The sequence below is a fragment of the Labilithrix sp. genome (assembly GCA_019637155.1).
Lineage (GTDB): Bacteria > Myxococcota_A > Polyangia > Polyangiales > Polyangiaceae > Labilithrix.
Window position 1 is genome coordinate 115,344 of the sequence record JAHBWE010000002.1, and the last position, 53,996, is coordinate 169,339.

A 53,996-nucleotide genomic window follows, 5' to 3' on the forward strand; every position below is an offset into this window, starting at 1 on the left:
GATGGATGAAGGGCAGTTCAAGGCGAAGCTCGTCGACGCCCACCGGGCGGGGTTGCTCCGCCTGGCGCGCGCGGACCTGACGCCCGCGATGGCGCCCGACGTCGTCGAGGCGTCGGAGGTGCCTTATCTCAACGCCGTATTTCACTTCGTCGATTTGGAGGGGGCCCTCTCATGAGCAGCGTGATCGCCGACCTGATGACTTCGATTGCACAGACCATCGAGCGGCAGCTCGACGAGTCGACGACGCCGCTCGTCCTCGGCGAGGGCCTGCAAGGGTGGAGCAAGCGGATCGCGCCCGACGGCGAGAAGGTGACGGCCGGCGCGCTCGTGCACCTCGCGGTCCTGAACGACGCGCTCGTCGTCGCGGAGCTCGCCGTGATGCAGGACGGCGTGTTCACGAACGAGGAGAGGATTTACATCACGCCGCTCGCGCAGATGGCGGTCCGCTATCTGGGGCAGTTCCGGCAGTTCTACGAGGAGTTTTCGCACGGCCTCGACGACGTGAAGTACTTCCTCGACCTCCACATGAACGATCCCGCCCCGTTCGGCGGGAGGTCCTCCGATACGCGCTGGACCGGCGCCGAGATCTGCCGGCGATTCGCGATCAACGCGGGCGACGACGGGCCGCTATTCCTTTATCGCGACGCGATGGTGCGGCTCGTCGACGACATCTTCGAGCTGACGAAGGGGAGCGATCCGGCCTGGCAGAAGGACCTCCGCGAGCAGATCGAGCTCCACTCGCGGCTCGAGAAGAGCAGCGCGAGCGACGCGCGCCGGCTCGCCTTCTGCGCGCCGACGAACACGAGCTTCTTCCACGCCGTCGCGCACTCGGCGGAGGTGTTCGAGCGCGATCCGTTCGACGTCGAGGCGATCCACTTCGAGGCGCGCGAGGCCTTCAACCGGACGCTCCAGCGCGTCTCGAACGTGAACCGCCCCTCGAAGCGCGGCTCGATGCTCCTCATTCGGGGAGAGTCGGGCGCCGGCAAGACACATTTGATGCGCGCCTTCCGCCGGACCGTGCACGAGGCGCGGCTCGGCCACGTCGGCTATTTGCAAATGACGAGCACGAGCGGCTCGTACGCGCGCCATATCCTCACGAGCCTCGTCGACTCGTTCGAGAAGCCGTTCCTCCAGGGCGAGCCGTCGTCGCTCGCCTGCATCGCGGACTCGCTCATGCGCTGGCGCGTGCCGGCGGAGCTCGCGGCGCAGCTCCGCGAGGAGCCGGAGCCGAGCGCGCGCGCCAACATCGTCGGGCGCATCGTCGACAGCCTCGTCGCGCAGGCCGAGTTCTCGTCGATCGACGTCGACCTGATCCGCGCCTTCGTCTATTTCGCCACCAACGACGCCGTCGTCGAGTCGCGCGTGAAGCGGTATCTCCGCTGCGAGCAGCTGAGCGACTACGACCGGCAGCACCTCGGCGGTATCACGCCCTCGCCGGACGAGAACGCTCCGCTCCGCATGATCGTCGGGATCGGGAAGCTCGTCGCCGCGTCGCACGGCGGCGCGCTCGTGCTCCTCATCGATCAGATCGAGGACGTCTACGAGGCCGACGTCGCGCAGCAGCGCTTCCGGAACCTGATGGACGCGCTGCGCCAGGTCACGGAGCTCGTGCCCAGCTCGCTCGCCGCGGTCGCGTGCCTCGACGACTTCTACGAGGGGCTGCGCAAGAGCCTCACGCGCTCGCTCCTCGATCGGCTCGAGCTCGATCCGCCGCCCGTCCGCATCGTCGCGGCGAGGAGCACCGACGAGGTGGAGCTCCTCGTCGGCTCGCGCCTCCGCGCGCTGCTGGAGCTCCAGGGCGCGCGCGTCCACGAGGACGAGCCGCTCTGGCCGTTCGGTCCCAACGACATCGCACAGCTCGCCGGGCTTCGCACGCGCGACGTCCTCGATTGGTGCCGCTCCGCGCACGAGAGCTGCGTGACGGCCGGCAAGCTCGTGCCGTTCGGAAAGCTGGCGCAGGCTCACGCGACGCCGCCCGCGCCGGCGAAGCCGCTCGCGGCGGAGTGGGCGCGCCATCAGTCCGAGCACACCCTCGGCGTCGTCGACGAAGAGGAGCTCCTCGCGCTCCTCGAGTGGGGCTTCCGCCACGTCGCGCGCGAGTCCGAGGCGACGGTCGCGGTGTCGGCGCAGGACGGCCTCGAGATCGCGGTCGGCGACGGCGCCGGCGCGAAGCGGAGCCTGATCGCCTTCTGCAACGGCGCGCCGCAAGGCGGGAAGCTCGCGCGGCAGGTCGAGGCGGTCGCCGCGCGCGCCCAAAAAGCCGGCGCGCGCGCGGTGATCGTGCGCTGCTCCGACTTCCCGAAGACGGCGGCCAAGAGCGTGACGTCGGAGCGCCTCGGGCAGGTGCTCAAGCAGGGCGGCGCGAAGGTCTTCGTCCGCGACACGGACTGGCGCGCGCTCGCCGCGCTGCGCGCCTTCGTCGACGCGCACGCCGGCGCGGCGGACATCGACGCGTGGCTCCGCGAGGAGCGCGTCGCCTCCAGGCTCGACGTGATGACGAAGATGCTCGGCGCCGAGCTGCCGCCGAAGGCGAAGCCCGCGAGCGCTCCTCCGCCGATCACGCCGGCGCCGGCGGACGTGAGCCCGGTGTCGATCCGATCGAACGGCTCGCCGCCGAGCATCGAGCCGCCGATCCCTTCGTCGCACGGCGGCACCGCCGCGGGTCCCATTTTCCTCGGCCGAACGCGCTCGCTGCATCGGAGCGACGTGACGCGGGACCCGTCGACGTTCGTGCGCCACGCCGCCTTCCTCGGCTCGGCCGGGAGCGGGAAGACGACGCTGGCGCTCAACGTCATCGAGCAGTGCCTCGTCCGCGGCGTGCCCGCGCTCCTCGTCGATCGCAAGGGCGACCTCTGTCGCTACGCGACGCCGGAGTTCTGGAACGAGCCGGAGGCGGACCCGGCGCGCGCCGCGCGGAAGCGTGAGCTCTACGAGAAGGTGCGGGTGCAGGTCTTCACGCCGGGCGCGCACAAGGGGCGGCCGCTCGCGCTCCCGGTCGTGCCGCCCGGCCTCGCCGATCTCGACATGAGCGAGCGGAGCACGCTGAGCGCGAGCGCCGCCGCCGGCCTCGGCTCGATGATGGCCTACCGGGGCTCGCAGGTGGAGGGGACGCGCCTCGCGATCCTCGCCAAGGCGATCGAGCTGCTCGCCGAGCTCGGCGGAAAGACGGAGATCGACATCGAGAAGCTGATCGCGTTCATCCAGAGCGAGGACCCGATCCTGCTCGACGCGATCGGCGGGCTCGACACGAAGCACTTCAAGCAGCTGACGGAGCACCTCTCGACCCTGCGCCTTCGCCACGCGTCGCTGCTCCGCGGCGGCGATCTCCTCAGCGCCGAGCTGCTCCTCGGGCACGGGCCGTTCGCGACGCCGGGGAAGACGAACCTCAGCATCATCAGCACGAAGTTCCTCTCCGACCCGAACGTGGTCGACTTCTGGGTGTCGCGTCTGCTCATCGAGCTGACGCGGTGGTCCTCCCGCCACCCCGCCGGGCACCTCCAGGCGATCGTCCTGCTCGACGAGGCCGACATCTACCTCCCGGCGCAGTCGAAGCCCGCGACGAAGCAGCCGATGCAGGACCTCCTCCGGCGCGCGCGCTCGGCGGGGCTCGGCGTCTTCCTCGCGACGCAGAGCCCGGGCGATCTCGACTATCGGTGCCGCGACAACATCACGTCCTGGTTCGTCGGGAAGATCCAGCAGAACACGTCGATCGAGAAGATGCGCCCGCTCCTCAGCGAGTACCGCTCGAACCCCGCCGCCAAGCTCGCGTCGGCGGGGCCGGGCGAGTTCTTCGTGCTCGCCGAGGGCGACGTCGCCGAGCTGAAGGCGGAGCGCTCGATCATGAAGACGGACCAGCTCTCCGAGGACCAGATCCTGGCCGTGGCGAAGACCGAGAAGACCTGAGAGGAGGAGGCGTGGGACAGCGCAGGGCGACCGAGACGCTCTTCAAGATCATCGCCGCGTTCATCGACCGGCCGACCTGGAAGCAAGCCGAGCTCGCGCGAGAGCTCGGCACGAGCTCGGAGACCGTGCGCAGGCACCTCGGCGATCTCGTCGAGGGCGGCCTCAAGCTCGAACGCGAGGAGGACCACCCTCACGTCTACTGGAGCGTGAGGAAGAACTGGCTCCCGGGCGCGGTCGCCTTCAAGGGCGAGGAGGCGATGGACCTCCTCCGCCTCCTCGGGCGCGCGCCGCCGGGGGCGCTCCGCAATCGGCTGATCGCGATCGCGGTCGACCGGCTCACGCGCGCCGGCCTCGCGCCCGCCTTCGACCCGAGCACGATCCAGCCGGCGCCGGCGTCGCCGGAGGAGGAGGCGAACCTCGCGCTCATCGAAGACGCCCTGGCGAAGAAGGTGGCGCTGAGGATGCGCTACTACACCGCGAGCAAGGGGAGGGACTCGCGCCGCCACGTCTCGGTCCATCGCATCGACGCGATCGGCGCGCGGCCGCAGTTCATCGCGACGTGCCATGTCGCTAACGAATTACGTCGATTCCGCGTAAGCAACGTATCGGAGGCGAAGCTCGATTCGACGGAGCCGTTCCGCCCGACGACGAAGGACGCGCTCGCGAAGCTCGATCGGGAGAGCTTCGGCGGCTTTCGCGACGTCGGGCCGGTCGTGCGCTGCGCGTTCTTCGTGCGCGATCCGGAGGCGTACTGGGTGGCGCGGAACCTCCCCGACGACAACATCGCGGTCGAGGACGCGAAGGGCGGCTCGCGCTTCGTCGTCGAGACGGCGGGGGTCCTCGTGCTCGCGCGCTTCGTCGCCGGCCTCGGAGAGGTCGCGCGGCCCGAGACGAAGGAGCTCGCGGCGGAGGTCCGCGCGATCGCGCAAGCCGCCCTCGCGAACGCGACCCGCTGACGGCGCCGGCTCGGTCGCTCGCGCCCGCGGCTCATCGGCTCGCGCGCTCGTGTGTGTGCAGCGCGAGCGCGCGGCGGGCCATCGTCGCGATCTCGGCCCGGAGATCGCGTGGGGCGAGGACCTCGATCTCGTGGGCGTGGCCGAAGAGGCGGCGGCGCGCGGCGCCGGTGTCGTCGACCGCGACGGTGACGGCGGCGTGGTCCTTGGTGCCGTCGGGATCGTCGGCGACGCGCCGCGACCGGCCGCCGATCTGCGCCACGAGGTGCGAGAGCGCCGCGCGCGGCAGGCGGACGACGAGCTCGCGCGACGCGGCGGTGACGTCGGCGCGGGGCAGCGGCAGCGATCGCGCGAACGACGCGTCGTCGGTCCAGCGCCACCCGTACGGCTTCGCGCGATCGTCGGAGATGATCGGGAACACGCCCGACAGCTCGATGAGGTCGCGCTGGATGGTGCGCCGATGCACGTCGATCCCGCGCTCGCGGAGCCGCGCCTCGAGCGCGCCGGAGTCGATGCGCCGCGGAGGGAGCGGCAGCATCGTGAGGATCAACCACTGACGAAGGATCGCGGAGGCCATCACGTTCGTCGTAGGCCGCGCGCGATCGCCAAAGCCGATGCCGGTTGGACGTCACTGCATGACCGTTCAGTCGCGGTGAAATCGGTCGTGATCATCCACGGTTATGTCCTTCGTGCGGGCCGGTGAAATTTCGGGGCGGGGTCGGGCGACTTGTCTTGCGAGGATGGTGTCGACCTTCGTGCCCTCGGCGCTCTTGCATCCTCCGGTCGGTCCGGCGTTGCACGTCGATGCGCGCGAGCTTCGGCTCGTCGTGTCCGCCGTCGTCGCGGCGATCCTGCGGGAGCGGCCCGATCACGCCGACGTCGAGGACTGCACGAACGAGACGCTCCGCCGCGCGCTCGAGGCCCGCGCCGACGCGCGCGGTCCGGCGCGTCCCTGGGTGATCGGCATCGCGCGCCACGTCGCGCTCGATGCGCTCCGCGCGCGACAGCGGCAGCGCGCGCGGAGCGGGGGCGGCGCGCAGGAGGAGGCGCCGCCTTCGTCGACCGGCGCGCTCGTGGAGCGCCTCGCCGATCCGGGCGCCGGCGCCGACGTGCAGATGGAGCGCGCGGAGAGCGACGCGCGCGTGCGGCGGGTGATGACGACGCTGCCCGACGGACCGCGCCGGGCGCTCGAGCTCTTCCACCTCGAAGGGCTCCCGTATCAGGAGATCGCGCGGCGGCTCGAGGTGCCGCTCGGCACCGTCGCGACGTGGGTGACGCGTGGACGCAAGGCCATGGCCGAAGCGCTGGAGGACGAGGTTCGCCGATGAAGGAACCGCACGTGACCGAGACCGAGACCGAGGGCGAGCTGCTCCCCGCGGAGCTGTGTTGGGCGGAGGGCGATCACGCGAGCGACGTCGTGTTGACCGCGCTCGCCGACGGGCAGCACGCGATCGTCCCCGCCGCCGTTCGCGCGCACGTCGCGCGCTGCACGACCTGCATCGCGCACCTCGGGCACTCCGCGCTGCTCTCGCTCGAGACGCAGCGGTCGCTCGCGGCGACGCGACAGGCAGAAGGGCGGCGCCCCGTTCCGCGCCTCGCCGTCGCGCTCGGCCTCGTCGCGGCGGCGGTGGGGCTCGTGCCGTGGCTCCTCACGCACGACGCGCCGGAGCGTCCGGCGCGCGCGCTGTCGGCGATGACGCGCGCGCTCGCGGCGGTGGCGGCGCGGCTCGACGCGGGGGGAGCGTCGATGATCGGGATCGTCGCCACCTACGTCGCCGCCGCGTGTCTCGTCTTCATGGGCCTCGGGCTCGCACGTCTCTCTCCGAAGAAGGAAGTCTCACGATGAAGCTCGGTCGTTTCGTTGGTCCCGCCGTCGTCGCCCTCGTCGCCTTCGTGTTGTCCTCGAGCGCAGGCGCGGCGGTGAAGAAGGAAGGGACGTGGCCCGCGGTGGAGAAGGACGTGGACCTCGCGATCGACGGGCCGCCGAGCGAGGCGCTCAAGGTGCTCGCGCGCGAGGCGGGATGGAGCCTCGTGCTCCAGGACGGCGCCGCGATCGACGCCGCGGGCACGAACGTGCACGTCGCGGTGCAGGGACAAGCGGCCGACACCGTGCTCGACGCGTTGTTCGTCGGACGCGACGTGGTCGCGCATCGGAGCGGTCAGCTCGTCACGCTCACCGCCGCGTCGACGCCCATCGCGGCCGCGAGCGCGCGGACGCCGAGCCCGTTCCCGACCGCGCGCGGCGAGGACCGCGACGTGGTGGGGAGCAACGTGGTCGTGTCGGCCGACGAGATCGTCCACGACGTCACCGTGACCGGCGGCTCCGCGACGGTGAAGGGGACCGTGACGGGCAGCCTCGTCGTCACCGGCGGCTCGGCCACGCTGCGGAGCGGCGCGCACGTCGTCGGCGACGCGACCGTGCTCGGCGGCAAGCTACGGATCGAGAAGGGCGCGCGCGTCGACGGGAGCGCGCGCGTGACGGGCGGCAAGCTCGAACGCGACGACGGCGCGACGATCGGCGGCGAGGTGAGCACCACCGCGGCGGGGCGGCGGGACCGGCCGCGCGCGAAGCAAGAGGACGCGGGCGCGGAGCCGCCCTCGCGCGTCGCGTCGGCGGCGCAGGGGATCGGGCGCGCGCTCACGCGGGCGTCGCTCTTGTTCGTGCTGGGTTGCGTGCTGCTCGCGCTGCTCGGGCCGCGGATGGAGCGGCTGCGGGTCGAGGTCGCGTCGCGGCCGATGCGGTCCTTCGCGCTCGGCCTCGTCGGCGCGATCGCCGGCTCGATCGCGCTCGCGGTGACGCTGTTCGTGCTCTGCGTCACCGTGATCGGGATCCCGGTCGCCATCGCGCTCGCGCTCGGGCTCTTCCTCGCGCTCTACGGCTCGGTGGCCTCCGTGCTCACCACCTTCGGCGCGGCGGTGGCCGGCCACCGGACCGACAACCCGTACGTGCAGCTCCTCGTCGGCTGCGGCGCGTACCTCGTCGCGACGTGCATCCCGTGGATCGGCGGCCTCACGAGCTTCGTCGTGATCATGCTCGCGCTCGGCGCCCTGCTCGGCACCCGCGGCGCCGGCTTCTTCGAGCGAAAATCCCGCGCCGCGTTGATGGCCTGATCGCCGGTTATGCTCGGAGGCGGTGACGTCGATCCCCCTCCGCGTTCGTGTCGTTCCCGTCCGGCAGAATCGGTGGCTGTCGTGGATCGTCGGCGTGGCGGGAGGGCTCCTCTTGCTGTGGGTCGTCGCGACGCATAGCCCGCACGATCCCGGCGCGCTCGCCGGCGCCGGGGCGTCGGGGGCGCTCTGGATGATCGGCCTCCTCCTCTCCGGGCGTCCGGCGCCGTACGTCGCGCGCGTGGCGAAGGAGGAGGGCGGGCTCCAGGTCGGGCGGACGTGGGTGCCCGCCGTCGACCTGGAGGCGTCGATCGTCGAGGCGCAGGTCGGCGCGAGCGTCGCGTTCTCCTGGCCGCGGGGGGAGCTCTTCGTCGAGACGTCCACGCTCGAGGACGCGCGGACGCTCGTGCGCCTGAGCCAGGCCGAGGTGGTCGAGGACATCGTGCTCCGCGCGCCGGTTCCGTTCCTGCGGCTCGCGAAGGCGACCGTCGTCGCGCTCGGCGTCCTCGCGTGCATCTTGCTCGCGGCGCTGCCGTACGAATCGAGCGTGTTCGGCGCGCTCGTCTTCTGCGGAGCGGTCGCGTCGGTGCTGCACATCGTCGAGTCGTTCGCGAAGCGCCGCGTCGTGCTCGACGCGAGGCGTGGCTTCGCGGTCGCGAGCGGGTCGATCCGAGAGCACGTCCTCCTCCACATCCGGCGCGCCGCGGTGGAGCGCGAGCCGCGGGTCCAGGTCCGCGTCCTCGCGCGCGGCGAGGAGCCGACGCACGAGTGGCTCGGACGCCTCGACGGCGTCGCGAACGACGCGTACCGCGGTGAGCTGCCGCCGAAGGAGGAGCTCCACCGGATCGCCTTCGACGCCACGTCGCCGGTGCACGAGCGCCTCGGCGCGGCGCGCCTCCTCGTCCGGCGCTACGCGGTCCCGATCGAGGAGATCGAAGGTGCGCTCGAGCCGGAGCTCGTCCCGTACTTCCTCGAGATCGGTCACGAGGACGTGACGCACGCCGCGCGGGCGATCGATCGGCTCGGCCCCTTCTTTCGCCCGTGAGGCATCGCGACCAAAGGGCGCGCGGCGCGGGGTGTCCATCGCGCATGTCGCGGCTCTTCGTCCTCGGCGCGTGTCTGCTCGGGTGCGGAACGTCGGCGACCACCGCGAGCGAGCCCGTCGCGGAGGAGACCTTCACGATGACGACGAGCCCGCCGCCGTACGTCGCGGACGACACGCGCGCCGAGCCGTTCGGTCCTTCGCCGTGGTCCGGCCGGCTCACGCGCGCGCTGCACCGCTACTCGAACGGGTGCACCGATCATCGTCAGGTCGATCTGCTCGCGCTCGCGCAGGGCGACGCGCGCATCCCGATCCTCCTCGGCTGGCGCCGCGTCTCGCGGTACGGACAAGAGCCGCGCTTCCTCACGCGCGAGGAGGACCTCCCTCCGAGCGTGCGCGGTCACGCGTGCGTGCTCGTCACCGGCTCGGTCGTGACCTACGCGCACGAGGGCTACTCCGGCGCCCCGGCGTACGCGATCGCGGCGACGCTCATCGAGCCATGCCGGTGACCTAACGCTTCGGCTTCGGCTTCGGCTCGGCGAGGAACGCGGCCGCGAGGCGCTTGGGCGCGCGGAAGGTCCAGGCCTCGGTGATGACCGAGCGGAGCGTGGCGGCGTCGATGCGCGCGAGCGGGATGAGGACGGCGGGGTGACCGTCGAAGTGCGGGGTCGTGAAGAACACGTCTGGGTTCGCGTCGAGGAGCGACTCCTTCGTCATGAGGTCCGGCAGCCAGACCCCGAGGACCGTGCCCTTCGGCGCGCGATCGCCGAGGGCGGCGAGGTCGCTCTTCCGGAGCGGTCGCTCCCACGCGATCGTCTTCTTCTTCACCGACCACCAGCGGAGGCCCGTCGCCGAGCTCGTCTCGAGCGTCTCCGGGAGCGAGCGGACGATGCGTGCGACGGTGTCGAGCGTTGCCATGGTCGATCGCCCCTGAGACTATCGTCCGTCGTGATTGGCCGGCGCGTTCGTTCACTTCTGATGAAGATCGCGGAGCGTTCGCTCCCGCCTCCGCCGCCCCCGCCGCCGGTCTCCACCCGCACCGGCGGCGCCGATCCCGCCACCGGCGAGGTCCGCTACCTCGCGCTCGGCGATTCGATCAGCGCGGGCGGCGGCCTGCCCGATCCCGAGCGCGCGTCGTTTCCCGCTCGCCTCGCGGCGCGGTGGCGCGAGGCGGGGTGCACCGTCACGCTGAAGAACCTCGGCGTGTCGCGCTTCACCGCCGCCGACGTGATCCGCGACCAGCTCCCGCAGATCGAGGCGTTCGCGCCGACCCTCGTCACGGTGCAGGTCGGATCGAACGACGTCGCGACGAAGGTCCCGCTCGCGACGTACCGCGCCGAGGTCCGCGCGATCCTCGACGCGGCGACGCGCGCCGGCGCGCGGGTCCTCGTCCTCGGTCAGAACGAGTGGTTCCGCGCGCCGGACGGGCCCTCGTACGGCGGCACCTTCGAGAAGCGGGAGGCGTTCGACGCCGTGCTCTTCGAGGAGGCGAGGCGGCACGACGCCGAGCTCGTCGACCTCCGCTCCCTCTACCGCCGCCAGGCCGACGCGCCGGCGAGGAGTTGGTCCGCCGACGGCATCCACCCGACCGCCTCCGCCTACGACGAGATGGCGGCGGAGATCGCGCGCGTGGTCCCGGCGCCGTCGCTCCGCGCTCGAGCCGGCGCGTAAAATCGACGATTTTACCGACATGCGCGAGTTCATGATGCTAACGTAGGAAGATCCCGTGAACCGCAACGTCAAAGGCATCCTCTTCGCCGACTACGTCCGCATGATGCGTGGGAAGAAGGACGTCGACTGGTCGATGTTCGTCCGGCGCGAAGACCTCTTCTATTTCCGGAGCCAGGTCGAGCCCGACGACTGGTACCCGATGGAGACCTTCGAGCGGTTCGGCAACGTCATCCTCGCCGAGATCGCGAACGGGAGCCTCGAGGCGGTGCGCCAGTGGGGGCGCGTCTCCGTCGACGCGCTCGTCGCCGCGAACCCGAACCTCCTCGCGGCCGGCGATCCGGTGGAGACGATGATGCGCTTCCGCGTCCAGCGCGCCACCTACTTCGATTTCGAGGCGCTCGAGGTGCCGAGCCTCGCGCCCGGTCACGCCGAGGTCGTCATTCATTACTACATGGGCGCGAAGGCGGAGGAGGCCGCCTCGTACCAGACGATGGGGTTCTTCGAGCGCCTCGTCGAGGTCGCCGGCGGGGCCGACGTCGTCGCGAAGTTCACGAGCTGCTCGTGGACACGCGGCGCGCGCACGGTGCTCACGCTCGACTGGACGTGAGGTCAGCGCATCGTCGCCGCGATCGCGATCGCGGTCGCGAGCGCGAGCGCCACCGCGACGAGGGCGGGGCGGAGCTCGAACGCGCGCGCCGGCGGCGGCGGCGGCGCGGGCGTCAGGCGCACCTCGATCGTGAGCTGCTCGAGGCCCGCCTCGTCGCCGAGCGGCCGGACGAGGCGCACGCGGAGGCGCTCGCGCGCGTCCTCCGGCAGGACGAAGTGGGTCGTGCGCTCCGCCTCGGTGAGGGAGAGGCGAAGGGCGCCGCTTCGCCCGCACGCGTCGCAGCCTCCGCCATCGCAGCGCGCGCACGCGAGGCGGCTCGGCACGACGAGCTCCACCGCCTCACCGCGCCGCGCGGAGGAGAGCTCGACGCTCATCTTGCCGTGCGGCCCGGCGGCCGCGTCGAGCGCGGACGGATCGAGCACTCGCGCGAGCTCGGTCGACGGCATCCTCCTAGCCTACACGCGCGTCGATGCGCCCATGCGCAAGCTCCGCGCCTTCGGCGATCTCTCGCGAAAATCGGTCGTGTCGCGGCGCGACTGTGCAGCTGGCTGCACACTGTCGCGGCGCGGCGGCGGGCATGGAAGACTGCGCGCGATGGCTCGCCTCGACCCGCACTCCTACGCCGACGACGCTCAGCCGCGCACCGCGCATTTCGACTGGAAGGCGCGCGTCGACTTCGCCACGCGGACGATCGAGGCGGAGGTCACGCTCCGCTTCGCCCGACCCGCCGAGGGCGGGCGGCTCGACCTCGACACGCGCGCGCTCGACGTGCACGAGGTCCGCGGCCCCGGCGGCGCGCCGCTCACGTACGTGCTCGAGCCGGACGAGCCGATCCTCGGGCGCCGCCTCGCGATCGAGGTCCCCGCCGGCGCCGACGCGGTGGTCGTGCGCTACCGGACGTCGCCCGACGCCTCCGCGCTCCAGTGGCTCGCGCCCGCGCAGACGTTCGGGAAGGAGCACCCGTACGTCTTCTCGCAGTGCCAGGCGATCCACGCGCGCAGCGTCGTACCGTGCCAGGACACGCCGTCGATCCGGCAGACGTTCACCGCCGCGATCGACGTGCCCGCCGAGCTCCGCGCGGTGATGGCGGCGGCCACAATCGATCGGGAGGTGCAGGGCGCGCGCGCGGTGCATCGCTTCGAGATGCCGCAGGCGATCCCGCCTTATCTCCTCGCCTTCGCGGTGGGCGACCTCGCGTCGAAGGACGTCTCCGCGCGCTCGCGCGTGTGGGCGGAGCCGGGCGTGCTCGACGCCGCGCACTGGGAGTTCTCCGTCGTCGACGAGCACCTGCGCGTCGCGGAGTCGCTCTTCGGACCGTACGACTGGGACCGCTTCGACCTCCTCGTGATGCCGCCGTCGTTCCCCTACGGCGGAATGGAGAACCCGCGCCTCACGTTCCTCACGCCGACGCTCCTCGCGGGCGATCGCAGCCTCGTCAACGTCCTCGCGCACGAGCTCGCGCACTCGTGGACGGGGAACCTCGTCACCAACGCGACCGCGGAGCACTTCTGGCTCAACGAGGGCTTCACCGTCTTCGCGGAGCGGCGCATCCTCGGCGCGCTCGAGGGCGCGGACATGGCCGCCCTCCACGCCGCGATCGGCTTTCAGCGCATGCAGAAGGCGTTCGAGCAGCACGCGAAGCGGCCGGAGCTCACGCGCCTCCGCACGCCGCTCGCGGGGATCGATCCCGACGACGCGTTCAGCGCGGTGCCGTACGAGAAGGGCTTCCTCTTCCTCAAGACGCTCGAGGCGGCGGCCGGCGTCGAGGCGTTCGATCGGATCCTGACGGCGTGGCTCCGCGAGCACCGCTTCGGCGCCGCGACGACGGACGACCTCCTCGCGCTCGTGGAGCGCCTCGCGCCGGGTCTCCTCGCGAAGGTCGACGCGCCGGCGTGGATCGACGGCGCCGGTCTCCCCGCGTCGTACTGGCGCCCGGAGTCCGCGCGGCTCGCGGCGCTCGAGGCGGCGGTGGGCCGCGCGCCGTCCGAGGAGGAGGGCAAGGCGTGGAGCGCGACGGAGTGGCAGCTCTACCTCGAGCTGACGCCGCGGCCGTGCACACCCGCGCTGTGCGAGGAGCTCGATCGGCGCTGGTCGCTGACCGCGTCGAAGAACGACGAGGTGCTCGTGAGCTGGCTCGTGCTCGCGTGCGAGTCAGGGCACGCCGCGGTGCTGCCGCGGGTGGAGGAGGTCCTCGGCCGCGTCGGACGGACGAAATACGTGAAGGCGCTCTTCATGGCGCTCGCGCAGCGTCCCGAGACGCGCGCGCTCGCGGCGGAGCTGTTCGAGCGCTACCGCGCGACGTACCACCCGATCACGCAGCAGGTCGTCCGCGGCGTCCTCGCGTGAGTCACTCGGTGCGCCGGATGACGTGAAAGCCGAAGTCGGTCTCGACGACGTGGCTGACCTCGCCCGGCGCGAGCTCGAACGCCGCGTCGGCGAACGGCGCGGCGACGTCGCCCCGGCCGATCGATCCGAGGGTGCCCTCGCGCGTCGCGGCCCCGGGCTCTTCGCTGTACTCCTTCACGACGTCGCCGAACGACGCGCCGCCTTCGAGCTTGCTCCGCGCCTCGAGCGCGCGAAGGCACGCCTCCTCGCGCGATCGCGTGATCGTGTCCGGCGCCCGCTTCGAGCCTTTGTACTTCACGAGGATGTGCTTCGCGGTGATCTTCGCGGGCTCGTCCGCCTTCTTCTCGCGCGTCGCGCCGGCGATCGCGAGGCACTTGTCGGCGGGCGTCTCGCTCGCGGTCGGGGCCGCGGGCGGCGGCGGCGGTGTGCTCCCTCCGCACGCGACGACGAAGGGGACGATCACGAGCAGGACGCGGAAGGACGGCACCGGCCCAGCCTACCTCGTCCGAGGTCAGGCGCGCGGCGTCTTGCTGCGGAGGAAGGCGAGCGCGCCGAGGAAGTGGGTGGGCGAGAGATCGTGGCCGACCTTCTGCTCGCTGACCATGCGCGGGATGCCGGCGGCGGCGAGCGAGGAGGCGAACGCGCGCGAGTGGGTCACCGTCGTCGAGTCGTTGGCGCAGACGCCGACGTACACCGGCGCGAAGCGGGCGGCCGGCGTCGCCGCCTTCGCCATCGGCTGGCCGCCGGCGAAGACCGCGTAGCCGTCGACGTCGGCGCGGCCGCGCATCGCGAGCGAGCTCGCGAAGTACGCGCCGCTCGAGAACCCGAAGATGAACGTCTCGTCGAACTTCTTGTCGTCGCGCTTCTCGAGGAGCGCCTTCGCCGTCATCCACTGCTCGATGAGCGCGGCCTCGTTCTTCGCCTGCGCTTCGGCGGTGCCGGGCCACGCGTAGAGCTTGTCGCCGAGGACGCCCTTCGGGAAGAGCATCTCGATGCCGGTCGCCTTCGCGACGCGCGCGAGCATCTTCTCGTGGTTGTGCGACCAGTTCGTGTCCTTCGCGATGACGCCGTGGAGCCAGATGACCAGCGTGCGGCGGCCGCTCGTGCCGCGGCCGTCGATGTAGCAGACGTCCGACGGCAGCGCCTCCGTGCCTTCGCCGCACCACGCGTGCGCGGCGGGCGCCTTCGCGCGCACCGCCTCCGCCTTCGCCGTCCGAGGAGCGACGGCGACGAGGACACAGGCAACGAGCACACCGGCGAGGAGACGGAGTCGACTTGGCATGTCGCAGCGTCATTCAGGAAAGGTGCCGCGTCGCCGAGCACGAGATCACGAGGGAATTTCCGGCGCCCGCCGCAGAGCGCAGGTCTCTGTGATGTCTGGAGTCTGCGGTTTTGCGACTAAGGATCGTCGTGCCGTAGGACGATCATCTTCTCGTGTGTCATGTCGCGCATGGAGTAGGGAATGCCGCCCGTGCCGTAGCCGGATTGGCGGCGGCCCGCGAACGGCATCCAGTCCGTGCGGAAGGCGGTGTGGTCGTTGACGAGGACGGTCGAGGCGTCGATCCGGCGCGCCACGCGGAGCGCGGGCTCGATGTCGCTCGCGAACACGCTCGCCTGGAACGCCCACGGCAGCGCGTTCGCGCGCGCGATCGCGTCGTCGAGATCGGTGTAGCGGTACACGCAGACGACGGGCCCGAACACCTCGAGCGCGGACACCTTCGCGTCCGCCGGCGGCTCCACGATCACCGCCGGCTCGAGCGTCGTCTCCGACGCGCGGCGTCCGCCGGTGACGCGCGCGCCCCCGCTCCGCGCCTCGGCGATCCACGCCTCCACGCGATCGACCTCGCGCGGGAGGATGAGCGGACCGACCTCGGTGTCGGGGCGGAGCGGATCGCCGGTGCGCAACGCGCCGATGCGCGCCTCGAGCCGCGCGGCGAGGTCGTCCGCGATCGCGGCGTGCGCGAAGACGCGCTGCACCGACACGCAGACCTGGCCCGCGTGGTAGTACGCGCCCTTCACGAGCGGCTCCACGATCGCGTCGAGCTTCGCGCTGCGGTCGACGACGACCGGGGCCGCGCCGCCGTGCTCGAGCGCGCAGCGCGCGCCCGGCGCGAGCTTGCTCCGGAGGTACCAGCCGACCTTCGCCGAGCCGATGAAGCTGAGGAACGCGATCCGCGGATCGGTCGCGAGGCGCTCGGCCAACGCGTTGTCCTCGGTGACGAGGACCTGGCAATGGTCCTCCGGCAGGCCCGCCGCGCGGAGGAGCTCGACGAACGCGACGCACGAGAGCGGCGTCGCGGTCGCGGGCTTGACGATGACGGGGCAGCCCACCGCGATCGCGGGCGCGACCTGGTGGACGATCAGGTTCAGCGGGTGGTTGAAGGCGGAGATCGCGGCGACGACGCCGATCGGCTCCTTCGTCGTGAAGGCCCAGCGCCCGTCGCTCGCCGGGGTGAGGCCCATCGGGACCTCGGCGCCGGCGAAGGAGCGGAGCTCGTCGGCGGCGTCGCGGAGGCCGTCGATCGCGCGCGTCACCTCCACCCGCGCGTCGGCGAGCGGCTTGCCGCCCTCCTGCGCGATGCGCCGCGCGAGCTCCTCGCGGCGGGCCCCGACGAGGACCGCCGCCTGGCGGAGGACCTCGGCGCGGCGGTAGGGCCGGAGCGCGCGCGAACGATCGGCGAAGAGGGCCGCCGCGCGCGCGAGCTTGGACTCGAGCGACGCCGCGTCGTCGGTGTCCGTCTCGGCGAAGACGGCGCGGTCGAAGGCCTGGACGACCTTTAGCTTCGTCATCGTGACCTCAGCTCCTTCACGAGGACGCGCTCGTTCTCGGAGTAGTCGATCGGGACGCTCACGAGGTGGACGCCGCCCTCCGCGAACGCGCGCTCGAGCGCCGGCGCGAGGTCGGCGATCTCCGTCACCTTGGTCCCGCGCGCGCCGTAGGCTTCTGCGTATTTGACGAAGTCCGGATTGTCGAACGTCATTCCGAAGTCCGATAGCTCGTCGACGGCCTGCTTCCAGCGGATCATCCCGTACGCCTTGTCCTCGAGGACCATGACGACGACGTTCAGCTTCAGCCGCACCGCCGTCTCGAGCTCCTGGCTGTTCATCATGAACCCGCCGTCGCCGCACACCGCGAGGACGCGCCGCTTCGGATGCAGCATCGCCGCCGCCATCGCGGACGGGAGCCCCGCGCCCATCGTCGCGAGGGCGTTGTCGAGCAAGAGCGTATTGGCCATTCGTGTTCGGTAATTGCGCGCGAACCATATCTTGTACATGCCATTGTCGAGCGCGACGATCCCGTCGGCGGGCATGACCTTGCGCACGTCGTGCACGATGCGCTGCGGGGTGAAGCGGTCCTCCGTCGCGCGGTCGGCGAGGTGCGCGAGGATGCCGGCGCGGAGGGGGAGGAGCGCCTGCGCGTTCGGGAGCGTGCCCTCGAGGCGATCGGCGAGGTGGCGGAGGGAGCTCGCGAGATCGCCGATCACTTCGTAGCGCGGGAAGTAGACCTGCTCGACGTGGGCCGGCTCGTAGGCGACGTGGACGACGTCGGGCCCTTCTGCGCTCATGATGAACGGCGGCTTCTCGATCGTGTCGTGGCCGATCGTGACGATGAGGTCGGCGCGCTCGATCGCGTCGTGGACGTAGTCGCGCTCCGAGAGCGCCGCGGTGCCCATGTAGTGATCGGTGCCGCCGGGGACGGTGCCTTTCCCCATCTGCGTCGTGAAGAAGGGGATCTTCGTGCGGAGGACGAACTGCGCGAGGTCCGACGTCGAGCGCGGCCGCGACGCCGCGGCGCCGAGCATCACGAGCGGCCGCTCCGCCGCGCGGATCCGCTCCGCCGCGCGATCGAGGCTCGCCGCGCTCGCGATCGGAACCTCGGGCTCGTTCGGCGGGACGAGCGGCACGTCTTCGCACGCCTCGGCCGCGATGTCCTCCGGGAGCTCGAGGTGGACAGGACCGGGCCGCTCCTGCTCCGCGACGCGGAACGCCTCGCGCACGAGGGTCGGGATCGTCGTCGGCGACACGATCTGATGCGACATCTTCGTGAGCGGCCGCATCGTCGCGACGATGTCGACGATCTGGAAGCGCGCCTGCCGCGACGAACGGATCCCCTTCTGGCCCGTGATCATGACCATCGGCATCGCGCCGAGGAGCGCGTACGCGGCGCCGGTCGTGAGGTTCAGCGCGCCGGGGCCGAGCGTGGTGAGGCAGACGCCGGGCTTGCCGGTGAGGCGCCCGTACGTCGCGGCCATGAACGCGGCCGCTTGCTCGTGCCGCACGAGCACGAGCTGGATCTTCGACTTTCGGATCGCCTCGACGAGGTCGAGGTTCTCCTCTCCGGGGAGGCCGAAGATGCGATCGACGCCCTCGTTCTCGAGGGCGTGCACGAACAGGTCTGCTCCGTGGGCCATGGTGCGCTCGTGATGTTGGGCGCGCCGTCCGCGCCGGACAAGCCTTCTTCTTCAGGGTTCTTCGCCGGTGAGCGCGCGGCGTGCGTCGCCGCCCTCGTCGAGGCCGTAGATCTGCTCTTCGAGCGTCGACGCGCGGTAGCCGGCGCCGTGCGACGTGACGCGGACGAGGACCTTGCCCTCGCCGGTGGTGTCGACGCGGAGGCCCTCGATCGTGCCCGCCTCCACGTCGCGGACGAAGGCGCGCCGGACGCGGTCGCGGTACGTCGCGAGCACGGCGGCGGTGAGCCCGGACAGCGCGGCGATCGTCGCGGCGCCGAGCACGAGCGGACGCCCGAGCTCCACGAGCAAGCCAACCTCGCCGAAGACCGAGTTCATGAACGTCCGTCTGGCGGGGACGACGACGAACGTCGCGAGCGCGATGAGGAGGGAGACGACGCCGACGAAGCGCTCGCCCCGCTCCTCGCCCGCGAGCCCCTTCTCGGCGAGCGACTGCGCGCGCGCGATGGGGTAGGCGTAGAGCGCGAGGACGGCGAGGAGCCCCGGGACCCAGAGGATCGCGCCGATCGTGCCGCCGAGGATGAAGCCCTCGATGAAGTTGCCGTTCTCGGACGCGGCGAGGAGGCCGCACGCCATCGCGCCGTTGAGCGCCGCGAGCGGCACCGACCAGGCCCAGCCGCTCCGGAGCTTGGTGTCGAAGAACGTGCGGCGGCTGCGCATCGCGCGCGCCCAGACGAGCGCGACGAGGAAGGTCGAGATCGTGGTCGCCGCCATCGCGGAGCGATCGCCGGTGCCTCCGAAGAGGTTGCCGAAGACGGCGCCCGTTCCACCGCCGAGCGCGCTCGCGAGCGCGAGGACGTTGAGGACGCGCAGCGTGCCGAGCGATCGAAACGTCGCCGGCAGTCGGTGCTTCTTCGGCTGCGCGTCCGTCATCGCGGCGCTACTTCGAGACCTCGTAGGTCGGGACGAGGATCGCGCGCGCGAGCGTGTGCGAAAAGAGGTTGAAGCCGAGGAACGCGCACGACGCGTCGGGGCCGACGTCGAGCTTCTCGACGTCGACGGCGTGCACGACGACGAAGTAGCGATGCGGGCCGTGACCCGCGGGTGGGGCGGCGCCGATGTAGCGCGCGCCGCCGCCGTCGTTCTTCAGCGTGACGGCGCCGGCCGGCAGCTTCTTCGCGTCCGGGTTGCCCGCGTCGGCCGGGAGCTCGGTGATGCTCGCCGGGATGTTCGCGACCGCCCAGTGCCAGAAGCCGCTCGCGGTCGGCGCGTCCGGATCGTAGACGGTGACGACGAAGCTCTTCGTCTCCTTCGGGAAGCCCGACCACGAGAGCTGCGGCGAGACGTCTTCGCCGCCGGCGCCGAAGATGCCGGAGACCTGCGGCTTCGAGAGAGGTCTTCCGTCCGCGACGTCGGCGCTCGTCAACGTGAACGACGGCACCTGCGGGAGAAACTCGTAGGGCGAGGGAGGGCGCTTGCTGGTGGTCATGGCCGCCCATGGTAGGCCCGCGCGGGCGCGCGGAAAGGGTGAACCGACAGGCTGGTAACCGTTTGGTTTCGTTGAATGTTTGGTAAATTTGCGGCGGCGTAGCACACATCGCGATCTGGCACGTAGAAGGCTGGCGCCATGCGCTGGAGGGAATCCGCATGAAGCTGAGGTTGGTCGTCGTCCTCGCGGGGCTCGGAGCGATGTTCTCGTCGGCGGCGGCGTTCGCGATCCCGATCCCTCCGCCCGAGGAGCCGCCGCCGCCGAAGGTCGTCGCCGATCCGATCGAGGTCCCCGGTCCGCACCTCGCGCTCGGGAGCACGCTCCTCGCCGACGCGCGTCTCGGTCACGCGTCGCTCGCGACGGGCGCGGGCACGGCGGAGACCTACCTCTTCGCGACGGTGACCGGCATCGACTCGCAGCTCGCGACCGCGCCGCCGCTCGACCTCGCGCTCGTCGTCGACCGATCGGGATCGATGAAGGGACGCCGCATCGCGAACGCGATCGCCGCCGCCAACACCGCGGTCGACGGGCTGAAGGACGGCGACACCGTGCTCGTCGTCAGCTTCGACACGCAGGCGGAGGTCGTGCTCGAGCCGACGACGATCAGCGCCGAGACGCGCCCCGACATCCGGGCCGCGATCGAGGGGATTCGCCTCGGCGGAGACACCTGCATCTCGTGCGGCCTCGAGGCGGCGAAGCGCGCGCTCGATCGCGCACCGATCGGCGGCGACCGCGTGCGCCGGATGCTCCTCCTCTCCGACGGCGCGACGAACCACGGGATCAAGGACGTCGCCGGGCTCCGCGGCCTCGCGTCGCTGATCCGCGAGCAGAGCTGCGCCGTCACCACGATCGGCGTCGATCTGGATTACGACGAAAAGGTGATGAGCGCGATTGCGAGCGAGGCGAATGGCAATCACTACTTCGTGGCCAATCCCGAGACGCTCTCCAGCGTGTTCACGCAGGAGTTCCTCCAGCTCCTCTCGACGGTCGCGCAGGACGCGGCGCTCGTCGTCGAGCCGGCGCCGGGGGTCGAGATCGACGAGGTCTTCGATCGCTCCTTCAGCCGCGACGGCCGCCGCGTCGTCGTCCCGCTCGGCACCTATGGAATGAAGGAGGAGAAGTCGCTCCTCTTGAAGCTCCGCGTGCCGGTCGACCACGACGGACGCCAGCCCGTCGCCGACGTGAAGCTCGCGTACCGCGACCTGCGCGAGCACCGGAACGTGTCGTACAGCGGGACGCTCGCCCTCGACGTGAAGAGCGACGGCGCGCAGGCCGAGCTCGATCCGTTCGTGCGCGCGCGCGTCGAGCGGAGCCAGACCGCGCGCACCCTCGCCGAGGCGAGCGAGCTCATCGCGGGCGGTCGCGCGGAGGAGGCGCGCCGGCGCCTCGCCGGCCGGACCAACGAGCTCGGCAACGTCAAGCAAGACGTGTCGCGGAGCGCGCCGGCGGGCAACGTCGCGCCGACGCGCGCGCGCGGCTTCCGGCAAGACTTCGACGATCAGGTCGCCGCGCTCGAGAAGGCGCAGAAGGCCGCGGACGAGGCGGCGGCGTCGAAGCAGAAGGACGCCGCCCCGACGAAGGCGGCGCCGAAGGCGCTCCAGGAGCTGAACCTGAGCCGAGAGTTTCGCTGAAGCTCAGCGTCGCGCCACGTTCGGGGCCGCGTAGGAGAGCGCGAGGACGTCGGTCTCCCAGCGGCGTCGCAGCGCGTCGAGGTCGGCGACGCCGGTGACGCGCCGGAGCGCGGGGAGGCCGTCGCCTTCCGGGTGATCGCGAAACGTATAGAGAGAGCCGCGTTTGCCGTCGAACGCGAGCCGCGAGCCTCCGGCCATCGTCTCGAACGAGAGCGAGCGGCGTTCGCGAATGGCTTGTTGGAGCTCCGCTAGTCGCCAGTTGGTGGCTCCGCGAATATGGCCTTCGACGTCGATCGGTCGCTCGAACAGCGAGCCGAGCCCCTCGTTCAGCCAGGTCGGGGCGGAGGGGAAGTCGGCGCCGACGTAGGCGTGCACCAGCTCGTGGACGAGCGTGCCCCAGCCGTACGCGGAGTCGACGACGAGCGCGCGCTTGCACGGCCGGAAGAAGCCGTAAGGTGTGTCCGGCACGACGTCGAGCAGCGCGGAGCTCCCGCTCCGATACGAGGCCTCGTCCGCGAACACGAAGATCGTGAGCACCTTGCCCGGCTCCTTGTCGAAGAAGTCGGCGCGGAGGCGATCGCGCGCCCACTCGATCGTCGCGGTCGCCTCGGCGCGCATCCCGTTCTGCGCGACGACGACGAACGGCGGCGCGGCGAAGACGTCGTATCCCGCGCCGACGCTCTCCTCCCGGTCGCGCCGCTCCTCCTCGATCGCGACGGGGCTGAGCGCTCCGTCGGCCGCGCCCACGCGACAGCACGTGAGCTCGACGAGCCCGGTGAGCACGACGAGCACGACGAGGAGCGCGCGCCGCACTCCGGTCCGACCCACGAGCGTCGCCGGTCCTTTGGAAGCGGGCTTTCCTGCGCGGGAGCGGCGGGAATTTCATTGAGCCGGGACGATTCGCGTCGTGGTGTCGTCCTCCCGCCGTCTCATGCCTGCCGTCATTTTTCGATCGATGCTCGGCGGCGTAGGGTGCGCGCACGATGAACACGGACATCTTCGACTACGCGCACGGCGATCCGCCGACGGAGATCGCCTACCGCCCACCGACGTCGGACCGCGCGTCCGCGACGCCGTTCTCGATGTCGTCGTTCGGCATCGCCGAGGATCCCGACGCGGAGTCGCGGCGCAAGCGCGGTCTCTTCTTCGGTATCGGGGTCGGCGTCGTCGCCGTCATCGCGGCGGTGATGATCTCACGTGCGTCGCACGAGCCCATCGCCGCGAAGCCGGTCGAGACGAAGCCGCCGCCCGCCGCTCCCGCCGCTCCCACCACGCCGCCGCCGCCGCCCGAGACGAAGCCCGCGCCCGCCGTGCCCGCCGTGGAGGTGGCCGACGAGAAGAAGCCGGAGGCGGAGACGACGGTCGAGGACAAGGCGAAATCGAAGGCGGCGAAGCGCGCGGCCCATCGTCACGGCAAGAAGCGGGGCTAGCGTCACACACCTCGTTTGCGGATATGCTCGCTCCATGGGGCGAGGCGCGTTCGCAACCACGATCGGCGTCGCGCTCGCTGGGCTCGCGGGGTGCACGCTCCTCGTCTCGTTCGACGAGCCCTCCGACGTCGCCGAGATCGTCGACGACAGCGGCGTCGCGACGACCTTCGACGCACCGCCGCCCGGCGACGGCGCGCCCGCCGGTGACGCGGCATCGGCGGCGGACGCCCGCCCGTCCGACTTTCCTCCCGAGTGCAAGACGCCGCCGACGGTGTTCGGGTTCTGCGCGCCGGGCGGCATGGTCTGCGGTCGGCGCGTCACCGACTATCCCGCCGACGGGGAGAACGATCTGCTCCGGTGCGAGGGCGTCTTCACCTGCACGGCGCGGTGCCCGATCGGCTGCGTCGCGGTCAACGGATTCGACGATCAGTGCGATCCCTGCAGCGGTCGCGCGGACGGCACGTACTGCGGTCGCGACGTCGGCTGGAGCAAGCGCAACGCGGACGTCGCGGTTCGATGCCGCTCCGGCAAGGTCGCGTCGACGGCGGTCTGCGGCGAGAACAAATGCCAGAGCGCGTGCACGCGATCGGAGCCCGAGCTGCCTTCCTGCTGTGTTTGAGCTCCCGCCCGGACCCGTGTTACACTGATGTTACACGAGGCGAAAAATGCTGGCTCGCACGCACGTCGCACTGGTTCTCGTCACGTTTGCCCTCACCGCCTGCGGAGGCTCGACGCCACCGCCGACCGCGCCCGAAGGCGCATCGGGAGCGGCGACCGACGCGCCGGCGTCGGGCAAGACCACGGCCCATGGCTCCGGCGGCGGCACCGGCGCGCATGGTCATCCGCGCGCCGCGGCCGGCAACAAGGACGGCGTGCCGGGCGGCACGACGCAGAAGCACGGCAGCGGTGAAGGCGGCGGCCGCAACAGCGGCGGCAAGACGGGCGAGGCCGCCGGCAACAAGGACGGCGTGCCGGGCGGCACCACCGCCGAGCACGGCAGCGGCCACGGCCTCGGCCGCGGCGGCGGCAAACGCGCCCACGCAGGCGACAAGAACGGCAAACCCGGCTCCCAGAGCTGACCGCGGTCGCCTTCACTGAAGCGAGGCGTCAGGCTCGCCGCCATCTGGGAAAGAACACACGCACGCGCCTCGTGCCTCGTGTCTCGACGCTCTCGCCGCCGAATCATCCAAGTCATGGTGTCGCCTCGGAGGGAGGATCAGGCGCGTTTGCGTGTTCGTGGGGCGTTCGTGGTGCGGGAGTCTGCGGTGGGGCGGGCGCGGAACCAGGCGGCGATGCCCTCCATGTGGGGCTCGAAGTCGCCTGGCACCGAGATGTTGAGGGCGCCGGCGCGCTTCGCCGTGCGGTTCTCGAAGTCGTGGGGAGTGCCGCCGGGGGCGACGACGAAGGAGCCCTTCGGCGCGTCGATCCACTCGCCGCCGACGAAGAAGCTCATCGTTCCTTCGAGGACGAAGAAGACGTCGTCCTCCTCGTGCTGGTGCGCGCCGGGGCCGCGCGTGTACGGGTCGAGCCACCACTCGGAGATCGAGTACCTCCCGCGCGTCTCCGCGCCGTCCGCCTTGAAGACGGCGCGGAGCGGGCCCATCGCGTAGGTGCGGCCTTCGCCGGGAGCGAGGCGGATCGGGGCACGTGTCTTTGCGCGCGGCATGATGCAAAAAGGTTAACGGATCGGTGAACTAATTTCCAGCACCTCTACCGTGGGCGGGCACGTGAGATGCACCTTCGCGCGAAGGAGGTGCGTCATGAGGTTCGGATCGCTGATCGCGGGTGTCTGTTTTCTGGCTGCGCTTGCGAGCGGCTGCCGCGGAGAGAAGCGTCCGCCGGCGGCCGCGGTCGCGCCTCCGCCGGCGACGGAGACGACCTCGACGACGGAGCTGTCCGGTGCCGTCTTGCCACGTCAGGTCCCGGTCAGCCCTTCCGTCACGGTGTCGGAGGAGATCTCGCGGACGTGTCAGCTCCCGCTCGGCAACGTCCAGTCGGCGCCGAAGTTCGCGTTCGACGAGAGCGACCTCGCGCTCGCGGACTACGAGATGCTGCAGCTCATCAGCCAGTGCCTCAGCACCGGGCCGCTCGCGGGCCGCACCGTGATGCTCACCGGACGCGCGGACACGCTCGGGACGGAGGACTACAACATGGCGCTCGGCGCCCGCCGCGCGAACACGGTCGCCACCTACCTCGGACAGTTCGGCGTGAAGAGCGCCCAGCTCCAGGAGACGTCGCGCGGTGAGCTCGACGCGACAGGGACCGATGCCGCGGAGCGGCAAATCGACCGCCGCGTCGACATCACGCTGAAGTAGGCGCGCGCGACGGCGAGATCACGTCCCGATGCCGTGGCGACGGAGATAGCCGCGGACGTGGGCGCGCTCCATCGCGGCTCGGCGGCCGATCTCGCTGACGTTGCCGCCGCACTCCGCGTGGAGCGCCATGAAGTAGTCGCGCTCGAAGCGGCTCAACAGCTCGCGTTTGGCATCTTGATAGGTTCGACCTTTCGTCGTGGGGGATTCGCTGATTGGCAATAGCGGCGCCAGGTGCGCGGCGACGTCGACCGGTCCGTCCTTCGCGAAGGCGATCGCGACGGAGAGCACGTTCCGGAGCTCACGCACGTTGCCGGGCCAGTCGTGGTGCATCAGTCGCTCGAGCGAGTCGGTGGGAATTCGCTCGTAGGCGTCGGGCGCGCCGAGGTCCGCGCTAATCCGCCGTACGAGCGCGGGAATGTCCTCGCGGCGATCCCGCAGCGGAGGGAGCTCGACGCGCAGCTGGGCGACGCGGAAATAGAGGTCGCTCCGGAACGTATTGGCATTTACCTCGCGCGTGATATCCCGCCGCGTCGCGGCGATGACGCGTACGTCGACGGGGCGCCATTTGTTCGAGCCGAGCGCCTTTACACGCTTCTCCGCCAGGGCGCGGAGGAGCTTTGGTTGGATATCGAGCGGGAGCTCGCCGAGCTCGTCGAGGAAGATCGTTCCGCCGTCGGCTTCGACGAAGGGCGATATCCGGTTCGTCACCGCGGTGGTGAACGCGCCGCGCTCGTGCCCGAAGAGCGTGCTCTCCGCGAGCCCGGGCGGGATCGAGCCGCAGTCGACGACGACGAAGGGCCGCTTCGCGCGCTGGCTCGCGCCGTGGATCGCCGCCGCGACGAGCTCCTTTCCGCAGCCGGTCTCGCCGAGGATGAGGACGCTGAGGTCCGTCGGCGCCGCTTGCTGGCAGCGCGCAAACACCTCGCGCATCGACTGGCTCGCGCCGACCATCGGCCCGAACTCGACGCCGGCGGAGACCGCGAGCCGCTCCGGCCGGGTGGGTTGGAACTCGAGCGCGGTGTCGCCGATCGTGATCGTCGCGGGCTCGGTGAGGTATCCGTCGGCGATGCGGGTGCGACCGACGAACGTCCCGTTGCGTGAGCCGAGGTCGCGGACGCGTACCCCTCGCTCCGTCGCGGCGAGCTCGAGATGAATCGCGCTCACCTTGCCGTCGCAGAGGACGAGGTCGCACGACTCGTCGCGCCCCACGATCTGCGCGACGTGGCCGATGGGTAAGGGAGGCATGTCGCCTTCGCGAAGGCGGATGGTGCCGCCGCGGATCTCCGTCCGCTCTACCGTGTTGACCGTGACGCTCGTGAAATGACCCGGTGTCTCGTGCTTCACGCGAGGTTCTCCCCCTCGCGGCAGCCGCGAGGACTCTTGGGGTTGTTGGCGTCTCGTCGCTCTGCAGCACACAGGAGCGCCGGCGCGCGCGCCGCGAAGCGCACGCTCGATGTGCTCACGCTCGCGTCGATGGACGGAGCCGTGACTGATTCACCATGGCATCAGTCCGCGCCCCGCGCCCGAGGTTTCTAGCCCTCACCTCGAATTGATCCTCGCGGGAGACGCGGAGCGCGGGAGATACGGGGAGCGCTATTCTGGATATTCGAACACGACGTCGTCGTAGTGGGCAGTGCAGTCCCCCGTCGCTCCGGTCAGGATGGCGGCGAGGCCGACCTGAAACGACATCGGCGAGCCCGCGCATCCGAGGCCGATCTCCGTCGCCGCCGGGACCTCGTTCACTGCTTGACCGTCGAGCAAGAGAGAGAGAGCTCCGTCGTCGTGTCCGAAGACGGCGTCGATCGTGATGTGATGCCATTCGTTGAGAGCGAGCGAGGGGAACGGCCGCTGGGGGTACGTCTTCGTTTCTCCCGACGTCGGCGCGGGCTTGTGGCTCCCCTGGAATGCCAGTCCCTTCTTGATCGGGTCGTACATGAGGATGACGACGGGGGCGCTGGTCCCCCCGGTGCAGTACAGCTCGACGACGGACACTTTCTGCGAGGTGTCCTCGAGCTCGCAGGTCATCTTGAGCTGCAGATCGATCCGGTAACGTCCGGCCTTCGCGGCGTCGGCGTAGGGACGAAAGCCATAGCGAGCGGCCGACTGGCCCTCGTGCGGCCCGATGCGCGATCGGAACGACGCGGGCGCGCTCGTGTAGCTGACGCTGTCGCGCCCGACCTGCTGGGTTCCGTTGTGATTCGGGTACGAGAAACCGGTCATGAGGTTGTCGTTCGTGAAGCTCCACGTCACCGTCTTCCGCGGCGGCTCGTTGGCGCTCGCGTCGGGGATCACCGGCGGCGGCGGAATCTCCCCCGCCTCGGCCGGCGTCGCAGCGTCGGCGGTCGGCAGTCGAGCGCCGGCCTCGGACGTTGGGCGCGAGCCGTCGTCGGCCGCGAACGGGGTACACGCCGCGGCGACGAGCGCTCCGAGCCATATGCGGTGACGAGCTGTGACCATGTTTCACGGAGTCGTGCGCGGTGCCTCGATTTCGGGACGTTCATGGGATCGCGCGAAGACCGCGACGAGTCGATCGATTCCTCGCGTTCCCAATCATACTCGTTCCGCTACGCCACCACGCCGGCGACGTCGCGATCGTGCAGCCGTCCCGAACACGCTGTCGCAGCGTCTCGTCCATGTCGTCGGCGGGTGCTCGTTCTGCGCGAGCACGCGTGATCGCGGGGCGCGCGAGCTCCATGATCGACCATGATCGCGCGCGCAAAGGCGTGAAGTCTCGTGTGGTTTGGCGTGGTAAGGAGAGGCCCGCCGCTTGCGGTGGGTGAATGTATGGCGCTCGTACGTAAGGTCCTGGTCCTCGGGTTTCTCGCGCTCGCGGCGTGCGCGGGAGAAGACATCGACGAGGAGCCTACGACGGAGTCCGAGGCGGCGCTCGCCGCGACCGCGTACCAGCTCTCCGACGAGGAGGCGCTCGCGACGAGGACGCGCGGCGACTGCGAGCTCAAGGCGGGCGACCTCGTCTTCCACCGCTCGCTCTCGGAGCAGGCGGGCGCGATCGCGTACCTCACGCAGAGCCAGCTCACGCACGTCGGCGTCGTCTTCAAGGTGGCCGGCGCGTGGAACGTCTACGAGGCGGTCGGCCCCGTGAAGATCACGCCGCTCGAGTCGTGGATCGGCCGCGGGCAGGGCAAGAAGTTCGCAGCGTCGCGCTACAAGAGCGACCTCCCGGCGAAGACGGTGAAGGCGCTCTTCGAGGCGGGCAAGCCGTTCTACGGCAAGCCGTACGATCTGCTCTTCACCGAGGGCGACGACAAGATCTACTGCTCCGAGCTCGCGCTGAAGATGTACGAGCGCGCGTCGGTCTCGTTGATCAGCTTCTTCTGGTCGTCGCAGTTCTCCGGTCTGTGGAAGCGCGTCGACCGCCTCGCCGGGTGGAGCAAGTTCGAGCAGGAGCTCGCGAGCCCCGCCGACTCGAGCGACGAGAAGCTCGTGAAGAAGATCATGGCCGCGCGCGGCGTCGACGCGCGCGAGTTCGCCTCCCAGGTCCTCGTCGCGCCGGTGTCGCTCTCGAGCAAGGAAGAGTCGGGCGGCGTGTTCCGCCAGACGTGCGCGTTCGGCACGCACTGAAGAGGCGCTCAGTCGAGCGGAGGCATCGGTCCGCCCGCGTTCGAGAGGCAGACGCGGAGACCGTTGTCGACGATCCACATGTTCGAGCAGCCCGGCGCGCCGTCGTAGATCCAACCGGCGCTCCACGTGCAGCCGCTCTCCGCCATCCAGAGTCCCTGGTTCGACGTCTTCGCGCGCGCCTTGCTCCACGGCGAGAAGATCGCCGCCTCGCTCTCCTTCGGGAGACGCTGGCCGGCGGGGCACGCCTGCGCCCCGCGCGTCTGCTCGGTCGAGAGGTAGGCGATGCGACGGATGTCGTTCGCGCGTTCGTCGAGCGGGAGCGCCGGCGGGGCGGTGCAGGCGGCGTCGAGCGCGGTGCGATCGTTGCGGAGCGAATTCACGCACGCGTCGAGGTTGGCCGCGAGCTCTCTCTCGTGCGGCCGCAGCTTCTCGAGCGCGGCGGTCTTCCGGCGATCGAGGTCGGCGACGGTCGCGGCCGGCGCGAGCGGGACGTTCCACTCGTGGCTCGTCCCTTCGTTCCCCGCCTTCGCGTATTGCTCCCACGCGTCGACGAACGCGCGCGCCTTGCGGAGCGCGACCTTCGTGTCGTTCGCGTGGCCGACCGCGCGATCGACCGCGGCGCGTATGTCGTTCGGCGTGCCGGGGTAGTAGCGGAAGGTGATCGACTGCGCCGGCGCGGGCGGCGCCTTCTCCGCGTTGGCGCGCAGCTCGCCGAGGTAGCCCTCGATCGTCGACTGCGCTTCGGCGAGCCAGCCGAGCGAACGCGCGAGCTTCTCCTGCGCCTTCTGTTTGTCGGATTCACTCGTACCGACGATGATCACGGTGTCCGCGAACGGGGCGCGCGGTAGCTTCGGGATCACGTCGGTCGCGAAGCGGATCGAGATCTCGACGTGACCGCGCTGGATCAGGTTCGAGATGCTCGCCTTCGCCTCCGCGACGCCGGTCTTGCCGAGGCCGGCGTTGGCCTTGAAGTCCTTGTCGTTCGAGACCGCGCGCACGGTCACGACGAGCGCGGCGGTGACGCGATGGCTCGCGCGCGCGACGTAGCCGAACCCGCAGCGCCAGATCGCGTCCGCGTCGTAGGACGCGAGCGCGGACGCGCCGGTGAGGACGCTCTCGTACGTGCCGGTGCTCTGGAAGAGGACGACGGCGGACTGATCGTCGAACGACGTCGTGTACGTGAGGCCGGCCGCGCCGGTGATGCCGCCGGCGACGGGGATGGTGCCGTTGATCCCGAAGCCGAGCTCGCGGCTGAGGCGATCGCGCGTCTGCACCACCGCGGCGGCGGAGCCGACCTGACCGGGCGTGATCGTGATCTTCGGATCCGCGACGCACGGCGCGCCGAGCGCGAGCGGCGACTCGTCGATACCGGGCAAATAGGGGAGACCCGCCTTCAGCTCGGTGAGCGCGGTGGGGATCGGACCCTCTTCGAGGTGGAGCTCGGCGTCGCTCGCGGCGGGCGTTTCGGTGGGGTTGGCGCAGGAAAGAAGAAGAGGAAGAGCGGGCCAAACGCGTCGAAGCATGCGCTCGCGGCAAGCACACCATGTGCCGCAATGTGTGACGTGCGCGATCCCGCGCGAATCGAGCTGTCCAAATTGCGCAATCGCGTCGGACCGAGGCACGACGCTGGATCGGAAGGGACGAGAGTCCTCAGTCGCGCTTTGCGCAGGCTCGTGCGCAAGGGCTTGAGAGCGGGCGCCGAAGTCGTCGCGTTTGGGGGATCGTTCGCTTATATCCGGGCGCGTGGGTCAGGACCCGGAGCTGATCAGGCGGCTCTTGCGCGCGAAGGATCGGATGGACGCGGCGTCGCACGAAGAGTGGCCGGTCGTGCGGCTCGCGCGCGTGAGCGGCGTCTCGGAGGCTCACTTCGCGCGCTCTTTCAAGGAAGCTTTCGGCGTCCCGCCGCATCGCTATCTGCTCACGCGCCGCATCGAGCGCGCGACGGCGCTCCTCCGCGACACGGATTTGCCGATCACGGAGGTCGCGTTCGCGACGGGGTGGAAGAGCCTCGGCACGTTCGGCCGCACGTTCCGCGACGTCACGGGGGAGAGCCCGGGCGAGCTCCGCGCGCGCCGGACGTCGAGCGCGCACGCGCCGGAGCACGTCCCCGACTGTCACATCCGCGTCGCATTGCGGCCGGACCTCACGATGGCAGTTTCGGAGAAGCGACGGAAGGAGGGGGAGGGTAGGAAAGAGCCCGAAGGAACGGAGGTCCCATGAGCCAAGGTGTCGGTATGGTCGGGCTGTACGTGCGTGATCAGGACGAGGCGCTCGCGTTTTACGTCGAGAAGCTCGGCTTCAAGGTCAAGGCCGACGTGAAGAACGGGGACTACCGCTGGCTCACGGTCCAGCACCCGGACCAGCCGTCGTTCCAGCTCGGGCTCTTCAAGCCGGGCCCGCCGACGGTGGACGAGAGCACGGCGCAGTCGCTGCGCGAGGCGGTGGCGAAGGGCGCGATGCCGCCGCTCGTGCTCGAGGTCGACGACTGCCGCGCGGCCTACGAGCGGATGAAGGCGCGCGGGGTGGAGCTCACGCAGGAGCCGATCGAGCGCTTCGGCGCGGTCGACGCGGGCTTCCGCGATCCGTCGGGCAACGGCTGGAAGATGATCGAGGCGCGCGCGCAGTGACTCACGCCGCCGATCGTCACGACCTGATCCGCGTTCAGGGCGCGCGCGAGAACAACCTGAAGGACGTCAGCGTCGAGATCCCGAAGCGCCGGTTGACCGTGTTCACCGGCGTCTCGGGCTCGGGGAAGTCCTCCCTCGTCTTCGGGACGATCGCGGCGGAGTCGCAGCGCCTCATCAACGAGACGTACAGCGCGTTCGTGCAGGGCTTCATGCCCACGCTCGATCGCCCCGAGGTCGACGTCCTCGACGGCCTCACGACCGCGATCATCGTCGATCAGGAGCGGCTCGGCGCGAACCCGCGCTCCACGGTCGGCACCGTCACCGACGCGAACGCGATGCTGCGCGTGCTCTTCAGCCGCCTCGGCAAGCCGCACGTCGGCGGGCCGCAGGCCTTCGCGTTCAACGTGCCGACCGTGCGCGCGGCGGGGGCGCTCACGGTGGAGAAGGGGAACAAGAAGACCGAGAAGGTCGTCTTCAACCGGCAAGGCGGGATGTGCCCGCGCTGCGAGGGCATGGGCTCGGTGAACGACATCGACCTGACGCAGCTCTACGACGAGGACAAGTCCCTCGCCGAGGGCGCGCTCACGGTCCCCGGCTTCTCGATGGAGGGCTGGTACGGGCGTATTTACGAGGGCTGCGGCTTCTTCGATTTCAAGAAACCCATCAAGAAATTCAACAAGAAGGAGCTCCACGACTTTCTTTACAAAGAAGCGACCAAGATCAAGGTCGGCGGAATCAACCTGACGTACCTGGGATTGATCCCGCAGATCCAGAAGTCGTATTTGTCAAAGGACGTCGAGTCGATGCAGCCGCACATCCGTGCGTTCGTCGAGCGCGCCGTCACCTTCACGACGTGCCCCGACTGCAAAGGCACGCGCCTCAACGAGAGCGCGCGGTCCTCCAAGATCAAGGGGATCAACATCGCCGACGCGTGCGCGATGCAGATCAACGAGCTCGCGGAGTGGGCGGGCGGCCTGAAGGAGGCCTCCGTCGCGCCGCTCCTCACCGCGCTGCGGCACACCCTCGACTCGTTCGTCGAGATCGGCCTCGGCTACCTGAGCCTCGATCGCCCGACCGGCACGCTCTCGGGCGGCGAGGCGCAGCGCACGAAGATGGTGCGCCACCTCGGCTCGTCGCTGACCGACGTGACGTACGTGTTCGACGAGCCCACCGCGGGGATGCATCCGCACGACATCCAGCGGATGAACGACCTGCTCTTCCGCCTCCGCGACAAGGGCAACACCGTCCTCGTCGTCGAGCACAAGCCGGAGATGATCGCGATCGCCGATCACGTCGTCGACCTCGGCCCTGGCGCCGGGACCGCGGGCGGCGAGGTGGTCTTCGAGGGCACGGTCGCGGGGCTGAAGAAGAGCGGTACGCTCACCGGCCGCCACTTGAGCGATCGCGCTTCGCTCAAGCCCTCGGTGCGGAAGCCGGCGGGGGCGATGAAGGTGCGCGGGGCGAAGACCCACAACCTGAAGAACGTCGACGTCGACATCCCGCTCGGCGTGCTCGTCGTCGTCACCGGGGTGGCGGGGTCGGGGAAGAGCTCGCTCATCCACGGCTCCGTCGCGAAGCGCGAGGGGGTGGTCTCGGTGGATCAGACGCCGATCCGCGGGTCGCGCCGGAGCAACCCGGCGACGTATACCGATTTGCTGGAGCCGATTCGTAAGGCGTATGCAAAAGAGAACAACGTCAAGCCGGCGCTCTTCAGCGCGAACTCGGAGGGCGCCTGCCCCACCTGCAACGGCGCGGGCGTGATTTACACCGACCTCGCGATGATGGCGGGCGTCACGACCGTGTGCGAGGACTGCGAGGGCAAGCGCTTCCAGGCTTCGGTCCTCGAGTACCGGCTCGGCGGCAAGAACATCGCCGAGGTGCTCGACATGCCGGTCGCGGAGGCGACCCTGTTCTTCGGTAAAGGCAAGGCGGCGACGCCGGCCGCGCACGCGATCTTGCAGCGTATGGCGGACGTGGGCCTCGGATACCTGACGCTCGGCCAGCCACTGACGACGCTGTCGGGCGGCGAGCGGCAGCGTCTGAAGCTCGCGACGCACATGGGCGAAGACGGCGGCGTCTACGTCCTCGACGAGCCTACGACGGGCCTCCACCTCGCCGATCTCGCGCAGCTCCTGGGCCTGCTCGATCGCCTCGTCGACGCGGGCAAGTCGGTCATCGTGATCGAGCATCACCAGGCGGTGATGGCGCACGCGGACTGGATCATCGACCTCGGCCCCGGCGCGGGGCACGACGGCGGCAGCGTCGTCTTCGAGGGCACGCCGCACGACCTCGTCGCGGCGAAGAAGAAGACGCTCACGGGCAAGCACCTCGCCGCGTTCGTCGGCTAAGCGGGCTTGTCGGCGGCGGCGATCATGATCTGGCCGCCGTGGCGGCGATCGAACGTGAGGTCTTCGCGGACGTAGCCGGCGCCGCGGCGCTCGAGCGGCTCCCAGAAGCGGCGGCGGAGGTCGGCGCGCGCGAGCCACTCGACCATCTTCCCTTGAAACCGCGGCTCGGCCGCATGAACGTCGACGATGACGCAGCGCCCGCCCGGCGCGAGCACGGACCAGAGTCGCTCGAAGACGGCCTCGTGATCGGGGAAGACGGTCATGCCGAGGAAGACGTGGAGGCGATCGGGCGCGGCGCCGCCGAGGTCGTCGATCGTCAGCGTCGCCGCGTCCTTCGCGAGGAGGGAGACGCCGCGCAGGCCATCGCGCTCCACGCGCCGCTTCGCCTCGCGCAACATCCCGTCCGACAGGTCGACGCCCACGACGCGGCCCGCCGCCGCGAGCTTCGAGAACGACTGCCCCGTGCCGCACGGCAGATCGAGCACGAAGGAGCCCTCCTCGAGCCGCAGCATCTCGGCGGCGCGCGCCCGCTGCTCGCGATAGAGCGGCTCGAGGGAGGCGTCATAGAAGCGAGAGAAGACGTCGTACCAGGCCATCGCCGACGCGCTTCGTATCACGATGTCGGGGTGGTTGCGCGCTCGCGCGCCGGTATCACCGGTACGATAGGACGCGTGATGCACGACGAGGAAGCGCGTTGACCCGCCTCGCGGACGTGGCGGCGGTCTCCGGCGAGACCGCGGCGACCGGAGCTCGGTCGGCGAAGACGGCGCGGCTCGCCGAGCTCTTGCGCGCGGCGGATCGCTCCGACGTGCCCGCGCTCGTCGCGTGGCTCTCCGGGGAGCTCCTCCAGCGGCGGGTCGGCGTGGGGTGGGCGTCGCTCGCGCGGATGCCGGCGTCCGCGGCGACGCCGTCGCTCACCGTCGAGGAGGTGAACCGCGCCTTCGGCGAGATGGCCTCCGCGGCGGGGGCCGGATCGCAAGGCCGCCGCGCCGCGCTCCTCCTCGACGTCATGTCGCGCGCGACGGAGGTCGAGCAGTCCTTCCTCCGCGCGTTGCTCGCGGGGAACCTCCGCCAAGGCGCGCTCGCGGGCGTGATGCTCGACGCGGTCGCGAAGGCGGCCGGCGTGCCCGTCGCGACCGTGCGGCGGGCGACGATGCTGCGCGGCGATCTCCCCGCCGTCGCCGCGGCCGCGATGGAAGGCGGCGCGCCCGCGCTCGCGTCGTTCCGCCTCGAGGTCGGGTGCGCCCTCGCGCCGATGCTCGCGCAGACCGCGGGCTCCGTCGCGGAGGCGCTCTCCGATCTCGGCGCGCCCGCGGCATTCGAGGCGAAGCTCGACGGCGCGCGCATCCAGATCCACAAGCACGGCGAAGAGGTGCGCCTCTTCACGCGCTCGCTCGACGACGTCACCGCGCGGCTCGCGCGCGTCGCGGCCGAGGTCGCGCGGTGGCCGGCGCCGTCGCTCGTCGTCGACGGTGAGATCCTGTGGTTCGCGTTCGCGGGCAAGGACGCGCCGGAGAGACCGCTGCCGTTCCAGGAGACCGCGTCGCGCTTCGCGAGCGGCGCGGGGGAGGAGCGCCCGTCGATCTTCCTCTTCGACGCGCTCCACGTCGACGGCGTGGACCTCCTCGACCTCCCCAACGCCGAGCGCCGCGCCGCGCTCGAGCGCCTCGAGACCTCCGCGCGCCTCGTCGATCGCGTCGTCACGAGCGACGCGGCGGAGGCGGAGGCCTTCCTCGATCGCATGCTCGCGCGCGGCTACGAGGGCGTCGTCGCGAAGTCGCTGTCCGCGCCGTACGAAGCGGGGCGGCGCGGCGCGAGCTGGCGGAAGATCAAGCCGGTCCTCACCCTCGACCTCGTCGTGCTCGCGGTGGAGTGGGGATCGGGGCGCCGCACTGGGAAGCTCTCGAACATCCACCTCGGCGCGCGCGACCCCGCGACGGGAGGCTTCGTCATGCTCGGCAAGACCTTCAAGGGGATGACCGACGCGATGCTCGCGTGGCAGACCGAGCGCTTCCTCGCGCTCACCGACGGGCCGACCGACGGGTACGTGGTGAAGCTGCGGCCCGAGCAGGTCGTCGAGATCGCGTTCGACGGGCTCCAGACCTCGACGCGCTACCCCGGCGGGATGGCGCTCCGCTTCGCGCGCGTCCTGCGCTACCGCGAGGACAAGACCGCCGCCGAGGCCGACACGATCGAGACCGTGCGCGCGATCCACGCTCGGCGCCGCGGCGAGTGACCCTATACTGCTCGCCCCGTGAAGGTCCTCTTCCTGTCGCCGGCCTATCCGCCCGAGATGCAGCAGTTCACGCGCGGCCTCGCCGCGGTCGGGGCCTCGGTGCTCGGCGTCGGGGACTCGCCCGCGCGCTCGCTCCCGAAGGGCGTGAAGGACGCGCTCGAGGACTACCTCCAGGTCCCGAGCGCGCTCGACGAAGAGGACGTCACGCGCCGGCTCGAGAAGTGGCTCCGCGGCCGCTGGATCGATCGGGTGGAGACGAACTGGGAGGTGATGATGCTGCTCGCGGCGGACCTCCGCGCGCGCTGGTCGCTCCCCGGGATGCGGCGCGACGCGGTCATCGGCTTCCGCGACAAGGTCGCGATGCGCGAGCGCGTCGCCGCGGCGGGCATTCGCGTGCCGCGGTCCGCGCGCGTGCGGACGGCGAAGGAGGTCTGGGCGGCGGCGGAGCGGATCGGGTTCCCGCTCATCTTCAAGCCGATCGCGGGGGCGGGGTCGGCGGACACGTGGGCGGCGACGTCGAAGGAGGAGCTCGAGGCGGTGCTCGCGCGGACCGCGCACGTCCCCGAGGCGAGCGTCGAGGAGCTCATCGAAGGCGACGAGTACACCTACGAGACGGTCTGCTCGAACGGCGTGCCGCTCTACGAAGGCTGCACGCGCTATTACCCGAACGTCCTCGAGGCGCGGAAGAAGGAGTGGATCAGCCCCATCATCCTGACCCTGCGCGATCGGAAGAGCCCCCTCGTCGCGGACGCGGTGGAGATGGGACGGAAGGCCGTCGCCGCGCTCGGGATGGGGAGCGGCTTCACGCACATGGAGTGGTTCCGCTCGAAGAAGAGCGGCGAGGCCGTGTTCGGCGAGATCGCGTGCCGGGCGCCGGGCGCGAACATGGTCGACCTCATGAACTACGCCGGTGACGTGGACCTCTTCGTCGAGTGGGCGCGCGCGGTCGTCCACGGCCGCGTCGACGCGCCGCCGGAGCAGAAATACCACGCCGGAATCGTGTTCATCCGCGCGAAGGGGCAGGGGCGAATTACCAAGTACGTCGGCCTCGACGAGTTCATGAATCGATATCGCGACAACGTCGCGCGCGTCGATCTCCTCCCGATCGGCGCGCCGCGGCGGGACTGGCGGCAGACCTTCCTCTCCGACGGCAACATCGTCGTACGCGATCCCGATCACGATACCGCGCTCGCGATGGCGCGCGAGGCGGCGGCGACGATTCAGATCCACGCCGGCGGCTGAGCGCGGTCGCTACGGATCGGGGACGAGGTCGGGCTCCTCGTCCACCGGCGGGAGCGGCTCTTCGTCGTCGGCGGGCGGCGACGCGGCGAGGGCGGCGGCGAGGCCCTCCCAGCGCGCGTCGTTCGCGACGGCGGCGCGGACGGACTCGCCGACCGCGCGCGCCATCCGCGCGTCGAACACGTGGCCGCGGCCGATGCCGGCGTCGACGAACGCCGCGCCGCCGAGCCGCTTCGCGAACGACGCGCAGCGCTTCGTCGCGCACGCCACGATCGGGTGCGCCACGCGCCCTCCGCGGAGCGACGCGGCGCTCGCGCGGGCGTCGATGCGCGTGTGGCCGATCTCGACGAGGACGACGGGATCGAAGAGGCCGGGACGCAGCGCGACGACCTTCGGACCGCGCGTCGCGCCGAGCGACCAGCCCGCGTAGACGACGCTGCCCTCCGCGACGCGGTCGCCGTGCCGCTCGCGCAGCGCGGCGAGCGTGCGATCGATCCGCTGCGCGACGTCGGCGGGCGCGCCCCACGCGAGGCCGCCGCGGTACGGCACGCCCTTCGGGCACACGATGATCGGCCAGGCCGCGAGCGCGCGCCGCCAGCGCCGGCACGCGGCGTCGGGGCGATCGTGCGAGCCGTGCACGCCGACCACGATCGGTCGCCGCTCCTCCGTACCGGTCGGCAACGAGGCGACCACCTCGAGGTCGCCGACCTCCCACGTCTCCAGCACGTCGCCGCCGAGCGGCGCGGGCTCCGGAGGCGGCGGCGCGCTCGCGTCGTCGTCGGCGACGGCAGGCTCGCTCGGCTCCGGAGGCGGCGGCCCCGCGACCGCGACGGGCGGAGGCGCGCTCGGCGCCGGCGCCGGATGCGGCGACCGGCACGCGACGAGGACGAGCAGGGCGACGCGCGCGTGTCTCATGGGCTCGCGCCGATCGCGGCGTCCACGTCGGCGACGAGCTCGAGGAGCTCCGCGTCGTCGCGGAAGCGGTCGCTCTGCGCGATGCGCTCGCGGAGCCACGCGATCGCGCCTTCGTGCGAGCGCCCGCCGCGGCGGCGGACGGCGTCGTACTTGTCGAGGAGGATGACGAGCTTCTCGGCGCGATCGAAGGTGGTGTTCTGCCCGAAGGAGCGCGTGAAGCGATCGTCGTCGCCTACGATCGAGTCCGGGTTCACGTCGTCGAGCATGTGGTGCGTCGCGGCGGCGGCGGTCGCCTCCGGCGGGAGCCCGGCCGCTTCGCTGATCGCGAGCGTCCAGTGGGCGTGGAGGTTCCAGAACTCCCGGAGCGAGAGCGCGGGATCGATGCCCATCGCCGCGAACCGCGCGATGCGCTCCTCGGCGTCGGCGGCGAAGTACGTGCGCAGGAACGTCGCGACGGGCTGCTGGTCGTCGCGCACGTTCTCGACCGCGAACGCCTCGACGATGGTCCTCCGATCGTCCGCGCCGGCGTCGGCCGGGCCGGTCTTGCCGATGTCGGAGAAGAGGCTCGCGAGCACCACCGTGCGGCGCTCGAGCGCGTCGAACGCGCGGTCCGGCTTCGTCTTCGCGTAGTGCGCGAACACCCGATGCGCGTGATCGGCGAGGCGGACGGCGTCGTCGAACGTGCCGGAGCCCTCCGCGAGGAGGAGCATCCGCTCGAGCAGCGCGCTGCCCGCACGATCGAGATCGAAGCCGACGCGTGCGCAGCAGGCACGCAGGGGATCGAGCGCGTCGGACGTCATCGATCGAGGGTCCACGAGGTTCGGAGGAAGCGCAAGCGCGTGAGCGCGTCTATTCTGTTCGCGTGAAGAGGGCGTGGGCGTGGATCGGTGCGACGGTGCTCGCGTGCGCCGTCGCGTGCGCCACCACGCCGCCGCCCGCGCCGCCGCTGGCCGAGCCGGCGCCGCCGGAGGACGCGGGTGTAGAGGAACACGACGGCGAGGCGCACGCGGAAGAAGAAGAGGAGGAGGACGCGTCCGCGCCGCCGGAGGAATTCACGAACCTGATGCCCGTCGACGCGGGGCTCCTCCCTCCCGTCTCGAAGCTCAGCTACGAGCAGGCGACGGCGACGCCCGAGCCGCTGAGCGACAGGGACGATCATCTGCATCTCACCGACGTGCAGCTCATGGAGCCGATGCGCGGCGTGCCCTCGCACTGCCGCGTCCCGGCGAAGGCGAAGGTCACCGTCAAGGCGGCGATCCGGGAGGGCCGCGCGATCGGCGTCACCGTGCGCGTCGTCATGCCGAAGACGAAGAAGCCGAAGAAGCCGACGAAGGCGCAGAAGGACGCGGCGAAGGCGCGCGCGAAGTCGGTCGCCGCGCTCGTCACGTGCGTCGACCGCACCGTGCGCGGCCTCACGTGGCCGCCGAGCCGCCGCCGCGACACGATCACGACGACGTTCTGATCCGATCGCTACTCGGTCGCGTCCGCCGGCTCTGCGTCCATCGCGTTCGAGTGGGCGAAGCACGAGAAGCGCGGGTTGCGCGTGCACGCGATCGGCTCCGCGGGGCGCTCCTCGGTGAGGGCGTGCCGCGCGTCGAGGTCGCGCACGAGCGCGTTCGTGCGCGCGTCGAGCATCTTCGTCGTCGCGGCCTCGTCGGCGCCCATGCAGTCGACCCAGATCGTCCACACCGTGTCGCAGGCGAGCTGGATCGTCGAGGGATCGAACGACGGCACGAGCTCGGGCTCCGCCTCGTACGACGCCCAGTTGTCGTTCAGGAAGGAGCCGACCCCGACGTACGGCGCGCCGCGCGTCTTCAGCTGGTTGAACCCGCGCGTAGGGTGGCCGTTGTCGTCGGTCGTGAGCGGCGCGTCGCTCGGAGGTGCAACCGGGATGTTGCTCGAGTTCGCGTCGCGGACCCATTGCTCCACCGTGACCGGTCCGGGCTCGAGCGCGCGATCGATGACCATCGGCTCCGCGATCCTCACGTTCGGCCCCGGCATCAGCACCGCCGCGATGTGGTACTGCCACTTGACCGCGCGGCCGCCGGTCGCCGGATAGGTGACGGGGTTGCCGGCGCGATCGACCGGCTCGAACTCGGCCTGGTTCGACGCGACGTCGGAGTTCCAGCGGAGGTTGATGATCTGCTGGCGCACCGGGATGCCGCGCGACGCGAGCTCCATCGACATGAAGTACGAGCGCGCGAAGCAGCCGTCGGGCGAGTACGCCCACGGGAGGTAGTCGAAGTCGCGCGTCGCCCAGACGTCGTTCATGACCTTCACCGCGTCGGGCGCGATCTCGACGACCGCCTGCGAGCCCGCCGCCGCGCCCTCGTCCGCGGCGCGGCACGCGACGAGCGAGGCGGCGACCAGCAGCGCGAGCGAGAGCCTCATGCCCGCCGACCTGCACGCGACGAGCCACCTGCCCACAATGTGCGTCCGTAGTGTTTCCAGGACCTTGCCAACCCGATCTGGATCCGAGGCGGCTCAGGAGCGGATATCTTCTCCGCGATGACCGAGATCGAGCCCGTTCGCTTCTATTTCGATTTCATCTCGCCATACGCGTACCTCGCGTGGACGCAGATCCACCGCGTCGCGGCGGGGCGTGAGGTCGAAGCGGTGCCGGTGCTGTTCGCGGCGCTCCTCGATCATCATGGAACGAAGGGACCCGCCGAGATCGCGGCGAAGCGGCGTTACCTCCTGTTCGACACCCTCCGCAAGGCGCGCGCGCTCGGCGTCCCGCTCGGGGTGCCGAAGCATCATCCGTTCAACCCGCTCCTCGCGCTGCGCGTGGCGTCCGTTCCGAACGACGCGGCGACGCGGCGGCGCATCGTCGATCGGCTCTACGCCGCGGTGTGGAGCGGCGAAGGCGCGAACCTCGAGGACGCCGCCATCGTCGCGCGCCTCCTCACCGAGCTCGGCGTCGACGCGGAGCGGACGATCGCGGACGCGACGTCGGCGGAGGGAAAGGCGCGCGTGAAGGCGCAGACGGAGCGCGCGATCGCGGACGGCGTGTTCGGCGTGCCGACGACGATCGCCGGCGGCGAGCCGTTCTGGGGCGTCGACGCGCTGGGCGATCTCGAGCGCTTCCTCCGCGACGCTCGCCCCACCGTCGACGCCGAGATCCTCGCGCGGTGGAGCGCCCTCACGCCGAGCGCGGAGCGAAAGCAGGCGCGTTGATCGCCGGCACGGCTGGATCTGGATCGGCGGACCATCGCCCGCAGGCGTCGCGCAGCAGCGCGCGTTGCGGCCGATCGGCGGCGCCGGCGGCGATCGCGAGGGAGCGGCGGCGCGTGCCGATCGGCCGCACGTCGCGGCCGATCGGCCGCAGCGCTCCTGGAACGTGCGTTGCGGTAGCGCGACGGCATGAAGGCGCTCCATCTCCTCCTCGCTCTCGGTTGTGTTCCGCTCCTCGCGCTCGGCTGTGTCGGTGACGGCATCGGCGACGACGACGACGACGAAGACGGCGGCGAGCCGGTCGGGGAGACGACGTCGGAGATCTCGAGCGGCGTCGCGTCCCCCGTCCCCGGGCGCCGCGTCTCGTTCGCGTACGGCGTGAGGCGCGCGAGCTACGCCGCGGGCTATCACACCGGCGACGACTACGCGGCGCCGGCGGGCACGAACGTCGTCGCGGTGCGCGCCGGCACGATCCGCTGGTCGAACGGAAACGGCGGCGCGTACGGCCAGTGGATCGGGCTCGACGCCGACAACGGTCGCACGTACGTGTATTGCCACCTCTCGGCGCGCTCGGTCGCGGTGGGCGCGAAGGTGACGGCGGGGCAGGTCATCGGGAAGGTCGGCTCGACCGGCAACAGCACCGGCCCGCACCTCCACTTCGAGGATCACCCGCTCGGTCCGTTCCGCTACGCCGCCGGGCGAAAGCCGAGTTGGTCCGGTCCCGCTCTCTCGGTCTGCGTCGCGAACAGCACCTATTGCGGCGGCCCGACCTCGAAGGTGAAGGGCGACGTCGGCGCGCTCTACCGCTGCAACGCCGACGGCGCCGGCGCGACGAAGATCGAGGCGTGCGCCGCGGGCTGCCAGGTCAATCCGGGCGCGAACGATCGCTGCCAGTAGCCGCGCGCGTCGCCTCGTCGACGCGATCGAGGTAGCGCGTGAGCTCCTTCCGCTTCGCGACCTCCGCCGCGGTGTGCTCGACGACGGGCATGCGGAGCGAATGGAGCTGCGCGAAGAGCCCGATGTCCGCGGCGGTGACGTTGGGGCCGAGCCAGAAGCCCTCGCTCGGCGCGCGCGCGTCGAGGTCGTCGAGCGCGGTCGCCATGCGCGCGTAACACGCGTCGAGACCGTTTCGGAGGAAGTCACGCTCGACGAGCTTCTTCACCGTGCCGCGGCGGATCGTGCTCGCCACGATCGTCCGCACGACGGGAGGGAGCGCGCCGAAGAACGCGTCGCGCGGCACGTGCCAGCCGCGATCGTCGGCCCAGCGCGAGGCGAGGACGAAGGGATAGAGGAGCGTGTCCGCGAGCTCCTCCCACAGCCACGCCTCGGCCTTGCCGCGCGCGTCGAGGTCCTTGCTGAACACCCCGGGCTTCAGCTCTTCGATGCGCTTCATGATGCGCGTCGAGTCGGCGACCTTCTCGTCGCCGAACACGACGACGGGCAGCTGTCCGGCGGGGTTCAGCTCCTTGAGGCGGACCATGTTCGCGTACGCGTGCTCGAACTCGAGACCGGCGAAGCGCAGCGCGCGCGAGGCTTGCAGCACGAAGGGGGAGTACGAGTCCCAGCCGTCGAGCCCGGTCTTCGCGGGGAAGTCGTAGAGAGTGATCTTCACGGCGACCACGATACTCGAACCCGGCGGCTCTATAGTGACGAGCGATGAAGGCTCGTCATGGGTGGGGCGCCGCCGTCGTTGCGGCCGTGGTGCTCGGGCCGCGGATCGCGGCGGCGTGCGCGCCGGCGCCGCGGGCGCGTGAGCGCGTCGCGGTGGCGGAGGAGTCCGCGATCATCGTCTGGGACGAGGCGGCGAAGAGGGAGCACTTCATCCGCCGCGCGTCGTTCCGCTCGGAGGCGCGCGACTTCGGCTTCCTCGTGCCGACGCCGTCGCGCCCCGAGCTGGCCGAGGCCGACGAGACCGCGTTCGAGGAGCTCGAGTCCGCCGTTCGTCCCGAGCTCGAGTACCGCGAGCACACGGCGGTGGAGCCGACGCTGCTCCTCCTCTTCCCGTTCATGTTCTACTCCCGGAGCGCCGCCGCGCCGGAGATGGCGCCGGTGCGGGTGCTCGAGGCCAAGCGCGTCGGCGACTACGACGCGACCGTGCTCGAGGCCGACGACGCGGGCGCGCTCGGCGACTGGCTCACGCAGCGCGGCTACGCGAAGGGCCAAGCGCTGACGGAGTGGCTCGTCCCCTACGTCGAGAAGAAGTGGAAGCTCACCGCCTTCAAGATCGCCGACGACGTCGACGCCGGCGCCTCCACGCGCGAGCTCGGCACGCGCGCGGTGCGGATGTCGTTCACGACCGATCGCCCCTTCTTCCCGTACCGCGAGCCGCGCGATCAGCGGGAGTCGCTCCCGCCCCACCTCTCGAGCACGCGCTCGCTCCGCGTCTTCTTCTTCGGCGCGGGCCGCGCGGCGGCGACGATCGGCGCCGGCGCGACCGTGTTCCCCGGGAAGACGACGTGGTCGGGTCCGCTCCACGCCGGCCATGTCCCGCACCTCTCCGTCGCGCTCCCCGCGGGCGCGTGGCTCACGGCCTTCGAGGACGACGCGTCGCCGCGCCCCGGCGTCGACGAGCTGTGGCTCGATCGCGCGAAGGAGCAGTCGCCGGTGAAGCCGCCGCCCACCGTCGTGTCGAGGGCGCGCCCGATCCCACTCCCGCTCGATCTCCTCGCGCTCGTCGGCGTGATCGTCTTCTTCGTCGTCCGCCGGGTCCGCCGCGCGCGCCGTCAGCGCGCTTGAACGAAGTTCCCGGCCCCGGCGGGACCTCCTGGTCGCCTATCTTCGTCGTATGAACCTCGAGGTCGTCGTCTATGCGATGGGGGTGGGTCGGATCTTGATCGGGCTCGCGCCGATCGCGGCGCCGCGGCTCACGTCGAAGCTGCTTCGCTTCCCGGAAGAGCACGACAACGCGTCTGCGCGGCTGATGGGGCGCTACTTCGGCATCCGTGACGTCGGGCTCGGCGTGTTGACCTTCCACTTCGTCGGGGACGTGGCCGCGCTCCGATGGCTGTTCCTCTTCCAGGCCGCGACCGACGGCGCCGACGCGTTCGCGACCGCGCCGCTCTTGCGCGATCCCAAGACACGCCGCGCGGCGCTCGCGTGCCTCACCTTCGCGCTCGGCGGAGGGTCGCTTTGGCTCGTCGTGCGGTCGCTACTGTGAGTCGCCTACCCGAGCGGGCGTAGGTCGCCGAGCAATGTCGGGAGCAGCTCCGACACCGTGGGGTGGATGCCGACGGCGTGGGTGAGCGTCTTCGCGGTGGCGCGTGCGTACATCGCGTAGAGGAGGCCGTGGATCGCCTCGTCGCCGTCGACGCCGAGGATGGTGGCGCCGGCGATCTCCTGCGTCTCCGCGTCGACGACGGCCTTCATGAAGCCCTGCGGCTCACCCTTCTCCACCGCGCGCATCACGCGCGTCATCGGACGATGCGCGACGAGGTACCGCTTGCCGCTCGCGCGCGCCGCGGTCTCGCTCATGCCGACGCGGGCGAGCGGAGGATCGATGTAGATCGCATACGCGTCGATGCGGTCGGTCACCTTGCGCGGCTCGCCGTCGAGCAGGTTCGCGGCGACGATCTCGTAGTCGTTGTACGCCGTGTGCGTGAAGGCCCCGCGGCCGTTGACCTCGCCCAGCGCCCAGATGCCGGGCGTGCTCGTGCGGAGCTGATCGTCGACCACGACGTAGCCGCGCGCGTCGAGCTCCACGCCCGCGCGCTCGAGCCCGAGGTCGTCGGTGTTCGGCTGGCGGCCGGTGGCGAGGAGCACGTGCGAGCCGCTCACGCCGGGCGCCACCTTCACGTCGTCGCCGTCGCCGTCGCCGGCGCGCTCGAGCGCGAGGCACTCCACGCCGGTGCGGACGTGAATGCCCTCCGCCTCCAGGATGCTCGTCACCGCGGCGGACACGTCCTCGTCCTCGCGCGCGAGCAAGCGCGCGCCGGCCTCGACGATCGTGACCTCGCTCCCGAACCGGCGATACATCTGCGCGAACTCGAGCCCGAGCGGGCCGCCGCCGACGACCACGAGGTGCCGCGGCAGCGTCTCGAGCTCGAGGAGCGAGGAGTGCGTGAGGTAAGGGACGTCCGCGACGCCGCGGAGCGAGGGGATACGCGCGCGCGCGCCCACGTTGACGAAGATGCGCTCCGCGCTCAGCACGTCGCCGCCGACCGCGATCGTCGTCGGCGACTCGAAGCGCGCGTGCCCCTCTCGCACCGTGAGGCGCGCGGTGCCGCGGAGCCACGCCGCGAGCCCTTCGCGCGACGTGGCCGAGACCGCCTTCGCGCGTGCCTTCGCGCGCGCCACGTCGAACCCGATCGGACCGGAGAGATCGACGCCGTACTCGCCCGCCCTCCGCGCCTGATGCGCCGCCTTCGCGCTCGCGATGAGCGTCTTCGTCGGCGTGCAGCCGGTGTTGACGCACGTACCCCCGAGGAGCTTCCGCTCCACGATGGCGACGGTCTGCCCAGCCTCCGCGAGGCGCACCGCGAGCGACGGCCCCGCCTGGCCGGCGCCGATCACGATCGAGTCGAAGCGTTTCATCTCCCGCGCCGTAGCACACGGGCGGTGGAACGTGGGCGCGAGCTCGCCGTGGCTCAGCGCAGCGTCGAGACGAGGCCGCCGCCCTCCGGCAGCGAGTACGACTTGGTCCAGACGCGCATCGCGTGCCGCTTGCCCGCGTGACCGTGGGCGACGCGCAAGGTCGCGTCGCACTGCGCGCCGAGGTCGAGGGCGATCGGGTTCGATGCGTCGAACGGATGATCGTTGCCGTTCGCGAAGCCGGGGTGGCGGCACAGCCCCGCGACGTCGACCTTGCCCATCGCGTGGCGACCTTCGGGACAAGCGCCGGCGACGGCGAGCGGCGCCGAGAGCACGCCCGCCGCGAGCGGCGCGATCTCGTACGGATCGTCGGGGCTCGCCTCCGCGCTCGCGACCACGCGCGGCGCGGCGTCGAAGAGCCACTCGACGATCGCGCTGCTCGCGGCGGTGACGGCGGCGACGTGTTTGGCCGAGCCGCGGTCGACGACGTCGGGGTGGCAGAACTCGCCGTAGAACGTGCCGTGCGCGGGAGCGTAGGTCTTGCCGAGCGCGGGCGTCAGCGTGAGCCCCGGCGACCAGGGGCTCGACTGCGCCTGGAGCGGGAGCGCCTGATCGTTCGCTCCTTCCCAGAAGCCGGGGATGCAGGACGACGCGCTGACGAGCGAGAGCACGTGCCGCTCGCGCGCGAGCCAGTCGAGCGCGGGCACGCCGGAGACGAGCCCCGAGTACTCGCACCACCCGTCGCTCTTGAACAGCTTGCAGCCCGTGACGTAGCTCGTCGGACCGATGACGTCGTACTTGGGGCTCTGGAGCGCGTCGATCATGCCGTGCACCGTCACGACGCCGGCGACGCGATCGCGCATCTCCGGCGAGGCGCCGACCTCCGCCACGACGCGGCCGCCGGTGGAGTGACCGACGAAGACGATGTTCCTCCCGGTCGGGAAGACGGCGTTCGTCTTCGCGATCAGCTGCGCGCGCCACGCGTTGGCGGTGGGGAGGCCGGTCCCGTCCTTGAGGTCGTCGAACCGCGGCGAGACGAGCTCGCCGCTCGCGTCGGTGTAAATGTTCACGCGCGCCGTCGAGACGGCGACCCGCTCGTCGCCGCGCGCCGCGATGCGCTCGACGACGCCGCGCTCCAGATCGACGAGCTGCTCGTGCGCCACGCGCCGGCCCGCGTCGGCCTGGGTGACGCCGTGAACGAAGACGATCTGGAGCTCGACCTTCGGCGCGCCGGAGCGAGACGCGCTCAGCGACGTCCCCTCCGGCGAGGATTCGCCGTTCTCGCCACACGCGAGAAGTCCACCAAGGACGAGGCACGGCGCCCAGCGCAGGGAACGCATCGCCGACGCGGTAGCACACGCCGCCGGAATGGCCAGCGCCGGCTCCCCCTACTTCACGCAGTCGTAGCCACGAATGCAGCCGTCGGTCTCGACGCCGCGGAGCGTCCCGCCCTGCGCGGCGCAGGCGTCGACCCGTCCCTTCGACGGCGGCGAGACCTTCGGGCACGGGGTCTTCCTTCCTCCATCGCCCGCGCCCGCGGGCTGGACGGCGGGCTGGACCGAGGCGTCGAGCGCCTCCACCGTGGACGCGTCTCGCTCGTCGCCCGCGTCGACGACGGGCGCCGCCGCCTCGGGAGCCTCGGGCGCCTCCGCCTCCTTGACCTCCGCGTCGATCGCCGCCGGCGTGCGCTCGCGCGCGCAGTCGCCCTCGCAGCTCGCGACGGCGAGAGCGACAGCGAAGGAACCCCAACTCGAGCGGCGCATGCTCCCGGGATACCACGACGCGCCTTCGAAGTGCTGCGTCGCGCGCGCGGTCCGCGCGGTCGCGTCGGTCTTGACGTGAGCGGAGCGCGACCCATGTTGGCCGCCGCCATGAGCAGGAGCAGCGCCGTCTCGTACACGCCGGACCTCGGCGATCACGTGCTGGTGCCCGGCTGCGCGCTGCTGCCGGGCGTCGGGCGGGTCATCGCGTTTCACGCGGGTCGCCCCGTCGTGGAGTCCGTCGCGTGCCCCAACATCACGATCACCGTCGCGTCGACCACGCGCGTCGTCCGCGAGCGGTGCCGCGAGCACGCGGACTGCCTCTCGTGCGAAGAGCTCGCGATCGACTGCGCCCGCTGGACGCGCGAGCGCCTCAGTGCCCGCCGCCGCGTGAGCCGCGCGTGAGCCGCGCGAGGGCTGGAGTCGTGCGGGGCACGTGGTAGCCTACGTCGCACCGTGGGGAGTGACCTCGAGACACGTATCGCGAAGCTCGGTCGGCTCGTGGCGGAGGCGCGTGAGCTCGCCGACGTCGCGAAGTACTTTCACGATCAGCTCGTCCCGTTCCCGCCGTTCCTCGACGAGGGGGTTCAGGCCGAGCACAAGCCGCTCCAGCAGCTCGTGCGCGGCATCGCGACCTCGTACGACGTCAAGATCCCGGAGGGGCAGGGGAAGCTCCTTCACCTCCCGCGGTTTTCCTTGTGGCACGGCGCGCTCGGCCACGCCATCGGTCCGATGGCGGTCATCATCTACTTCGATGACCAGCACCGCGGCGTGGCGAGCTTCGGGACGATCTCCAATCCGCGGACCCACTACATCCGCTTCTCTCTCCCCGAGCAGGCGCGCGATCCGAATCACGATCTCGGGGGAATGAAGATCGAGAGCGCGCGCGTCGGGCCACGCGGCTCGGCCTGATCGAGGCTCGAGCGCCTGCACCAATTTGGTGCACCGGGGTCGTCGCTGCCGAGCGTCGACCCTAGGTTTTTCGGGGACGACGCGGCGGCACTGCGCGTGCAGGAGGGGCGACCATGGAGATTCCGCGGTGGGGCCGAGTGACGGCGCAGGCGAACGAGTTCCTGATCCAGATGCGTGACGGCAAGGTGCTGCGCGCGGGGCAGGGGCTCTCCTGCTTCAAGTGGCCGTCCGACAGCGTCGCGATCGTGCCGACGGCGATCGCGAAGCTCGGGTTCGCGGCCGATCAGGTGACGGTCGAGAAGGTCGGGGTCGAGGTGCGCGGGCTCGCGGTGTATCGCATCGCGGAGCCGCTCCTCGCGTATCGGATGATCGACCTCGATCGCTCCTCGCTCACCGAGATCCTGAGCGAGATGTTCGTCGGCGCGACGCGCCGCATCGTCGCGAGCCTGACGCTCGACGAGTGCATCCGTCATCGCAAGGACCACATCGCGAGCGCGCTGATGGAGGAGATCCGTCCCATCCTCGCGGGGGAAGGCGCGAGCGACGACACGAGCGCGACGGGGTGGGGAGTCGTCCTCGACACGATCGAGATCCAGGACGTGCGCGTCCTCTCGGAGGAGGTCTTCCAGCGGCTCCAGGCGCCGTTCCGCGAGCGGCTCGCCCTCGACGCGCTCGTCGCCGAGAACCACGTCACCGAGGAGCGCACGAAGCTCGAGCGCGAGCGGCGAAGCTCGGAGGAGACCGCGCGCCGCGAGCTCATGGCGGTCGAGGAGGCGCGCATGGCGGCGGAGCGGCGGCGCGAGGAGGAGCGGCGCGCGCACGAGGACGCGCTCGCGGCACGGCGCCTCGAGGCCGACCTCGCCCGCGCGCGCGTCAAGGCGGAGGCCGACCGCGAGCGAGCGCTCGTCGAGCTCGCGGCGAAGCGTGAGGCGGCGGAGGCGGAGGCCGCCATCCTCGAGATGCATCGCAAGGCGCACTGCGACCTCAGCGAGGCGCGCCTCCGCGAGATCATGCTCACCGAAACGATGCCGGAGCTCGCGCGCGCCTTCCGCGGCACCTTCGACCGCGTCAACGTCACCTCGACGAACACGGATCCGTTCGCCTTCGTCTCGGCCGGGATCGATCACGTCCTCGCGGCGGTTCAGCACGCGAAGAAGTAGCGGCCGCGCTCGCGGCGTCACTGCGCGCGGTCGAGGCGCTCGAGGAGGAAGCGGAAGGTCGGCTCGAAGCGCTCGAGGTGATGGGAGTGACCGTGCTCGGTCGCCTCGAAGCGCGTCGCGACGCCGAGCGCGTCGAGCTCCTGCGCGAAGCTCTCCGCCGGCGCGAAGAGCTCGAAATCGTCTCTTCGGCCGACGATGATCATGATTCGACCGGAGAGATCCTTTTTTACGCGTTCGACGAGCTTGGGATCGCGGACGAGGCCGTGCGGGGTCTTCGCGACCCACTGCGCGAGCACCTCCTCGTCCGCCAATCCGGTATCGAGATCGATCGGATAACGAAAGCCGCGCGGCGCGGCGCCGTCGGGCGACCAGCTCGCGGCCCAGCTCGTGAACTGGCCCGCGCCGCCGACCGTGCCTTCGATATGGGCCCAGTTGCGAAGCCAATCGTGCGCGCGGCGGGTGCCGGGCGCGAGGAGCCACTTCTCGACGTCGGGCGCGTCGGGGGAGGAGGCGCCGATCGCGGAGAAGAGATCCGAATGGCGCATTCCGAGCGATAGTGCGTTGTAGCCGCCCGTCGATTGACCCATCAGCGCGCGCGCGGTCCGGCGAGGGAGGATGGGGAGCTCGCGCTCGAGGGTGGGGAGCGCCTTCTTGACGAAGAAGGTGTCCCACGCGCCCATCGGCGCGGTGTCTTCGAAGTACGTGGAGCCGAGGGGGACCGACGTGTCGACGCCGACGAGGACGGCCTCGCGCCCCATCTCCGTCGCGATCGCGTCGAAGCGCTCTCCCGCGTGGCGCCGGCCGGCGAGATAGGACATGTCGGTCGATCCGAAGCCGGGCAGGAGCAGGATGACGGGATAACGCCGCTTCGCGTCTGCCTTCCATGACGCCGGGAGGTACGCGCAGAAGCGCCGCTTGCCGAGCTGCGCGTCCTCGACGAGGAGCAGCTTGTAGCGCTCGCCGGCGCAGCGCTCCTTCGGCGGGGACGGGGCGGCGGGGTTGGGCGCGAGCGTGAGCGGGCCGCCGCCGGCCGCGCTGCTCGCGACCAGGCCCTTGCCGCCGCCCTGGAACGTCGCCCAGAACGTGTGCCCCACGTCGAGGATCGCGACCGCGACCGCGTCGGCCGGCGCGCGCGGCAGCTCGTACGCGACGCGCGGCGTCTTGGCGAGGTCCACGTCCGCGGCGCTCACCGTCATCCGATCGATCATGCGCCGGATGGTCGCGAGCGTGAGGTCGCCGCTCGCGAATTCGCGCTCCTCGTCCTGCGTGCGCCACGTGAGCACGAGGCGGCCCTTCGCGCTCGAGCCGGCGGGCGCGAGGACCTCGCCGCGGACCCCGGTCGCCGGCGCGGGCGGCGGAGCGGGCGGCGCGATCGCCGTCGTCAGGGGCGGAACCGCGGGCGGCGGTGACTCGTGACAGCCGGCGATGACGATCACGAGCCCGAGCGAGCGCCGCCACATGGACGCAGCGTACCCGGCCGGCGCTACTTCGGAAGACGGGACACGCGACCGTCGCTCGGCGAGGCCCAGTACACGTGCGTCGCCGTGACGGCGACGAGGCGCGCCGACACGTTGGCGGGGAGCGCCGCGTCCTGCGCGAGCACGAGCGGCGTCCCCCCGGTCGTCGGCGCGCGCTCGAGGCGGCCGCTGTCGCCGTCGATCCAGTAGAGGAAGCCCTGATCGTGGACGAGCGAGCGCGGTCGCCGCCGCTCCGTCACCAGGGTGGTGGCGCCTCCGCCGTTCTTGTCGGACCTCCGAATTTCGGTCGCCGTCGTCCAGTAGAGCGACGTGGCGTCCGTCGCGATCGAGTGGAGGCCGTCCTGGCCGTTCACGATCGCCGCGGGGCCGCCGCCGCCGCCGAGGGGAGCCTTCACGATCGTCCGCGCGGTGCGATCGACCCAGTACAGGTTGTTGTCGTCCAGCGCGAGGCCGAAGGGGTCGCTGTTCGCCGTCGAGATCGTGCTCGCGGACGTGAGGTTGTGGTTGTTGCGACGGACCTCGCCCGGGTCGCGGCTGTAGAAGAGCTGGGTCGAGCTCGCGACGACGTCGCGTATGCGCTCCGTCGTCGCCGAGTCGCCCGAGCCGCCGCCCAGCGAGTAGTAGGCGAGCGTGTCGTTCGTGCCCACGACGAGCCGTGACGCCGTGAGCGTCAGCGCACTTCCGTTGCTCGAGGAGCTCGGCATGTCGGAGCCGCGCACGCCGGCGAGGCTGAAGCGCTGGACGACGCCCGGGTTCGCGATGAAGACGTCGCTCCCGACCGCGATCGCGCGCGGCTCCGTCAGCGCGGCGACCGGCTCTCGGTTGCACAGACCGCCCGTACACCCGCGGCCGCCGCACGAGTGCCCGCACGCGCCGCAGTCGTTCTCCGACGTAAGGACGTCGCCGCACTCCGAGACCGGCGGGTCGATCGTCGCGTCGCCCCCGCCGGCGGCATCCGGGACGCCCGGTTCGGGCAGCGTCGCGCCGGCGTCCTCCGGCGTCGGTGTCGGTGTCGGCCCGCCGTCGAGCGCGGGGCCCGTGCCCACGACGTCGAGACCGCACGCGAACAGCGCAACGAACGAGAGCAAAGCGAGCCCCCCGGCTGCGCGACGCATTCGATCCAAAGTGTACCACCGCCCGGAGCGCGCTCCGCCCGCTTGCGTATCTGTTATAATGAACGTATATCTATTATTATGATGAGAGAGCTTCGGATCCTCGTCGTGGGGGGAATGACGCGGCTCGAGCCCTACTACCGCGACGCGCCGGCCGGGATCGTCATCGACATCGCGTCGGTGGACTGTCCGTCGCTGGAGGAGCGCGCCGCCACGGCCGACGGGTTGGTCCTCGTCGTGGGGACGGTCTCGCACGCGGCCGCCACGAAGGTGCGGCTCGTCGCGCGGCGCCGCGACATCCCGCTCCGGTCGGCGATGGGCCCGGGCGTATCGCGCGTGCGCGCGGCCATCGCGACGGCGTACCTGGACGCGCGCGCGAGCGCTTGACAGCCTTGTCTGTTATAATAGATACTAGTCTCGCATGAAGGACATGGCGCTCCCCTCGGTCACGCTCGGCGCAACGCGCGCGTGTCGCTGTCGTCCGGCGGGAGCGGGTCCTCCGATCGCGGCGCGTTGATGCGCGATCGGCTGCGTCCGAGCCCGCCGGCACCGACTGCCGGCGGGCTCGCGTCATTTTTCGTTCGAGGTCCTCATGAGCATCCACGTCCAGATCGCCACCTCCTTCCTGTCCCCGAGCAGGCGGCCCACGATCGAGCTGTCCTTCCAGCTCGGGACGACGCGGCTCGAGATCGTGGCGCGCTTCGACGTCGTGCGCGTTCGAAGGGCGCGATGAGGCCGCTCCGGCTGGTCGCGGCGGTGCCGCTCGTTCGATCCGTCGCCGGTGTCGCCGCGCTCGTCGTCGGCGCGGTTCGTCTCCTGATCTTCGAGGACCTGATCGGCGATGATACGTAGAGCACGCAAGACCCATCGACCGCGCGCCGGATCGCGGCGCGAGCGCCACGACGCGAACGACGGGAACGACCTCTCCTTCCTCGCGCTCGGACCGAGCCCGCGCCTCCACGGCGCGCCGATCGTCGTGCGGCTGGCGGATGGCGCCGGCGTGCGCGTCCGCCCGCTCCGCGCGTCGGACGAGCCCGCGCTCCGCGCCGCGTTCCACGCGCTCTCGCCGTGGTCGCGCTACCAGCGCTTCCTCGGCCAGGTCTCCGATCTGGACGCCGGGATGTGGCGCCACCTCTGCCGCGTCGACCTCCGCGACCACGTCGCGCTCGCCGCGTTCACGGACGAGCAGCGCATCGTCGGCGTCGCGCGCTTCATCCGCATCCCGGGAGACTGGTCGATCGCGGAGGTCGCCGTCACCGTCGCCGACGACTGGCAGCAACGAGGCCTCGGCACGCACCTGCTCGAGGCCCTCACCGATCTCGCCGGCGATCTCCGCGTCCGGAGCTTCGTCGCCCACGCCTTCGCGAGCAACGTCGCGATCCATCGCCTCCTCGCGAAGGCGGGTCCCATGACCGTGTCGCGCGACGGCCCGGAGAGCACGATCGTCGTCGAGCTCCGAGCGTCGACCACCCCATCCGGAGCCTGAAGCATGCCGTGCTCTCGTGCGGGACCGACGGTAGCGCCGCCGCGCGTCGATACGCGGCTACACGTGCTGATCGACGAGGATCGGGTTGCCGTCGGGATCGATGACGAGGAAGCTCGCGGGGCCCTTGGTCGACTCGTCGGCGGACGTCGCCGGCTCGATGCCGGCGCTCTTCAGCCGGCGTTGCAGCTCGCGTACGTCGGTGAACGACGCGAGCTCGTTGCACTGGTCGTCCCAGCCCGGGTTGAACGTGAGCGTGTTGCGCTCGAACATCCCCTGGAAGAGGCCGATCACCGCGCTCCCGTTCCGGAGCACGAGCCAGTTCTGCTTCGCGTCGCCGGCGAAGGGCGAGAAGCCGAGCTTCTCGTAGAAGGCGCGAGACGCCTCGATGTCCTTGACCGAGAGGCTGACCGAAAACGTTCCGAGCATCATGGGGCGCACCCTACGATGGAAACGGGATGGCCGACTTGCCAGATCTTGCGAATCGCGACTACGTCGACCGCGTCAACCGCGCGATCGATCACGTCACCCGCAACCTC

At 71.1% G+C, this 53,996-nt stretch carries 59 protein-coding genes (2 of these 59 cut by a window edge); 33 read left to right on the plus strand and 26 right to left on the minus strand.

Going from position 1 to position 53,996, the window contains the following annotated elements:
- The 3 genes in view from KF837_04265 to KF837_04275 are tightly spaced (at most 11 nt apart) and all read left to right on the plus strand, a layout consistent with a single transcriptional unit that may run on beyond the window.
- A protein-coding gene (locus tag KF837_04265) for a hypothetical protein (GenBank protein ID MBX3226498.1) crosses the window boundary here: on the plus strand, positions 1-175 show its 3' end. 686 nt of this gene lie to the left of the window's left edge; 175 of the gene's 861 nt are visible here — the last part of the coding sequence; the start codon falls outside the window, past its left edge; it ends in the stop codon at positions 173-175.
- The gene (locus KF837_04270) at positions 172-3,903 is read left to right on the plus strand and encodes an ATP-binding protein (protein ID MBX3226499.1); all 3,732 of its coding nucleotides are present in this window, start codon (positions 172-174) and stop codon (positions 3,901-3,903) included. The genes KF837_04265 and KF837_04270 overlap by 4 nt, the downstream gene beginning before the upstream one ends.
- A gap of 11 nt (positions 3,904-3,914) precedes the next feature.
- Positions 3,915-4,859, plus strand: coding sequence for a WYL domain-containing protein (locus KF837_04275; GenBank protein MBX3226500.1), 945 nt, complete (start codon positions 3,915-3,917; stop codon positions 4,857-4,859).
- 31 nt (positions 4,860-4,890) lie between these two features.
- Here KF837_04275 and KF837_04280 read toward each other — a convergent pair whose 3' ends face one another.
- Positions 4,891-5,433, minus strand: a complete 543-nt coding sequence (locus KF837_04280; GenBank protein ID MBX3226501.1) for a WYL domain-containing protein — start codon at positions 5,431-5,433, stop codon at positions 4,891-4,893.
- Positions 5,434-5,596: 163 nt separating this feature from the next.
- Here KF837_04280 and KF837_04285 point away from each other — a divergent pair, with 163 nt between their 5' ends.
- Genes KF837_04285 through KF837_04305 form a run of 5 tightly spaced genes read left to right on the plus strand, consistent with a single transcriptional unit; the run spans position 5,597 to position 9,515 of the window.
- Positions 5,597-6,184, plus strand: coding sequence for a sigma-70 family RNA polymerase sigma factor (locus tag KF837_04285; GenBank protein MBX3226502.1), 588 nt, complete (start codon positions 5,597-5,599; stop codon positions 6,182-6,184).
- Positions 6,181-6,702 carry a hypothetical protein gene (locus KF837_04290; protein ID MBX3226503.1) on the plus strand — a complete coding sequence of 174 codons (522 nt, stop codon included), beginning with the start codon at positions 6,181-6,183 and terminating at the stop codon, positions 6,700-6,702. The genes KF837_04285 and KF837_04290 overlap by 4 nt, the downstream gene beginning before the upstream one ends.
- Positions 6,699-7,967, plus strand: coding sequence for a polymer-forming cytoskeletal protein (locus KF837_04295; GenBank protein ID MBX3226504.1), 1,269 nt, complete (start codon positions 6,699-6,701; stop codon positions 7,965-7,967). Before KF837_04290 ends, KF837_04295 begins: the two co-directional genes overlap by 4 nt.
- Positions 7,968-7,989: 22 nt before the next feature.
- On the plus strand, positions 7,990-9,009 hold the full coding sequence (locus KF837_04300) for a hypothetical protein (protein ID MBX3226505.1): 1,020 nt from the start codon (positions 7,990-7,992) through the stop codon (positions 9,007-9,009).
- Between the two features lie 44 nt (positions 9,010-9,053).
- Complete coding sequence (locus KF837_04305; GenBank protein MBX3226506.1) at positions 9,054-9,515, plus strand: hypothetical protein; 462 nt, start codon at positions 9,054-9,056, stop codon at positions 9,513-9,515.
- A gap of 1 nt (position 9,516) precedes the next feature.
- On the opposite strand, the gene KF837_04310 is transcribed toward KF837_04305, so the two are convergent.
- Complete coding sequence (locus KF837_04310; protein MBX3226507.1) at positions 9,517-9,924, minus strand: hypothetical protein; 408 nt, start codon at positions 9,922-9,924, stop codon at positions 9,517-9,519.
- Positions 9,925-9,984: 60 nt separating this feature from the next.
- Between KF837_04310 and KF837_04315 the strand changes: the two genes are divergently transcribed.
- Positions 9,985-10,677: an SGNH/GDSL hydrolase family protein gene (locus KF837_04315; GenBank protein ID MBX3226508.1), complete on the plus strand. Its 693-nt coding sequence runs from the start codon at positions 9,985-9,987 to the stop codon at positions 10,675-10,677.
- A 55-nt stretch (positions 10,678-10,732) separates the two neighbouring features.
- The gene (locus KF837_04320) at positions 10,733-11,284 is read left to right on the plus strand and encodes a hypothetical protein (GenBank protein ID MBX3226509.1); all 552 of its coding nucleotides are present in this window, start codon (positions 10,733-10,735) and stop codon (positions 11,282-11,284) included.
- A 2-nt stretch (positions 11,285-11,286) separates the two neighbouring features.
- Here the strand turns inward: KF837_04320 and KF837_04325 are convergent, their stop codons facing one another.
- Positions 11,287-11,730: a hypothetical protein gene (locus KF837_04325; protein ID MBX3226510.1), complete on the minus strand. Its 444-nt coding sequence runs from the start codon at positions 11,728-11,730 to the stop codon at positions 11,287-11,289.
- Positions 11,731-11,878: 148 nt separating this feature from the next.
- On the opposite strand from KF837_04325, the gene KF837_04330 reads away from it, so the two are divergent.
- Positions 11,879-13,630: a M1 family metallopeptidase gene (locus tag KF837_04330; GenBank protein ID MBX3226511.1), complete on the plus strand. Its 1,752-nt coding sequence runs from the start codon at positions 11,879-11,881 to the stop codon at positions 13,628-13,630.
- A gap of 1 nt (position 13,631) precedes the next feature.
- Here KF837_04330 and KF837_04335 read toward each other — a convergent pair whose 3' ends face one another.
- The 6 genes from KF837_04335 to KF837_04360 all read right to left on the minus strand — a co-directional run bounded on the left by KF837_04335 (position 13,632) and on the right by KF837_04360 (position 19,528).
- Positions 13,632-14,117 (minus strand): peptidyl-prolyl cis-trans isomerase, encoded by a 486-nt coding sequence (locus KF837_04335; GenBank protein ID MBX3226512.1) that lies wholly within the window; start codon positions 14,115-14,117, stop codon positions 13,632-13,634.
- Between the two features lie 24 nt (positions 14,118-14,141).
- Positions 14,142-14,882 (minus strand): hypothetical protein, encoded by a 741-nt coding sequence (locus KF837_04340; protein MBX3226513.1) that lies wholly within the window; start codon positions 14,880-14,882, stop codon positions 14,142-14,144.
- A 146-nt stretch (positions 14,883-15,028) separates the two neighbouring features.
- The gene (locus KF837_04345; GenBank protein MBX3226514.1) at positions 15,029-16,420 is read right to left on the minus strand and encodes an aldehyde dehydrogenase family protein; all 1,392 of its coding nucleotides are present in this window, start codon (positions 16,418-16,420) and stop codon (positions 15,029-15,031) included.
- A complete protein-coding gene (locus KF837_04350; protein ID MBX3226515.1) occupies positions 16,417-18,042 on the minus strand; it encodes an acetolactate synthase large subunit in 1,626 nt (541 codons plus the stop codon). The genes KF837_04345 and KF837_04350 overlap by 4 nt, the downstream gene beginning before the upstream one ends.
- A gap of 51 nt (positions 18,043-18,093) precedes the next feature.
- The gene (locus tag KF837_04355; GenBank protein MBX3226516.1) at positions 18,094-18,972 is read right to left on the minus strand and encodes a hypothetical protein; all 879 of its coding nucleotides are present in this window, start codon (positions 18,970-18,972) and stop codon (positions 18,094-18,096) included.
- 7 nt (positions 18,973-18,979) lie between these two features.
- Positions 18,980-19,528 carry a YbhB/YbcL family Raf kinase inhibitor-like protein gene (locus KF837_04360; protein MBX3226517.1) on the minus strand — a complete coding sequence of 183 codons (549 nt, stop codon included), beginning with the start codon at positions 19,526-19,528 and terminating at the stop codon, positions 18,980-18,982.
- Between the two features lie 158 nt (positions 19,529-19,686).
- Between KF837_04360 and KF837_04365 the strand changes: the two genes are divergently transcribed.
- Positions 19,687-21,159, plus strand: a complete 1,473-nt coding sequence (locus KF837_04365) for a VWA domain-containing protein (GenBank protein MBX3226518.1) — start codon at positions 19,687-19,689, stop codon at positions 21,157-21,159.
- Positions 21,160-21,162: 3 nt separating this feature from the next.
- On the opposite strand, the gene KF837_04370 is transcribed toward KF837_04365, so the two are convergent.
- Positions 21,163-21,987, minus strand: a complete 825-nt coding sequence (locus KF837_04370; protein ID MBX3226519.1) for a hypothetical protein — start codon at positions 21,985-21,987, stop codon at positions 21,163-21,165.
- A 155-nt stretch (positions 21,988-22,142) separates the two neighbouring features.
- On the opposite strand from KF837_04370, the gene KF837_04375 reads away from it, so the two are divergent.
- Genes KF837_04375 through KF837_04385 form a run of 3 tightly spaced genes read left to right on the plus strand, consistent with a single transcriptional unit; the run spans position 22,143 to position 23,668 of the window.
- Complete coding sequence (locus KF837_04375; protein ID MBX3226520.1) at positions 22,143-22,589, plus strand: hypothetical protein; 447 nt, start codon at positions 22,143-22,145, stop codon at positions 22,587-22,589.
- Positions 22,590-22,623: 34 nt separating this feature from the next.
- A complete protein-coding gene (locus KF837_04380; protein ID MBX3226521.1) occupies positions 22,624-23,208 on the plus strand; it encodes a hypothetical protein in 585 nt (194 codons plus the stop codon).
- Positions 23,209-23,254: 46 nt separating this feature from the next.
- Complete coding sequence (locus tag KF837_04385) at positions 23,255-23,668, plus strand: hypothetical protein (GenBank protein MBX3226522.1); 414 nt, start codon at positions 23,255-23,257, stop codon at positions 23,666-23,668.
- 137 nt (positions 23,669-23,805) lie between these two features.
- Here KF837_04385 and KF837_04390 read toward each other — a convergent pair whose 3' ends face one another.
- Positions 23,806-24,255, minus strand: a complete 450-nt coding sequence (locus tag KF837_04390) for a cupin domain-containing protein (GenBank protein ID MBX3226523.1) — start codon at positions 24,253-24,255, stop codon at positions 23,806-23,808.
- A gap of 94 nt (positions 24,256-24,349) precedes the next feature.
- On the opposite strand from KF837_04390, the gene KF837_04395 reads away from it, so the two are divergent.
- Positions 24,350-24,904 carry an OmpA family protein gene (locus KF837_04395; GenBank protein MBX3226524.1) on the plus strand — a complete coding sequence of 185 codons (555 nt, stop codon included), beginning with the start codon at positions 24,350-24,352 and terminating at the stop codon, positions 24,902-24,904.
- Between the two features lie 18 nt (positions 24,905-24,922).
- On the opposite strand, the gene KF837_04400 is transcribed toward KF837_04395, so the two are convergent.
- Complete coding sequence (locus tag KF837_04400; protein ID MBX3226525.1) at positions 24,923-26,149, minus strand: sigma 54-dependent Fis family transcriptional regulator; 1,227 nt, start codon at positions 26,147-26,149, stop codon at positions 24,923-24,925.
- 348 nt (positions 26,150-26,497) lie between these two features.
- A complete protein-coding gene (locus KF837_04405) occupies positions 26,498-27,361 on the minus strand; it encodes a hypothetical protein (protein MBX3226526.1) in 864 nt (287 codons plus the stop codon).
- A gap of 327 nt (positions 27,362-27,688) precedes the next feature.
- Here KF837_04405 and KF837_04410 point away from each other — a divergent pair, with 327 nt between their 5' ends.
- A complete protein-coding gene (locus KF837_04410) occupies positions 27,689-28,486 on the plus strand; it encodes a hypothetical protein (protein ID MBX3226527.1) in 798 nt (265 codons plus the stop codon).
- Positions 28,487-28,494: 8 nt separating this feature from the next.
- Here the strand turns inward: KF837_04410 and KF837_04415 are convergent, their stop codons facing one another.
- A complete protein-coding gene (locus tag KF837_04415; protein MBX3226528.1) occupies positions 28,495-30,009 on the minus strand; it encodes a hypothetical protein in 1,515 nt (504 codons plus the stop codon).
- Between the two features lie 220 nt (positions 30,010-30,229).
- Between KF837_04415 and KF837_04420 the strand changes: the two genes are divergently transcribed.
- The 3 genes from KF837_04420 to KF837_04430 are packed head-to-tail and all read left to right on the plus strand — an operon-like array spanning position 30,230 to position 33,461.
- A complete protein-coding gene (locus KF837_04420; GenBank protein ID MBX3226529.1) occupies positions 30,230-30,706 on the plus strand; it encodes a helix-turn-helix transcriptional regulator in 477 nt (158 codons plus the stop codon).
- A complete protein-coding gene (locus KF837_04425; protein ID MBX3226530.1) occupies positions 30,703-31,113 on the plus strand; it encodes a VOC family protein in 411 nt (136 codons plus the stop codon). Before KF837_04420 ends, KF837_04425 begins: the two co-directional genes overlap by 4 nt.
- Positions 31,110-33,461, plus strand: coding sequence for an excinuclease ABC subunit UvrA (locus KF837_04430; protein MBX3226531.1), 2,352 nt, complete (start codon positions 31,110-31,112; stop codon positions 33,459-33,461). Before KF837_04425 ends, KF837_04430 begins: the two co-directional genes overlap by 4 nt.
- On the opposite strand, the gene KF837_04435 is transcribed toward KF837_04430, so the two are convergent.
- On the minus strand, positions 33,458-34,057 hold the full coding sequence (locus tag KF837_04435) for a methyltransferase domain-containing protein (protein MBX3226532.1): 600 nt from the start codon (positions 34,055-34,057) through the stop codon (positions 33,458-33,460). The two genes, KF837_04430 and KF837_04435, sit on opposite strands and share 4 nt — an antisense overlap.
- Before the next feature lie 98 nt (positions 34,058-34,155).
- On the opposite strand from KF837_04435, the gene KF837_04440 reads away from it, so the two are divergent.
- Both KF837_04440 and KF837_04445 read left to right on the plus strand, forming a co-directional pair.
- The gene (locus KF837_04440; protein MBX3226533.1) at positions 34,156-35,697 is read left to right on the plus strand and encodes an ATP-dependent DNA ligase; all 1,542 of its coding nucleotides are present in this window, start codon (positions 34,156-34,158) and stop codon (positions 35,695-35,697) included.
- A gap of 18 nt (positions 35,698-35,715) precedes the next feature.
- Positions 35,716-36,939, plus strand: a complete 1,224-nt coding sequence (locus KF837_04445; GenBank protein ID MBX3226534.1) for an ATP-grasp domain-containing protein — start codon at positions 35,716-35,718, stop codon at positions 36,937-36,939.
- A 9-nt stretch (positions 36,940-36,948) separates the two neighbouring features.
- Here KF837_04445 and KF837_04450 read toward each other — a convergent pair whose 3' ends face one another.
- Together KF837_04450 and KF837_04455 are read right to left on the minus strand one after the other, a co-directional pair.
- Positions 36,949-37,851: a hypothetical protein gene (locus KF837_04450; GenBank protein ID MBX3226535.1), complete on the minus strand. Its 903-nt coding sequence runs from the start codon at positions 37,849-37,851 to the stop codon at positions 36,949-36,951.
- Positions 37,848-38,651 (minus strand): hypothetical protein, encoded by an 804-nt coding sequence (locus KF837_04455; GenBank protein ID MBX3226536.1) that lies wholly within the window; start codon positions 38,649-38,651, stop codon positions 37,848-37,850. Before KF837_04455 ends, KF837_04450 begins: the two co-directional genes overlap by 4 nt.
- Before the next feature lie 62 nt (positions 38,652-38,713).
- On the opposite strand from KF837_04455, the gene KF837_04460 reads away from it, so the two are divergent.
- Positions 38,714-39,313, plus strand: a complete 600-nt coding sequence (locus KF837_04460; protein MBX3226537.1) for a hypothetical protein — start codon at positions 38,714-38,716, stop codon at positions 39,311-39,313.
- 8 nt (positions 39,314-39,321) lie between these two features.
- On the opposite strand, the gene KF837_04465 is transcribed toward KF837_04460, so the two are convergent.
- The gene (locus KF837_04465) at positions 39,322-40,242 is read right to left on the minus strand and encodes a hypothetical protein (GenBank protein MBX3226538.1); all 921 of its coding nucleotides are present in this window, start codon (positions 40,240-40,242) and stop codon (positions 39,322-39,324) included.
- 117 nt (positions 40,243-40,359) lie between these two features.
- Here KF837_04465 and KF837_04470 point away from each other — a divergent pair, with 117 nt between their 5' ends.
- Positions 40,360-41,028, plus strand: coding sequence for a 2-hydroxychromene-2-carboxylate isomerase (locus KF837_04470; GenBank protein ID MBX3226539.1), 669 nt, complete (start codon positions 40,360-40,362; stop codon positions 41,026-41,028).
- Between the two features lie 186 nt (positions 41,029-41,214).
- A complete protein-coding gene (locus tag KF837_04475) occupies positions 41,215-41,922 on the plus strand; it encodes a M23 family metallopeptidase (GenBank protein MBX3226540.1) in 708 nt (235 codons plus the stop codon).
- Here KF837_04475 and KF837_04480 read toward each other — a convergent pair.
- Complete coding sequence (locus KF837_04480; GenBank protein ID MBX3226541.1) at positions 41,891-42,637, minus strand: glutathione S-transferase N-terminal domain-containing protein; 747 nt, start codon at positions 42,635-42,637, stop codon at positions 41,891-41,893. The genes KF837_04475 and KF837_04480 overlap by 32 nt on opposite strands.
- 44 nt (positions 42,638-42,681) lie before the next feature.
- On the opposite strand from KF837_04480, the gene KF837_04485 reads away from it, so the two are divergent.
- A complete protein-coding gene (locus KF837_04485) occupies positions 42,682-43,761 on the plus strand; it encodes a DUF2330 domain-containing protein (protein MBX3226542.1) in 1,080 nt (359 codons plus the stop codon).
- A gap of 49 nt (positions 43,762-43,810) precedes the next feature.
- On the plus strand, positions 43,811-44,182 hold the full coding sequence (locus KF837_04490; protein MBX3226543.1) for a hypothetical protein: 372 nt from the start codon (positions 43,811-43,813) through the stop codon (positions 44,180-44,182).
- Between the two features lie 5 nt (positions 44,183-44,187).
- Here KF837_04490 and KF837_04495 read toward each other — a convergent pair whose 3' ends face one another.
- From KF837_04495 to KF837_04505, 3 genes are read right to left on the minus strand one after another with little or no spacing between them, the layout of a single operon-like run.
- Positions 44,188-45,555: an FAD-containing oxidoreductase gene (locus KF837_04495; protein MBX3226544.1), complete on the minus strand. Its 1,368-nt coding sequence runs from the start codon at positions 45,553-45,555 to the stop codon at positions 44,188-44,190.
- A gap of 53 nt (positions 45,556-45,608) precedes the next feature.
- Positions 45,609-46,892, minus strand: a complete 1,284-nt coding sequence (locus KF837_04500) for a hypothetical protein (GenBank protein ID MBX3226545.1) — start codon at positions 46,890-46,892, stop codon at positions 45,609-45,611.
- Between the two features lie 48 nt (positions 46,893-46,940).
- On the minus strand, positions 46,941-47,315 hold the full coding sequence (locus KF837_04505) for a hypothetical protein (protein ID MBX3226546.1): 375 nt from the start codon (positions 47,313-47,315) through the stop codon (positions 46,941-46,943).
- Positions 47,316-47,423: 108 nt separating this feature from the next.
- Between KF837_04505 and KF837_04510 the strand changes: the two genes are divergently transcribed.
- The 3 genes from KF837_04510 to KF837_04520 all read left to right on the plus strand — a co-directional run bounded on the left by KF837_04510 (position 47,424) and on the right by KF837_04520 (position 49,384).
- Positions 47,424-47,717 carry a hypothetical protein gene (locus KF837_04510; GenBank protein MBX3226547.1) on the plus strand — a complete coding sequence of 98 codons (294 nt, stop codon included), beginning with the start codon at positions 47,424-47,426 and terminating at the stop codon, positions 47,715-47,717.
- Between the two features lie 51 nt (positions 47,718-47,768).
- A complete protein-coding gene (locus KF837_04515) occupies positions 47,769-48,224 on the plus strand; it encodes a hypothetical protein (GenBank protein MBX3226548.1) in 456 nt (151 codons plus the stop codon).
- A gap of 113 nt (positions 48,225-48,337) precedes the next feature.
- Positions 48,338-49,384, plus strand: a complete 1,047-nt coding sequence (locus KF837_04520) for an SPFH domain-containing protein (protein ID MBX3226549.1) — start codon at positions 48,338-48,340, stop codon at positions 49,382-49,384.
- 17 nt (positions 49,385-49,401) lie between these two features.
- Here KF837_04520 and KF837_04525 read toward each other — a convergent pair whose 3' ends face one another.
- Both KF837_04525 and KF837_04530 read right to left on the minus strand, forming a co-directional pair.
- The gene (locus KF837_04525; GenBank protein MBX3226550.1) at positions 49,402-50,844 is read right to left on the minus strand and encodes a hypothetical protein; all 1,443 of its coding nucleotides are present in this window, start codon (positions 50,842-50,844) and stop codon (positions 49,402-49,404) included.
- Between the two features lie 23 nt (positions 50,845-50,867).
- Complete coding sequence (locus tag KF837_04530; protein ID MBX3226551.1) at positions 50,868-51,977, minus strand: hypothetical protein; 1,110 nt, start codon at positions 51,975-51,977, stop codon at positions 50,868-50,870.
- A 114-nt stretch (positions 51,978-52,091) separates the two neighbouring features.
- Here KF837_04530 and KF837_04535 point away from each other — a divergent pair, with 114 nt between their 5' ends.
- Complete coding sequence (locus tag KF837_04535; protein MBX3226552.1) at positions 52,092-52,361, plus strand: hypothetical protein; 270 nt, start codon at positions 52,092-52,094, stop codon at positions 52,359-52,361.
- A 183-nt stretch (positions 52,362-52,544) separates the two neighbouring features.
- Here the strand turns inward: KF837_04535 and KF837_04540 are convergent, their stop codons facing one another.
- A complete protein-coding gene (locus tag KF837_04540) occupies positions 52,545-52,835 on the minus strand; it encodes a hypothetical protein (protein MBX3226553.1) in 291 nt (96 codons plus the stop codon).
- On the opposite strand from KF837_04540, the gene KF837_04545 reads away from it, so the two are divergent.
- Positions 52,816-53,460: a GNAT family N-acetyltransferase gene (locus KF837_04545; protein MBX3226554.1), complete on the plus strand. Its 645-nt coding sequence runs from the start codon at positions 52,816-52,818 to the stop codon at positions 53,458-53,460. The genes KF837_04540 and KF837_04545 overlap by 20 nt on opposite strands.
- 57 nt (positions 53,461-53,517) lie before the next feature.
- On the opposite strand, the gene KF837_04550 is transcribed toward KF837_04545, so the two are convergent.
- On the minus strand, positions 53,518-53,889 hold the full coding sequence (locus KF837_04550) for a VOC family protein (GenBank protein MBX3226555.1): 372 nt from the start codon (positions 53,887-53,889) through the stop codon (positions 53,518-53,520).
- 26 nt (positions 53,890-53,915) lie between these two features.
- On the opposite strand from KF837_04550, the gene KF837_04555 reads away from it, so the two are divergent.
- On the plus strand, positions 53,916-53,996 hold the 5' portion of the coding sequence (locus KF837_04555; protein ID MBX3226556.1) for an AraC family transcriptional regulator. 837 nt of this gene lie beyond the right edge of the window; only the first 81 of its 918 coding nucleotides appear in the window; it begins with the start codon at positions 53,916-53,918; its stop codon lies beyond the right edge, outside the window.

What these genes read in the sequence shown, in the direction of transcription:
- KF837_04550 (MBX3226555.1), bottom strand. Translation starts at nt 53,889, where the DNA reads ATGATGCTCGGAACGTTTTCGGTCAGCCTCTCGGTCAAGGACATCGAG.
- KF837_04470 (MBX3226539.1), top strand. Translation starts at nt 40,360, where the DNA reads ATGACCGAGATCGAGCCCGTTCGCTTCTATTTCGATTTCATCTCGCCA.
- KF837_04270 (MBX3226499.1), top strand. Translation starts at nt 172, where the DNA reads ATGAGCAGCGTGATCGCCGACCTGATGACTTCGATTGCACAGACCATC.
- KF837_04500 (MBX3226545.1), bottom strand. Translation starts at nt 46,892, where the DNA reads ATGCGTTCCCTGCGCTGGGCGCCGTGCCTCGTCCTTGGTGGACTTCTC.
- KF837_04385 (MBX3226522.1), top strand. Translation starts at nt 23,255, where the DNA reads ATGCTGGCTCGCACGCACGTCGCACTGGTTCTCGTCACGTTTGCCCTC.
- KF837_04405 (MBX3226526.1), bottom strand. Translation starts at nt 27,361, where the DNA reads ATGGTCACAGCTCGTCACCGCATATGGCTCGGAGCGCTCGTCGCCGCG.
- KF837_04285 (MBX3226502.1), top strand. Translation starts at nt 5,597, where the DNA reads ATGGTGTCGACCTTCGTGCCCTCGGCGCTCTTGCATCCTCCGGTCGGT.
- KF837_04455 (MBX3226536.1), bottom strand. Translation starts at nt 38,651, where the DNA reads ATGACGTCCGACGCGCTCGATCCCCTGCGTGCCTGCTGCGCACGCGTC.
- KF837_04305 (MBX3226506.1), top strand. Translation starts at nt 9,054, where the DNA reads ATGTCGCGGCTCTTCGTCCTCGGCGCGTGTCTGCTCGGGTGCGGAACG.
- KF837_04415 (MBX3226528.1), bottom strand. Translation starts at nt 30,009, where the DNA reads ATGCTTCGACGCGTTTGGCCCGCTCTTCCTCTTCTTCTTTCCTGCGCC.
- KF837_04310 (MBX3226507.1), bottom strand. Translation starts at nt 9,924, where the DNA reads ATGGCAACGCTCGACACCGTCGCACGCATCGTCCGCTCGCTCCCGGAG.
- KF837_04410 (MBX3226527.1), top strand. Translation starts at nt 27,689, where the DNA reads ATGGCGCTCGTACGTAAGGTCCTGGTCCTCGGGTTTCTCGCGCTCGCG.
- KF837_04360 (MBX3226517.1), bottom strand. Translation starts at nt 19,528, where the DNA reads ATGACCACCAGCAAGCGCCCTCCCTCGCCCTACGAGTTTCTCCCGCAG.
- KF837_04495 (MBX3226544.1), bottom strand. Translation starts at nt 45,555, where the DNA reads ATGAAACGCTTCGACTCGATCGTGATCGGCGCCGGCCAGGCGGGGCCG.
- KF837_04375 (MBX3226520.1), top strand. Translation starts at nt 22,143, where the DNA reads ATGAACACGGACATCTTCGACTACGCGCACGGCGATCCGCCGACGGAG.
- KF837_04315 (MBX3226508.1), top strand. Translation starts at nt 9,985, where the DNA reads ATGAAGATCGCGGAGCGTTCGCTCCCGCCTCCGCCGCCCCCGCCGCCG.
- KF837_04355 (MBX3226516.1), bottom strand. Translation starts at nt 18,972, where the DNA reads ATGACGGACGCGCAGCCGAAGAAGCACCGACTGCCGGCGACGTTTCGA.
- KF837_04525 (MBX3226550.1), bottom strand. Translation starts at nt 50,844, where the DNA reads ATGTGGCGGCGCTCGCTCGGGCTCGTGATCGTCATCGCCGGCTGTCAC.
- KF837_04280 (MBX3226501.1), bottom strand. Translation starts at nt 5,433, where the DNA reads ATGGCCTCCGCGATCCTTCGTCAGTGGTTGATCCTCACGATGCTGCCG.
- KF837_04290 (MBX3226503.1), top strand. Translation starts at nt 6,181, where the DNA reads ATGAAGGAACCGCACGTGACCGAGACCGAGACCGAGGGCGAGCTGCTC.
- KF837_04365 (MBX3226518.1), top strand. Translation starts at nt 19,687, where the DNA reads ATGAAGCTGAGGTTGGTCGTCGTCCTCGCGGGGCTCGGAGCGATGTTC.
- KF837_04505 (MBX3226546.1), bottom strand. Translation starts at nt 47,315, where the DNA reads ATGCGCCGCTCGAGTTGGGGTTCCTTCGCTGTCGCTCTCGCCGTCGCG.
- KF837_04330 (MBX3226511.1), top strand. Translation starts at nt 11,879, where the DNA reads ATGGCTCGCCTCGACCCGCACTCCTACGCCGACGACGCTCAGCCGCGC.
- KF837_04490 (MBX3226543.1), top strand. Translation starts at nt 43,811, where the DNA reads ATGAACCTCGAGGTCGTCGTCTATGCGATGGGGGTGGGTCGGATCTTG.
- KF837_04295 (MBX3226504.1), top strand. Translation starts at nt 6,699, where the DNA reads ATGAAGCTCGGTCGTTTCGTTGGTCCCGCCGTCGTCGCCCTCGTCGCC.
- KF837_04380 (MBX3226521.1), top strand. Translation starts at nt 22,624, where the DNA reads ATGGGGCGAGGCGCGTTCGCAACCACGATCGGCGTCGCGCTCGCTGGG.
- KF837_04485 (MBX3226542.1), top strand. Translation starts at nt 42,682, where the DNA reads ATGAAGGCTCGTCATGGGTGGGGCGCCGCCGTCGTTGCGGCCGTGGTG.
- KF837_04450 (MBX3226535.1), bottom strand. Translation starts at nt 37,851, where the DNA reads ATGAGACACGCGCGCGTCGCCCTGCTCGTCCTCGTCGCGTGCCGGTCG.
- KF837_04345 (MBX3226514.1), bottom strand. Translation starts at nt 16,420, where the DNA reads ATGACGAAGCTAAAGGTCGTCCAGGCCTTCGACCGCGCCGTCTTCGCC.
- KF837_04325 (MBX3226510.1), bottom strand. Translation starts at nt 11,730, where the DNA reads ATGCCGTCGACCGAGCTCGCGCGAGTGCTCGATCCGTCCGCGCTCGAC.
- KF837_04400 (MBX3226525.1), bottom strand. Translation starts at nt 26,149, where the DNA reads ATGCCTCCCTTACCCATCGGCCACGTCGCGCAGATCGTGGGGCGCGAC.
- KF837_04530 (MBX3226551.1), bottom strand. Translation starts at nt 51,977, where the DNA reads ATGCGTCGCGCAGCCGGGGGGCTCGCTTTGCTCTCGTTCGTTGCGCTG.
- KF837_04350 (MBX3226515.1), bottom strand. Translation starts at nt 18,042, where the DNA reads ATGGCCCACGGAGCAGACCTGTTCGTGCACGCCCTCGAGAACGAGGGC.
- KF837_04395 (MBX3226524.1), top strand. Translation starts at nt 24,350, where the DNA reads ATGAGGTTCGGATCGCTGATCGCGGGTGTCTGTTTTCTGGCTGCGCTT.
- KF837_04465 (MBX3226538.1), bottom strand. Translation starts at nt 40,242, where the DNA reads ATGAGGCTCTCGCTCGCGCTGCTGGTCGCCGCCTCGCTCGTCGCGTGC.
- KF837_04390 (MBX3226523.1), bottom strand. Translation starts at nt 24,255, where the DNA reads ATGCCGCGCGCAAAGACACGTGCCCCGATCCGCCTCGCTCCCGGCGAA.
- KF837_04435 (MBX3226532.1), bottom strand. Translation starts at nt 34,057, where the DNA reads ATGGCCTGGTACGACGTCTTCTCTCGCTTCTATGACGCCTCCCTCGAG.
- KF837_04425 (MBX3226530.1), top strand. Translation starts at nt 30,703, where the DNA reads ATGAGCCAAGGTGTCGGTATGGTCGGGCTGTACGTGCGTGATCAGGAC.
- KF837_04535 (MBX3226552.1), top strand. Translation starts at nt 52,092, where the DNA reads ATGACGCGGCTCGAGCCCTACTACCGCGACGCGCCGGCCGGGATCGTC.
- KF837_04510 (MBX3226547.1), top strand. Translation starts at nt 47,424, where the DNA reads ATGAGCAGGAGCAGCGCCGTCTCGTACACGCCGGACCTCGGCGATCAC.
- KF837_04545 (MBX3226554.1), top strand. Translation starts at nt 52,816, where the DNA reads ATGATACGTAGAGCACGCAAGACCCATCGACCGCGCGCCGGATCGCGG.
- KF837_04475 (MBX3226540.1), top strand. Translation starts at nt 41,215, where the DNA reads ATGAAGGCGCTCCATCTCCTCCTCGCTCTCGGTTGTGTTCCGCTCCTC.
- KF837_04520 (MBX3226549.1), top strand. Translation starts at nt 48,338, where the DNA reads ATGGAGATTCCGCGGTGGGGCCGAGTGACGGCGCAGGCGAACGAGTTC.